Origin of the sequence: Streptomyces sp. OR43 (genome assembly GCF_008042275.1) — a bacterium.
Lineage (GTDB): Bacteria > Actinomycetota > Actinomycetes > Streptomycetales > Streptomycetaceae > Streptomyces.
Genome location: NZ_RDBK01000025.1, coordinates 121,938 through 179,608, shown reverse-complemented (window position 1 = coordinate 179,608; position 57,671 = coordinate 121,938). Strand labels below are relative to the sequence as shown.

Below are 57,671 nucleotides of genomic sequence, written 5' to 3'. Positions count from 1 at the left end.
CGCCCTGTTGATCGTCCTGCGGGCGGCCCGGATCGCGCCCGCCCGGCGAAAGGCCCCTCAGCCCCGGGTACGTGTGGCGCCGCCCGTCGGGGGCCTGGGGCCGCTGACCGGCCCGCCCTCGGGTGAGCGTGGGGCGGGAACAACGCCGATCAGCGCCTCGGCCTCACGTACACCCGCGAGGCGGGCGAAGCCGATCGCGTAGTCGTAGAGGTCGCGTTGGACCTCCCGCATCGCGGCCCGGCACGCCGCGTTCTGCGACCACGCCGACTCCTGGCCGTCCGGGTGTTCTCTCTCGAACTCCTGCAGACGAGGGTGCCAGTGGGAAAGGTAGGGCCTAAGCGCCTGGTTGAGCATCGTGATGGCCAGGTACTCCACCGTCTGCCCGCTCGGCACAGCGGCAGAAGGGCGACTGGCCTTGAGCGTCTCGCGCGTCGTGGCGAAGAGCCCATACATCGAGCCTAGCGCCTCCCGGATCACCCCCTGGTCGCTGGCGAGCGGCTGGGTGGAGACCCTCGTCACCGTCTCCACGAACAGTTGCCAGGCCACCTGCCGGGAATCGTTGTTGACGGTGAAGGTCAGCTCGCTCAGCTGGGGGACCGTCACCTTTACCTCGGTAAGACGGGCGGTGCGCTGGTACCACTGGACCGCCAGCACGGCCGCCGCCCCCGCCACGCCACCGGTGATGACGAACAGGCTGCGGCTGGTGACCTGGGTCAGGCTGAAGACGGCAAGCCCGGTGAGCGCCCCGATGAACGCCGCGCCCAACAGCCGGAGCGTCGTACCCTTCAGGACCCTCAACCTCTGGTTCGGTCCCCCTCCGGGCTGCACTGCGCTCATCCGCTCCCACCGGCCCCTCGTGTCCCTGTGCAACGGTGCGATGCACCTCCCGGCGACGTGACCGGTGAGCACGAACATATCGCCAAACGGCTGGGGCGCGGGTCCAAAGAGGCGACCTGGACGCGGTGTTGGCCAACTCTTCCTTCCGCGCGTGGGCGGGGAACTGGAGGCTGTAGGCCGGAGCACGCGGAAGCCCACCCACGCGGGCGCATCGCCCCTCCGCGCGCACGCGCGATAGAATCCGGGGCCTTTCCACCTGATCGGTCTCGTCCCGAAACAGAGGGAACCCATGTCTTCCAGTTCATCGCCTTTACGCCGACAGTTCTTCCGGCGTGGCCCTGCCGGGGCTCGGGCCTCCCTGCTGATGTCGGCCGCCCTGGCGGCAGTGGCCGTCGCGGGATGCGCGGATACGGGCGGGCCGGCCCGCAGTGGCTCGGCTGAGAGCAGGTCAACCGCGTCGGCTCCCTCGAACGCCTCGTTCCCAACGAGCCCGCCCCTCGCCGCCGGGTGTGCCGGAAGGCCGCTCGACCACCGGGACATCCGGCATCCGGACCTCGGGCCGGTCCGCGTATTTCTGGTCCAGCGGCCCGTATCCGGCGTTCGGCCGCAGGGATGCGTGGCGGCCGTCACCGGAAGGGGGCGCGCGCTGGCACCCGTGGAGGTGGACGCCAACTGGAGCATGGAGGGTCCGTTGCGATTCGCCTCTCCGGCGACCGACTCCACCAGGAACGTCTTCGTCGTCTACAACCCCGGTCGCTACGACGGTGTTCTGGTACTCGTGCCCACTGCGGACGGATTCGCGGACATCAGCTGGAGGAGCGCGGAAGACCACTACAGCGGCGGCAGATTCGCCTTCTACCACGCGAGGCCGGTCGGCCCCGGAAAGGACGGCGCATACGCGATCGTCCAATCCATCAAGGGGTGTGATCCCTCCTGTGCCGAAGGCGCCACCGCCAAGGTGACCTTGCGCTGGAACGGTCACGACTACCTGCCGACCGGCTGATGCCGGCGCGCTGGTTGCCGTGCGGGCGGGCTCTCGGTACGGCATCGGCCTGGCTTCGGTCCGCCGTGGCCGACCGCGGACCGGTCAGGACCGAGCTGGGGTACGGCGTCTTCCTGTCCTACAGCGGCGGGCGCGACCGGAGCTGGCTGCCGCGTCTGCGACAGGTGATCGAGAAGCAGTCCCGGCCTTGGTACAAGCCGCCACGTATCCGGGTCTTTCTCGACCGGACGGGTGTGTCGATCGGGCCGGAGCTGTGGGGCAAGATCGAGGCCGGTCTCGACCGTTCCGACTGGCTCGTGGTCCTGGCCTCGCCGGAGGCGAGGTCCTCGGTGTGGGTCGACCGGGAAATCGCGTGGTGGTTGGAGCACAAGTCGGTGCACACCGTCCTGCTCGTCGTCACAGCAGGGCAGTTGGTGTGGGACGAGCGGCGGGGCGACTGGGACCCCCACCGGTCGACGGCGCTGCCGGCCCGGCTGGGGGGAAAGTTCGAGCAGCAACCCGTCTGGAAGTCCGTGGCCCTCCTCCCCGACGGTGACATGGGGTTCTCTCCCGACGTCGAAGGTGTCGCCTTCGGTATCGCATCGGTCGTGCGTGGCCTCTCCGAGGACGAACTCCGCTCAGAAGGGCTCCGCGACACCCGGCGCAACCTGCGGACGGCCAGGGCGGTCGCCGCCGCGTTGGGCGCTCTGCTGCTGGTCGCGAGCACCCTGTCGGTGGTGGCAATCCGATCACGTGCCGAGGCCGCCCGACAGCGTGACCAGGCTGTCGTCCAACAACTGATCACCCAGAGCTCTTTGCTCGCGGGACGGGACCCGTTCGCCGCCCGGTTGAAGGCATTGGCCGCGTGGCGGATCAGTCCTTCTCCGGAGACCCGTTTCGCGGTTCTCGACGCATTGGCCAATCCGGCGTCCGGGGTGCTCACCCATTCGGTGCCCGTGGAGGCGGTGGCTTTCAGTCCCGATGGCAGGACTGTCGCCTCCGGCGGTGGTGACGGGGTGGTGAGACTCTGGAGGACGAGGACGCAGCAGGCGGCGGGGCAACCCCTCATTGGGCATCACCAGAGCATCACGTCGATCGCCTTCACGCCGGACGGCAGGACGCTGGCCAGCTCAGGCTTCGACGGAACCGTCCGGCTCTGGGACGTCGCTAGCCGCACCCAGATCGGCGCCCCCTTCGTCACCGCCGCCGGGGCGGTTCTTTCAGTCGCCTTCAGCCGTTACGGCAGGACACTCGTCACCGTGGACGAGGACGACTCGGGGACCATACGGGAATGGGACCTGGCGACCCACCGCCAGATCGGCCGGCCGCTCAGCGGTCCGGGACAGTTCCTCGCCATGAACTCCGAGGGAAGTGTGGGATCCAGAGCGGTCCAGGACGGCGTACAGCTATGGGACATCGCCTCCCGTAGACAGGTCGGAGGAGTACTGCAGAGCCGCGGCGGCATCGTCACGTCGCTCTCCTTCAGCCCCGACGGCAAGGTCTTCGCGGTCGCCGACTTCGACGGCGGCCTCCAGCTGTGGGACGCCGAGGCCAGGACCCCGATCGGCGAGCCGGTCGCTTCCCATTCTCCGGGGATCAGTTCGATCACCTTCAGCCCCGACAGCGCGATGCTCGCCGCCGCGTACAAGGACGGTGGTGTGCGGCTCTGGGACCTCCGGCGGAGCGGCCTGGTGGGCGGCCCGCTCATCGGTCACAGCACTACGGCCCGTGCCGTCGCCTTCAGTCCGGACGGATCGGTCCTGGCCAGTTCGAGCGAGGACACCACGGTCCGTCTCTGGGACATCCGTACGCTGCACCAGACCGGAGCACCGATCGACACGGGGTCACAGAGCGCGGCAGCGCTCAGCCCGGACGGGCGGGCTTTGGCGGTCGTGGACTCCAAGGAGGACGTGCGCCTCTGGAACCTCGTCACACGACGCCGGGCCGCCGGCCCGGTGGCCCGCGATGCCCACGAGCTCAGCCCCAGCCTCGCGTTCCGCCCCGACGGCGCGGTGCTCGCAATCGGGTCCGACGGGCTACGGCTCCAGGATGTCGCGGCCCGCCGGCCCGTGGGCGAACCACTGCTCGACACGGGCGAGGCCGGTGCGCTGACGTTCAGCCCGGACGGCAAGACCCTCGTCAGCGGCGGTCCGGAGTCCGTACACGTATGGGACCTGGCGGCGCAGCCTCCCACAGGCACGGTACTCGGACCCTCTTCCGTCAGCGTCGCGGTGAGATCGGACGGCCGCACCCTGGCCACTGTCACGGAGGACGACACCGTGGCGTTCTGGGACATGGCCACACGCCGCCGAATCGGCGAGACCCCGATTGATCACACCGCGCAGATAGCGGCGGTGGCCTGGAGCCCGGACGGCACGACGCTCGCCACCGCGAGCCGTGACGACACCGTTCGACTCTGGGACGCAACCACGCGCGAGCGGATCGGAGCCCCGCTGCGGGGCCATCGCGGCGGCGTCCTGTCCGTGATGTTCAGCCCTGACGGGAACACCCTGGCCACCGGGGGCCACGACCACACGGTCCGGCTCTGGGACATCGCCACCGGGCGCCAGATCGGCGATCCGCTGGAAGGACATGGTGCGGGTGTCACCGGTGTGGGCTTCGCCCCCAGCGGTAGGACGTTAATCAGCTGGGCCGACGACGGCACGGCCCGGCTGTGGAACGTCGAAGCGACGGTGGATCCGGTTCGGACACTGTGCGCGTGGGCCGGCGGCGCGTTCACCGCCGACCGGTGGCACGAGGGTGTGCCCACGGGACCCGCGTCCCGCCCGCTCTGCCCGAAGTGAGCGAGCGGGACGGCAGCGCGGCCGGTCGGCACAGCCCGAGGTCAGGCGACCGCCCCAACGGCCCCGAGGAGCAACGGAGATGCCGCCGCCTCGCGTCCCGACCGGGCGAATGGCCGGAACAAGACCTTCAAGACCTCCCTCATCGAGGGCAGGGGGCGTCCACGTCCAGACCACTCAGGTACCGGTCGTACTCCGCCTGCGGGAGCGCGCTGGACGCCAGATCGCAGAGGGTCCTCTGCCAGGCAGCCACGTCCATGGTGCGACGCACCAAGCCGCCGTCCGTGTCGAACGTGGTCACGGTGCCGTCCTCGCCGGCCAGCAGACGTGCGACCGTGGTGTCCTGACCGGACTCCTGACTCGGAAGCGTCCAGGAGCCTCGGGACTCGAGGGTGGCCGCGTCCCAGAACTGCAGGCCCCGCTCCGCAGCTGAACCGGTGGGCTGGACGAGGAGGGACGTGTCGCTGCTGAAAGCGAGATCCGTCATGCCGCTCGACGCGGTCGTGCCGGGTACGAACTCTCCCGTGTCCACGTCGAGCACGGAGATGAGACCGTCGAAGTTGATCACAGCGGCTCTCTCCCCCTTTGCACTGACCACGACCTGGTGCCCGTACATGGTCCAGACGGGTTCGATGGGGACCTTGCGTACCTGGCGGTAATTCTTCTCGACGGTCCACTTCCATACCGTCAGTTCGGTGTTGTGAACGAGGGCCAGGGTCGTACGGTCCAGACTGGTAGAGATGGCCATATCGACGTCCTCTCGGGCGAACGGTACGGACTGGACGACCTGCCACGCCCGGGTGTCGACCACCTGCACCGCGTCGTCGGTCGTTCCGACCACGTGGTCGCCGTCAGGCAGAAAGGTCACGGGCACGAACGCGCCGTCGAGTGTCGCCGTCCGACCTGTCCGGCTCCCGTCGCGCAGATCCCAGAGCGACACCGCGCCCTCTTGGGCCACCACCGCACGGGTGCCGTTCGGGGAGGCGATGACGGTGTCCTGGCGCAGGGATCGTCTCACGAGTCGCAGGGGCAGACGCCCGAGCTCCCGGACTCCGTCGGCGGTGACGGACCACACCTGTGTTCCGGATCCCGTGGTGCGGGAGGCCGTGCGATCGTCTGCGGCCAGTTCGGCGGGCTTGACGCGCGGTTTGTTCTGGAGCGGGACGCCCAACCGGAGGTTGGTGGCTGAGAAGAGGGAGACGGCGCCGTCCCCTGAGCCGGCGGCCACCCACTGTCCGTCCGAGGAGGCGGAGACGCTCGACACCGGCCAGGTGAAGGAGCCGAGGACACGTGTACGGCGCAGAGCCGCGTCGTACACACCCACCCTACGGCCCGCGGCGGCGTAGGCGTCTTCGCCCTGTGCGCCAGGCACCACAATCGCCCCGATGTCCTGCTCGGCGGTGCTGGCCAGTTTCCGGCCCGCGATCAGATCCCAGAGTTGGCGCTTCTCACCGACGTACGCCCTCGATCCGTCTGGGGAGAGCGTGACCTGCCTTCTCTCACCGACGGGGAAGCCAGGGATCTTCCGCCAGGCGCTCCAGGAGGCACCGCCCCGCCGGAAGTCACGGACCGCACCGACCCGGGAGTCGAGGGCAAGAAGGCTGTCCGAACCGTCGAAACCGAGGGCCACATTCACGGTGCCGCCGGTCTCGTCGCTCAGCAGGCGTCCGGTCCTCGCATTCCAGACGGCCACATGGAACCGGTATTCGGGCTCGTCGGGCGTGTAGAACGCGGCGGCGACAAGTTGTCCGTCGCGGGAGAAGGAGAACGCCCAAAGGTGCTTGAAGGCGCCGGCCAGGTCCTCTCCCTTTCCGGTCACGATGGTCCGGACCCGTCGGCGAGCATCCACGTCCCAGATGTCGATCCGGTTGTAGGGCCCCTCCACCGCCAGCGACTTCCCGTCCGCACTGAACTGCATCCAGCCGCCGTCCTGCGGCCAGCTCCCTCCTTCCAAGTTCGGGAGCGCTTTGCCGGCACCGATGTCGTAAAGGTGGATGTGTGTTTTCTCGCCGGACGCATCGGTATCGAAGTCCGAGTAGTACGCCAGCACGCTCCCGTCCGGGCTGACGGCAACCTTGGTCGCGTTGACGTGCGCCACTCCGTGGAAGTTGGCTACCTTCTCGTTTCCGGCCTGGAGGTGCCGGGTCACGCTTCCGTTGGCCACGACGGCCTGAGCCATCGCCTGCGCCGACTCGCCCGTGGGCTGGACCTCGTGGGCGTACAGCGCGAACTGCGCGGCCTTGCGCGGGTCCCGGGCGACCGTGTCGAGTGCGCGGGCCGCCAGCGCCTGCGAGGCGGAGGTACGGGCACGGGCGAGTGCCTCTCCGCGCTTCTGCCAGGCGTAGACACCGGCGCCGACGGCCAGCAGTGATACCACAGTGAGGGCGGCCACGAAGTTTCGGAGGACGCGGACGGCGCGACGCTGCATACGCAGGTCAGCACTGTCCAAGGCGTCTTTCGCCAGGCCGTGCAAGGGTGCGGCGAGGCTGGCCACCCTGTCGCGGAACGGGCTGCCTGGTGCCATGGAGCGGTCGTCGGCGTCGCGGAACGGCCGGAGGTCCACCCATAGCGGTTCGGTGACGAAGGCGCCGCGCAGCACCGGAGGCAGGGCATTGGTCCGGTTCCAGTCGAAGTCACCCGCGACGGGATCCCAGACGATGGTGCCCTCACTGACCGCGATGAGGAAGTTCTCCATGCCGTGGTTAGTGCGCCAGTACTCGATCTCCTCGCGGACCCACCGCGACTCCGCGGCTTCGGGGGAAGCCAGGCAGATGAAGTAGCGGGACGAAGCCAGCGCCGCCTTGATCGACCCGCCCAGGTCGTGGCCGGCGGCGAGGCTGGTTGTGTCCCGGAAGACCTTCGCTCCCGCACGGTGCAGCCACGGTGTTCGCAGGATGCCCTGCAGCCCTTTCTGGAGGGCTTCTGCCAGCGGTACATCTCTGGTATGGCTGTAGGAGATGAAGGCGTCGCGTTCCAAGATCTTGTCCCCGATGGTCCATGGCACAGATTGACCGGCGCAACTCAATTGACTGCGTGCGGATCTTAATGGCCTCACGAAACACAGAGGGCGATTTTGCGACACAGATCGAACCGTCAAAACGAGGGGCGCCTCTGCTTCCACGTCGTTCGTCCATCCCACACTGTCAATATTGGAAGTTTTGCCCCGTTCGCGCGGTGAGGGGCTTCGGCGCAGGCATCCGCAGGAGCTTTGCCTTCTCGCACGGAACCTTTCCGACTTGTTGATGGGGGCGTACGCGGAAAGGGCCTCGGCACCGCGCATGACTTTGATGGCCCGGGACAGAACTCCCCGGCCGTCCGCGCGGTCTGCTTGTCCTTGGCGAAGCAGAACACGCACACCCCCGGGATAAGCGCGATTGCCGGATCCTCGCCGCGTAGGGCGGGGCACGAGGTCGTTAGGCTGCTCCCCGTGAACGAGATGCCGCAGGATCACCGGCCGACCAAGTCCGTGCGGGTACTGCTCGCCGAGGACCAGGGCATGATGCGCGGCGCGCTCGCCCTGCTGCTCGGGCTGGAACCCGATATCGAGGTGGTCGCCCAGGTGGGCGCGGGCGACGAGATCGTGCCTGCCGCACTGACGTCGCGGCCCGATGTGGCGCTCCTGGACATCGAGCTCCCGGGCCGCAGCGGGCTGGACGCGGCCGCCGATCTGCGCGAGGAGGTGCCGGACTGCCGGGTGCTGATCCTCACCACGTTCGGCCGGCCGGGCTATCTGCGGCGCGCGATGGAGGCGGGGGCGGCGGGGTTCCTGGTGAAGGACGGCCCCGTCGAGGAGCTCGCGTCGGCGATCCGCCGGGTGCTGACCGGGGAGACCGTCATCGACCCGGCCCTGGCCGCCGCGGCGCTGAGCGCCGGGCCGAGTCCGCTGACCGCGCGGGAGCGGGACGCGCTGGTCGCCTCGGTGGACGGGGCGACGGTCGCGGACATCGCGGTGAAGCTGCATCTGTCGGAGTCGACCGTCCGCAACTACCTGTCCGCCGCGATCGGAAAGACCGGCACCCGCAACCGGATGGAGGCGGTCCGGGCGGCCCGGCAGCAGGGCTGGCTCTGAGGGCCGTGCCGGCGTCCGGCGCCGCGACACCTCACCGGTCCGGGCGCCGTTTCCGGCCCAATGCGTCGATCTCATAACCGAGTTGACCGGCCCAGCGTTTCAGCGCCCCCGGTCCGGCGACAATGTGGTCGTGTCCACTACACCTGACATCGAACTCGACGACGGCACGCCCGTCCGCTTCCTGCTCGCACCCGCGCCCGGGGCCGCTCCCGCGGCGCCCGCTCAGCAGCGGGACGGCGACCTTCCCGAGGGCATGGGGCGGGCCGTCCCCGTGGCTGCCGGGGGCCGGTCCGTCGCCAGTTTCGCGGTCGGGGCCCTGCGGGGCGCGCTGAAGCCCGTCGGCCCGCTGCTCCAGGAGGTCCACGACGCCGTGGTCGCCACGCCGGAGCCGCCCACCGAGCTGAGCGTGACGTTCGGTGTCCAGATCGGACAGGACCTCAAGCTGGGCATCGTGGGCGGCAACGGCCAGGCCCACCTCACGGTCACCGCCAGCTGGCGGCCGGTGCCGTCCCAGGGGGCCGGCGCACCGCCGGCCTCCGAGTGAAGTAAGGCATGGGGTGGTTCGGAGCCACGGGCGGCTGGCACCACGACGATCCCTCCCGCCTCGTGGTGACGGTGCGGCGCGCCGATGACGGGGGTCTGGCGGGCGCGGGCTTCATCCTTGGCCCCGACACGGTCCTGACCTGCGCACACGTCGTCAATGACGCACTCGGCCGACCGATGTTCGAAGCCCGGCCCCCGAGGCTGGAGGAGATCTCCGTCGTGGTGCGCGGTGCGTACGCGGACCGGTACGGCGGCTCGGAGACGTACTCCGCGCGCCTGCTCCACTGGGTCGCCCCGCGGGCCAGGGACGGCGGCGCGGTGCTCGAGGGGGACAACGAGTGGCTCGGCGACCTGGCCGTGTTACGCGTCGACGGGCCGGCCGGTGGTCTGCCCGCCGCTCCCGACCGTGCCGACATGTCGACCGAGCAAAAACTGAGCGCCTGGCACGGCAGCGGCGAGGACGCGACGCTGGCCCGGCTCACCGTCGCCTCGCTCCACCCCTCGATGGGCTATCTGGACGGCGAGGCGACCGGCATGGCGGTCGGCCCGGGATACAGCGGGGGTCCGCTGTGGTGCCGGCGTGAACAGGCGGTCGTCGGACTGGTCGTGGCGCATTTCATGCCGCCCCGGGACGGCGCCACCGGGCTGCCCCTTCCGCACAGCCCGCAGCACCTCGTGCGGCGCAGCTGGGCGATCCCCTGGCAGCGCGTCAGGAGCGAACTGGACGCCGTGGGCCTGCACGGGGTCCTGCCTCCGCAGGCTCCGGAACCCGAGGATCCGGCGCTCCTGCTGCTGACCGAGGCCATCGGGGACATGCTGTACTCGCCGAGCGAGCGCTCGGACTGTGCCAAGCGGCTGGCCCAGGCCTGCGGTGTCGGCTGGGGAAGCGACGTGACCCCGCCCTCGCCCGAGGAGTTCGCCCTGTTCGTGCTCACGCACCCGCGGGCCCTCGCCGCCTTCTCGGGAATCCTGCGGCGCTCCAGCGACCCGGCTCGCGCCGACCGCGTACTGGCCGCGGGTTCCCTCAGCGACGTCCCGCGGCTGCTGACACCGCAGGAGTACGCGGCACTGCTCAGGCACCTGCGGGCCACGGACCGCGACGTACTGGCGCGGATTCCCGAGGCCGCACGGGCCGCGGTGCCCCATGTGCCGGCCTTCCCCGGCGGGGAGTCGCTGGACGCGCTTTTGAACCGGCTCGAGGCACTGCCCGGGGACGGTCACTCCACGAGCGGGGAGCGCAGGGTCCCGGCGCTGCTGCGCGTCCTGGAGTACGTCGGCGTGCTCTGTCCCCCGGCGAAGCGGGCGGAACTGCGCATGTGGGCCGACGGGATCGCCCAGCGCCTCGGGATAGCCCGGCCGGCCCTGGGCGAGCGCCGGTCGGACGCCCAGGCCTGGGGCCGCTCGGTTCGTGACCGCTCCGCGCGCATGCGGGTCCTGGTCCAGGTGACGAGTGCCGAGCGGGGCCGCCACCGGCTGCGGATCTGGTGCGACGAGGGAGCGGGGCCCCGCCAGGTCTCCACGGACAGCCTCATGACCTATTCGGCGACGGACGGGGCGCGCGAAGTGCTGCGCGTCCTCGACTCCCTGACGCCGCCGGCCGACGACGAGCGGCCGCCCCTGGTCGAGGTGCTCGTCGACCGCGCGAGCCTCAACCTCCCGGTCGACGAGTGGGCGGCGCACGATCCCGGCGAGATCGTGCCGGGTGTGCTCGGTGTGGAGTTCCCCCTGGTCGTACACTGCCCCGAACTGCTGCGCCGGCACGGGAGGTTCATTTCCCACTGGCGCCGACGGTGGAGCCGGCTGGATTCGGGGAAGACCCTGGTCGTCTCGGAGTCGATGGACCCCGATGCCCTCTACTTCAAACTCGTCAACCAACTCGACACGGTGCGCGTCTGTGTGGACGTACCGCCCGGACCGCGGGACGGCATCGTGCAGACGTGTCTCGCTCTGGGCATTCCCGTAGTGGTGTGGGACCGCGGCCGGGACGGGGCCTCGCACCTCGCGCAGCACATGGCGGCCGTCGCCACCCGGGAGTTGCCCGACGGCGTACGCGACTACCGGGCGAACGCCCAGGCGAGCCCGCCCGAGTTTCCCGGCCGTCCGGTCCTCGCCTGGGCGGACGCCGACCGCACCGTGCCCCGGCTGCACCTGACCGAACCACAGGAGAGCGCATGACATCCGCTCCAGAGGCCGACTGGCGCCTCTTCCGCGGCGACGGGGAACCCCGGGCCGTGTCCCTGCCTCCGGCCCCGCCCTGGCGCCGGTTCACTCCGGGCCGGGCAGTCCATCCCGGCATGCCCTACGTGATCGAGGAACAGCACGCGAACATCGTGAACGCGGCCCTGCACCTGCGCCGGCCGCTCCTGGTGACCGGGCCGGCCGGCACCGGGAAGTCCTCGCTCGCGCACGCGGTCGCCCATGAGCTCCGGCTGGGCGAGCTGCTGCGCTGGCCGGTCAACAGCCGGTCCACGGTGAAGGACGCCCTCTACCAGTACGACGCGATCGGCCGGCTGCGCGAGACGACTCTGAGCCGGGACCGCGGCGAACGCGAGCCGTCCATCGGCACGTTCGTACGGCTGGGCCCGCTCGGCACCGCCCTGGTGCCGTCCGCGACTCCCCGGGCGCTGCTCATCGACGAGATGGACAAGGGTGACGTCGATCTGCCCAACGATCTGCTGACGGTCTTCGAGGAGGGCGTCTACGACATTCCGGAGCTGACCCGGCTCCCCGAGGACATGGCCGATGTGGAGGTGCAGACCCTCGACCACCGGGGGACGGTCCGGGTGCACCAAGGTGTCGTCCAGTGCGCGGAGTTCCCGGTCGTCGTCATCACCAGCAACGGTGAGCGCGACTTCCCGCCCGCGTTCCTGCGCCGCTGCGTACGGCTCGACCTGCCCGTGCCCGACGAGGAGCGGCTGCGGGCCATCGTCGCCGCCCACCTCGGGGATGCGGCCCTCGGGGCGGCCGACGACCTCATCGAGACGTTCCTGCGCCGCCGGGCCCCCGGAGAGCTGGCCACCGACCAGCTGCTCAATGCCGTGTTCCTGCGCACCGGCGGGGTCGACCTGGACGCGGAGGGCCTGCTGGACGCCGTACTCCACCAGCTGACCGGGGCGATGTGACATGGCCGGCGGCGGGGCACGGCTGGCCGAGGCGCTGCGGGTGCTGTCGGCCTGCGGCCACGACCTGGACGCGGATCAGCTCCTGGACGTGCTGTGGCTGGCCCGCAGCCTGCCCGCCGGCCCCGGCGCGCCCCTTCACCGGGAGCGGCCCGAGACACGTCCGCCCGCCGTCGGACCCGGCCCAGGACCGGACCGGGTATCCCTCAAGCGGCCCGGCCCGGAACCCGACGACGCGGATCTGCCGGACCTGACCGCCCCGTCCCTGTACGCGGCGGCCCGGCAACCGCCTCCGGTGCCGGAGCCGCTCCCCGCACCCTCCGGCCGCGGCTCCCGCAAGGCCATGCCGGTACGGGTCCCCGAGGAGAAGGCGCTCTCCGACGAGCTCGAACTGGGGCGCTCCCTGCGGCCGTTGCGTCGCCGCCGGGACAGCCGTCATCGCACGGAGATCGACGAGGAGCTCACAGCCGCCGAGTTCGCGCAGACCGGACTGGTCGACGTGGTGCAGCGCCCCGTGCGGGAGCGCTGGCTGAATCTGGTCCTGCTCGTCGACGACGGCATGTCCATGCTGCTGTGGCACCGGCTCGGGGCCGAACTGCGCACCCTGCTGGAGCGCCTGGGCGCCTTTTCCACCACCCGCGTCCTGGGGCTGGACACCACGGGCGCACGGCCGGGCCTGCACGCGCGGCCGTTCCGGTCCGACGGCCCCGGACTGCCGCTCAGCACGGTCAACGACCCCTCGGGGCGGACGCTGCTGCTGGTGGTCAGCGACGGAATGGGCGCGGCGTGGCGGTCCGGCGCGATGCACGACCTGCTGGCGGACCGGGCCGCCCGCGGCCCGGTCGCGGTCCTGCACACCCTGCCTTCGCAGATGTGGGAGGCGTCCGGGATCTCCGCCGAACTCTGGCAGGCCACCACCCGGCGGATCGGGGGTGCCAACTCCTCCTGGCGGATCGTCGATCCGGTGCTGCCGCCGGGCATCGCCCGCTTCGCGGGCATACCGGTACCGGTCCTGGCGCCGGATCCCGCGTCGCTGGGTGACTGGGCCCGGCTGCTCGCCTCGCCCGGCACGACCATCGAGCTGCCGCTGCTGGTCCGCCCGGGACCGTACGAGGCGGTGGCACCGGCCCGGGACGCGGGCAGTACCCAGCACTTCCGGGACGCGGCCACTCCGGAGGCGTACCGTCTCGCGGCCCATCTCGCGGCGGTCTCCCCGCTGTCGGTTCCGGTGATGCGGCTGGTGCAGACCGCGGTGCCGTGGCGGGCCGGCACCTCTCATCTCGCCGAGGTCTTCCTCGGCGGTCTCCTGCGGCCCCACCCGGCTCCGGTGCCGGGTCCGCTGCCGGCGAAGCACCGGGTCTTCGACTTCTCCGAGGAGTCCAAGGCCGTCCTGCTCGACGCGATTCCGCCGGCCGAGCTCCTGCGGACGAGCCGTCGGATCGGCCGCCGCCTCGATGAACTGGCCGGCCACTCCCCCGACTTCCCGGCCTGGCTGTCCCACCCCGACGGCTCAGCCCGGCTCCCCGGCTCGCACCAGCCGTTCACCAGTGTGGAGCGGCGGCTGCTCACCCGGTTCGGGGTGTCGTTCGGCGAGCGGTCGCCCGGTCCCGGGCCGGCTCCCGAGCGGGAGGTACCCGATGCCGACAGCTGGGGTTCGCTGCTGCCCGAGGATCCCGAGCGGATCGGCGCGTTCGTGCTGCACGGCCGTCGCCGGGGGCGCCGCACGGTGGTGTACCAGGGTTTCGACGCGCAGCACAACGAAGCGGCGGTGCGTGTCCCGCGCCCCGATCTGCCGCCGGAGACCGGCCGGCTCATCGAGGTGGAGGCGGAGGCCCTGGCCCGGCTCCAGGGGCAGTACGCGCCCACCCTGCTGGCCACCGGGACCCTGGGCTCCACGCCCTGGCTGGCCATGACCACCATCGCGGAGCCGTCCGCCCGGGACGCCCAGCCCCTGCGGCTCGACGAGATCTTCAGCCAGGCGCTCGCGGAGTCCGTGGCCCCGTTCGACACGCTGCGCGGGCTCCTCATCTCCTTCCACCTGGCGAACGCGCTGGCCCTGTGCCACATCAACGGGCTGGTGCCGGCGGACTTCGGTGCCGACGGGGTCTATGTGCTGCGCCGCACGGTGATGCTGGCCAACCTCTCGGACTGCGCCGTGGACGGGGAGTACCTGGAGCCGGGCCCCCTGCCGACGCGGGAGGACAACGTGCGTTCCCTCGGCGGGCTCCTCCAGCTCATCAGCAGCAAGGCCGGCTGGGAGATGCCCAACATGCCGGAGGGGATGCACCGGTGGCAGGGCGACACGTGGGAGCAGCTGCGCCGCCTCGTGCTCCGCTGCCTCGACGCCTCCCCGGCCCGACGCCCCAGCGCGAGCGAGGTCGCGGAGGTCCTCGGCACGTACATCGCCCGGACGCGCCCCCAGCGGGAGGACGCCGGGACGCTGCCCCCGCCGGCCGCCGCCCGCCGTCCGGCGCCCGCTCCGCTCCACCTGCCCCCGCGCGACGAGGCGTCCCCGTCCGGCGGGCCGGGGCCGCGCCTCGCCCGGTTCGGGTCCGCCCGCCGGGCGGCGGAGGGCCGGCTGGAGCGGCTACGGGTCCCGATGTCGCACGGCCGACGGCTGGCCCTGGTGGGCCCCTACCACTACAGCGGCCGGGCCACGACGACGATGGTCCTCGGCAGCCTGCTGGCGGCGGTGCGGGGCGAGCCCGTGCTCGCCCTTGACGCAGCCCTGTCCGTGGGGGGCCTCGACCCGTTCCTCGTGAACCGCAGCCGGGCGGTCCTGCGCAACGTGGCGGAGCTGCCGCGCTCCGCCTCGTACGAGGAGGTCCGCGCCTGCACGACCCGGCTTCCCTCGGGCCTCGAGGTGCTCGCTCATCACCGGGGTCACATCAGCCCGAATCCCCGCCACGCGCAGGACTATGTGCAGGTGCTGGCCCGGACGGCGCCGTACTACTCGTTCGTGCTGAGCGACTGGGCCCCGCTGCACCTGAACCAGCCGGCGGACGTGCTCCTCGACAACGCCGACGCCCTGATCGTCTGTTCCAGCACCACCGAGGTGTCCCTGAACGCGGCGGTGCAGGCGCTCGCGGGCATGAGGGAGACGGGGCGTGCCCACCTGGCGGACCGGGCGATCGTGGTGGTGTCCGAGGTCGACAGCCGCAGAGGGCGGCGGCTTCCCGCCGACCTGGCCGACCGTCTGCGGATCGACGCGGCCCATGTGGTTCCCGTCCCGTTCGACTCCGCGCTCCAGTCGTCCACCTGGAACCTGGGCCGTCTGCGGCCGGCCACCACGGAGGCCTTCCTGAACCTCGCGGAGCTGGTGCTGCCTCCCGCGGGGGAACCGCCGTCCTGACCGCCCCCGTCGGGCCTCAGCGCTTCGCCGGCCCGTGGCGCGGCAGCCAGAGGAGCATCAGCAGCAGTCCGCCGAGCAGCACCCCGCCCGCCGTCCGGAACGCCAGCGCGTAACCGGCCGTGAGCTCCACCGGGTCCGTGGAGCCGTCCGTCCGGGCCGCGGCGACCGTGGAGAGCACGGCCAGGCCGAGGGCGCCGCCCATCGTGCGGGAGGTGTTGACGAGGCCGGAGACCAGGCCCGCTTCGCCGGGAGCCGCGCCCGAGGTGGCCAGGGTGGCGAGCGGGGTGGCCGCGAGGCCCGTGCCGGCCATCATCAGGACGCCGGGCAGACAGACCGCCGTGAGGTACGAGCCGTCGGCCGTCATCGTCGACTGCCAGCCGAAGCCCGCGGCGGCCATCGCCGTGCCGATCAGGGCGAGGTTCTTCGCTCCGGTGCGCGCCATCAGCCGTGGCGCGCACTTGGAGCCGACCACGATGGCCACCGAGGTGGGCATCAGGGCGAGTCCGGCCTCCAGCGCGGAGTACGCCAGCACGTTCTGCGCGTACACGGTCATGAAGTACCACATGGAGAACGTGGCCGAGCCGATCACGAGCATCGCCACGTTCGCCGACGCCACCGCCCGCGCCGCCAGCACACGCAGCGGCATCAGCGGCTTCGCCGTCCGGGACTCCACCAGGACGAACAGCGCGAGCAGCGCGAGTCCGCCCAGCAGCGGCACCAGGGTCGCCGCGGCCGTCCAGCCCGACTCCTCGGTCTGCACGATGCCGTACGCGACCGAGGCGAGGCCCGCCGTGACGAGTACCGCGCCCAGGAAGTCGATCCGGCCGCGCTCGCCGGCCCGGCCCTCGGCGAGCCACAGCGCGGCGCCGATCAGGACGAGCACCCCGATGGGCACGTTGATGAGCAGGACCCACCGCCACGACAGGGAGTCCGTGAGCACCCCGCCGATCAGTCCGCCGGCCGCGCCCCCGCCTGCGCCGACGGCCATCCAGGTGCCGATCGCCCTGGTCCTGGCGGGCCCTTCGGGCACGGCGGCGGTGAGCAGGGTGAGGGTCGCGGGGGCCAGCACGGCCGCGCCGAGCCCCTGGGCGGCCCGGGCGGCGAGCAACTGCCAGCCCTCCTGGGCGAGTCCGCCGGCGAGTGAGGCCGCGGTGAACAGGCCGAGGCCGACGAGGAACATCCGCTTGCGGCCGTAGAGGTCGGCGGCCCGGCCGCCGAGCAGCATGAAACCGGCGAAGGCGATCGAGTACGCGTTGAGCACCCACTGAAGGCCCGCGGTACTCAGCCCCAGATCGGCGCGCATGGACGGGAGGGCCACATTGACGACGGACACGTCGAGCACGACGAGGAACTGCCCCGTGCAGGCCGCGAGCACGACCGCCCACGTTCGGGTCCGGGTAGCGCTGCCACGGTGTGTGGGCGTCGAGACGTCAACCATGAACGTCATACTCCCAGCCGCCCCACGCCCCGTACATCGGTTTCCGGACCGTGCCGGCCCCGGACCATCGGCGTAGGACCCGGGTCCCGCACCGTCGGCCTCAGCGCCGCAGCAGCGTCACCACCGCCGCGCCGCCGAGCCCGATGTTGTGGGCGAGCGCGGTCCGGGCGTCCGGTACCTGACGGGGGCCGGCCTCGCCCCGCAGCTGCCAGGTGAGTTCGGCGGCCTGGGCGATTCCGGTGGCGCCGAGCGGATGGCCCTTGGAGATCAGGCCGCCCGACGGGTTGACCACCCAGCGGCCGCCGTGGGTGGTGGCGCCGGACTCGACGAGCGCCCCGGACTCGCCCTCGCCGCACAGCCCGAGCGCCTCGTAGGTGAGCAGTTCGTTGATGGAGAAGCAGTCGTGGAGCTCGATGACGTCAAGGTCGTCGGCGCCGATGCCGGCGCTCTCGTACACCTGCCGTGCCGCCTCCCGCGACATGGGCAGTCCGACCGCGTCGATGCAGGTCCCGGAGGCGAAGGAGGCCCCGGTGTCGGTCGTCATGGCCTGGGCGGCGATCTCGACGGCCCGGTCGCCGAGGCCGTGCCGCTCGACGAAACGCTCGGAGACGACGACGGCCGCCGCCGCCCCGTCGGAGGTCGGGGAGCACTGGAGCCGGGTGAGGGGGCGGTGAATGGGTTTGGCGGCCAGCACCTCGTCGACCGTGTAAGGGTCCTGGAACTGGGCGTACGGGTTGCCGGCCGAGTGGCGGTGGTTCTTGGCGGCGACCGCGGCGAGCTGGGCCTCGGTGGTGCCGTACCGCTCCATGTGCTCCCGGGCGGCGTTGCCGAAGATCTGCGCGGTGGGCGGGGTCATCTCGAAGCCGTGGGCGGCGGCCATGATGCCGTAGTGCCGGGCGACCGGGGATGTCTTGAAGTCGCCCGCGCCACCGTCGGATCCACCGCCGCCGAGCGATCCGCGCGCCATCTTCTCGAAGCCGAGCGCCAGGACGCAGTCGCTGCCGCCGCCCTCGACGAACTGGCGGGCCATCATCAGGGCGGTGGAGCCGGTGGCGCAGTTGTTGTTGACGTTGTAGACGGGTATGCCGGTCAGGCCGAGTTCGTAGACGGCGCGCTGCCCGGCGGTGGAGGCCTGGAAGCAGTAGCCGACGGCGGCCTGCTGGATGTCCTCGTACGCGACCGAGGCATCGGTCAGCGCCGCGGTCCCGGCCTCCTTGACCATGTCCCAGTACTGCCAGTCGCGGGTCTCGGGCTTCTCGAACTTCGTCATTCCGACACCGACGATGTATGCCTTCATCACGTTTCCTCTCAGTCCCGCGGGAGGCCGAGGATGCGCTCGGCGACGACATTGAGCTGAACCTGGGTGGTGCCGCCCGCGATGGTGAGGCAGCGGGACATCAGGAAACCGTGCACCGCCCGCTCCCCCGCTCCTTCGCACACCGCCCCGTCGGGTCCGAGGAGTTCGAGGGCGAGTTCGGCGACCTTCTGCTGGTGGACGGTCTGGACGAGCTTGCGTACGGAGGCTCCCGCGCCCGGTTCCAGTCCGGAGACCTGCTGGAGCGTGGTGCGCAGGGTGATGCAGGCCAGGGCGTGCGCCTCGGCGGCCAGCGCCCCGATCCGGGCCCGGCAGGCGCCGTCTAGTCCTTCGGCGCGGCCGATCAGGGCCTCCAGGCCGGTGTCGAAGGCGACCTGGTCGGCCATGTGGACGCGTTCGTTGCCCAGGGTGTTGCGGGCGACCTGCCAGCCGCCGCCCGCCTCGCCGACGAGGGCGTCCTCGGGCAGCAGGACGTCGTCGAAGTACACCTCGTTGAAGAGGGAGTCGCCGGTGATCTCCTTCAGCGGGCGGATGTCGATGCCTTCGGTGTTCTTCATGTCCACCAGGAAGTAGCCGAGCCCCTGGTGCTTGGGCGCGTCCGGGTCGGTCCTGGCGAGCAGGATCCCGTGGTCGGCCCACTGGGCGGCGCTCGTCCACACCTTCTGGCCGTTGATCCGCCAGCCCTCGGGGGTCCGTTCGGCGCGGGTGCGCAGCGAGGCGAGGTCGGAGCCGGCGCCGGGTTCGGAGAACAGCTGGCACCACAGGAGTTCGCCGCGCAGCGTGGGCAGGAGGTAGCGGTCCTGCTGCGCGGCGGTCCCGTGTGCGATGAGCGAGGGCACCACCCAGGTGGCGATGCCCAGGCCGCTCAGCGTGACGCCCTGGTCGCGCAACTCCTGCTGCACAGCCAGTTGTTGTACGGGGCCGGCGCCCAGCCCGTACGGCTCGGGCAGGTGCGGGGCCGCGTAGCCGGTGGGGGCGAGGGCCCGGCGGGCGGCCTTCGGATCGAGGCCGCGGGCGGCGGCGACGGCGTCGCGGGCCGCCGAGCGGTGCGCGGCGGCCCGGGGCGGGAGTTCCAGGGTGAGTTCGCGGCGCGCACCGCCGGTGGCCAGGCGGACGGCTCGCTGGCGGTGGTCGTCCCCGGCGCCGAGCAGCTGCCGCGCCACGACGGCGCGGCGCAGATACAGATGGGCGTCGTGCTCCCAGGTGAAGCCGATGCCGCCGAGGACCTGGATGGCGTCCTTGGCGCAGCCGTACGCGGCGTCCAGGGCGGTCGCGGCGGCGAGCGCGGCCACCAGGCCCCGTACCTCCTCGGGCTCACCGGCCGCCCGGGCCGCGTCCCAGGCCAGGGCGCGGGCCTGTTCCAGGCGCACGAGCATGTCGGCGCACAGATGCTTGACGCCCTGGAACTGTCCGATGGGGCGGCCGAACTGTTCGCGGACCTTGGCGTGTTCGGTGGCCGTGTCCAGGGAGCGCGCGGCTGTGCCGCAGGCCTCGGCGGCGAGGAGGACGGCGGCGAGGTCGCGGACGACCCCGGAGCCGATGGGCAGGGCGCGTGCGGCGGGGACCAGGACCCCGTCGGCGCGGACCGCGGCGGTGGGCCGGGTGGGGTCGGCGCTGCGGTGCGGGCGCACGGTGAGGCCCGGCGTCGCGGTGTCGACGGCGAACCAGCGCGGGCCGGTGGCCGAGGCGGCGGGCAGCAGGAGCAGGTCGGCCTCGGCGCCGGAGAGCACCGGCGGCAGCTCGCCGTCCAGGAGGTGGCCGTCCTCGCGCTCGACGGCGGTGAGCGTGCCGGGGCCGAGCGCGACGGCCCCGATGCGGGTGCCGTCCACCAGGCCGCGCACCAGCTCACCGGCGCCCGTGGCGTCCGGGACGGCCTCGTGCGTGACAGCCTGATCCACGGCGGACCCGTGCGCGACGGCCTCACGCACAGCGGCCTCGCGCAGGCCGGTCCCGTCCGGGACGGCCTCGTGCAGGACGGCCGACGCGAGGGCGCTCGCCAGGTACGGCCCCGGCAGCGCGGCGCGGCCCGCCTCTTCGAGCACGACCGCCAGATCGAGGAGATCGCCGCCCCCGCCCCCGTACGCCTCGGGCAGATGGATGCCGAGCAGCCCTTGCTCGGCGAGACCCTCCCAGTACGCGGGGCGTTCGCCGGAGGCTTCCATGTCCAGGAGCTTGCGGATCTCTCCGGGCGGTACGGCGCGTGCCAGCCATCCCCGCACGGCCTGCGCGAGCTCCCTGTGTTCTTCGGTGATTCCGATGCCCATGCGGATCCTCGCCGGTCGCAGCCACTGGAACGGCGCAAGAGTAGAACACGTTCCAATCTGACGGAAGGTCAGATGGGCACGGATTCGGAGCGGACCGGAATCCGGGTAGACCGCCTTGACCTGTTCTTGCCCAATTCACCGGAATACCTCGGACATACGGAAGGTTGCACCGTGCACGCACTTGGCGGTCAGCGCTGTCCGCCGCAGGGACCGCGTCCCGCCCACACCCCTCCCTCTCCTGCCGCCCGGAGGCCGCACGCATGCCACGAACGACGTATGAACAGCCCGCCGCGGAGCTCCCTGATCCACGGACATCGAAGGCGGGCCGCGGGATCGTCCCCGTGCTCGCCTTCGCGGGCATCACCGTCGCGGTGATGCAGACCCTGCTCGTCCCTGTCATCAAGGACCTGCCCGTCCTCCTGCACACCGACCCGTCCAACGCGACCTGGGTGATGACCGCCACCCTGCTCGCCGGAGCCGTCGCCACCCCGATCATGGGGCGGCTCGGGGACCTCAACGGCAAGCGGAGGATGCTGCTGGCCAGCCTCGCCGTGATGGTGGTCGGCTCGCTGATCTGCGCCTTCACCGACGACCTCGTGATCATGATCGTGGGCCGTGCGCTCCAGGGCTTCGCCATGGGCGCCATCCCGCTCGGCATCGGCATCATGCGGGACGAGCTGCCGCGCGAGAAGCTCGGCTCGGCGATGGCCCTGATGAGTTCCTCGATCGGCGTGGGCGGCGGGCTCGCGCTGCCCGCCGCCGCGCTGGTCGCCCAGCACGCCGACTGGCACACCCTCTTCTTCGGCTCGGCCGGTCTCGGTGTCCTGGCCATGGGCCTGACCGTGCTCGCGGTGCCGGAGACCTCGCTGCGCGCTCCCGGGCGGTTCGACGTCACGGGCGCGCTCGGGCTCTCGCTCGGCCTGGTCCTCCTTCTGCTGCCGATCACCAAGGGCAGCGACTGGGGCTGGACCTCGGGCACCACGCTCGGCCTGATCGCCGCCGCCCTGGTGGTCCTCGTGCTCTGGGGCCTCTTCGAGCTGCGGAGCGACGCACCCCTGGTCGACCTGCGGACCACGGCCCGGCGCGAGGTGCTGCTCACCAACCTCGCCTCGATCATGGTCGGGGTCGCCTTCTACGCCGTCTCGCTGGTCCTTCCGCAGCTGCTCCAGCTGCCGACGTCGACCGGTTACGGGCTCGGCCAGTCCATGGTGGTCGCCGGGCTGTGCGTGGCCCCGCTCGGCCTGACGATGATGTTCGTCGCCCCGGTGTACGCCCGGATCTCCGCCCGGTACGGCCCCAAGACGACCCTGATGCTCGGCATGCTGGTCATAGCGGTCGGCTACGGGGCCGGGCTCGGCCTGATGTCCGCCGCCTGGCAGACCATCGTGATCGCGGTCCTGCTCGGGGCCGGTATCGGACTCGCGTACTCCTCGCTGCCCGCGCTGATCATCGGGGCGGTCGACGCCTCGGAGACGGGCGCGGCCAACGGCCTGAACACGCTGATGCGCTCGATCGGCACCTCGGTGTCCAGCGCGGTGATCGGCATGGTGCTGGCGAACACCTCGGTGCGGATGGGATCCGTCTCGGTGCCCAGCATGGAAGGGTTCCGGACCTCGTTCATGATCGCTACGGGCGCGGTGCTGGTCGGTCTCGTCCTGGCGGCGTTCCTGCCGTCGCCGCGGAAGTCCTCGGCGCCGGTGCTGCTGGCGAGCAGCGCGGCCGACGACGCCGCCCGCGAGGCCGGTGAGCCGCTGCCCGCCGTCCCGCACCCCTTCACCGGCTCCGAAGGCTTCCGCGGCCGGGTCCTGGAGGCGGACGGGACGCCGGTGGCCGGTGCCAACGTCACCCTGATCGACCGGCACGGCCGGCAGGCCGGGCTGACCACCACGGACGCGCAGGGCCGCTACGCGCTCGCCGCTCCGGGCAGCGGCAGCTTCGTCCTGGCCGGATCGGCCGCCGGATACGCGCCGCGGGCCCGGCCCGCTTCGTACCCGGCGGACGGGCCGGAGGGCGCGACCGATCTGGTGCTGACGCTCAGCGCACCGGAGCGTCGAACCGCGCTGCGGTCGTGAGCAGATGAGAGACGTCCGCCCCCACCGGGAGTTCCTGCGGCCGCGTGCCGCGGGTGAACAGCCGGGCGGGGCGGGCGCCCTGGACCCGGGCCTGGCGCCCGTCGACCCGCAGCCATGAGCCCTCGCGCAGACCGAGCACGGGGACGTCGTTCTCCTCCAGGAACTCGGTGAGCCGCTCCTCGCGGGTCTCGCCCTTGTGGGTGCTGGCCGGGTCCGGGTCCAGGTAGTGCGGGTTGATCTGGAACGGGACGAGGCCGAGGGTCTCGAAGGACGGCGGCTGCACGATGGGCATGTCGTTGGTCGTACGGAGGGTGGGCGCCGCCATGTTCGTCCCCGCGCTGGCCCCCATGTACGGGAGCCCTTCGCGCACCGCCTGGGTGACGGCGTCGCGCAGACCGGTCCGGTAGAGCGCGCTCAGCAGCCGGAACGAGTTGCCACCGCCGATGAACACGGCGTCGGACGCGGCGAGTTCGGCGACCGGGTCGGCGTTCTCGTGGACGCCGCGGACGCTGATGCCGGCCGGTTCGAGGGCGGCCCGGACGCGTGCGGTGTATGTGGTGTAGTCGGCGAGCGCGTACGGCACGAAGGCGAGGCGGGCGCCGGAGGGCAGGAAGGCGGTCACCGTGTCGAGGGCGTGTTCCAGGTAACCGCGGCCGTGCTGGGTGGAGTTGGAGAGCAGGAGCAGATTCACGGGGTTCCTCTTGTGGTTCGTTCTCTTGGGATCAGGTCGCGGGAGCCGGGGCAGGTGGTCCGGCGGCAGATGGCGTGATGCCGAGTCAGCCGGCCCGGGACCGGGCGGCAGATGGCCTGTTCCCGGGTCAGGTGGCCCGGGTCCGGCGGGCCTTGGGCTTCGGGCGTTGCGGCGGGTGGGTCAGGCGCCTCTCCAGCAGGTCGGCGGCCTGCCGCAGCGCGTCGAGACGGTTCTCCGGCGCCCCCTCGAACCGCTCCTTCGCGCCGCCGAGGCTGAGGCTGCCGTACGGTTCGCGCCCGAGGAAGACCGGCACGGCGACGGTCGCGATGCCGGTGTCGTACTCGCCGACCGTCCAGGCGTACCCCTGGGCGCGGACCTTCAGGAACTCCTGCTCCAGCAGGTCCGGATCGGTGACGGTCCGGTCGGTGAACCGGGCCATCGGGCGTCCCCGGAAGAGCCGGTGGCGCTGTTCGTCCGGCAGATAGGCGTAGTAGGACTTGGCCGTGGCCCCGGCGTGCGCCGGGTAGAGCTCACCGACCAGCGGGTAGTAGCGCAGCGGTCCGGCCTCGCCCTCCTCGGCGGCCACGCACCGCATGTGGAAGCTGTCCGGCAGACAGAACAGCACGGTGTCCCCCGTGACCCGGCGCAGTTCCTCCAGGACCGGCCCGGCCAGCAGCTCCAGCGATCCGGATCGCTCCCAGAGCCGGCCCAGGCGCAGCACGGCGGGGCCGATGCGGTAGCGGCGGGTGGCAGGGTCGGAGACCAGGAAGCCGCGCCCCGCGAGCGTGGCGAGCAGCCGCTGCGCCACCGAGGTGTCCCAGCCGAACTCCTCGGCGACCTCGGTGACGCCCCAGTCGGGCCTGGTGCGCTCGAAGGCGAGCAGCACGAGGAGCGCCCGGTCGACGGTTTGCAGCGCTCCGGCGGGGGTGCGCCGGTCCAGATCGAACTCCGCCATCGTCATCTCACCCATCTCACCATTCAGACCTGAATTGCAGATAACGGGAAACTGTTGCGCTCAACGCTATCCGATCCCGAATCTGCTCTCAGCACCCCGTCCGGCGCCCCACTCCCTGCCGGGCGCCGGACGGGTGTGACGGATGCGCGAGAAAGGCCCCCCATGTTGAAGTACGTACTGGACGTCGTCGGTCTCCTCGACGATCCCCAGGCCAACGGCAAGACGGTCGTCGAGTACCTCGACTCCGTGGCTGGGGCCGAGGGCTCGTCCGCGGAGGTCACCACGGTCGCCGGTGAGCGGGGTTCGACGGACTTCGTGATGGTCCGCATCCCCGGCTCCCGGGGACGTACGGCCGGAGGCACCGCCCGCACCCTGGGCGTCGTCGGCCGGCTCGGCGGCATCGGCGCCCGGCCCGAGGTGACCGGCATGGTCTCCGACGCCGACGGCGCGGTCTCGGCCGTCGCCACCGCCGCCAAGCTGCTCGACATGCGCCGCCGCGGCGACGTGCTGCCCGGCGATGTGATCGTCGCCACCCACATCTGCCCGAACGCGCCGACCGAGCCGCACGACCCGGTGCCTTTCATGGGCTCGCCCGTGGACATCGCCACCATGAACCGGCACGAGGTGACCGGCGACATGGAGGCCGTGCTCTCCATCGACACCACCAAGGGCAACCGGATCATCAACCACAAGGGCCTCGCCCTGTCGCCCACCGTCAAGGAGGGCTGGGTGCTCCGCGTCAACGAGCAGCTGGGCGAGCTGCTGGCCGTGGTGACGGGTGAGCCGTTGGTCACGTACCCCGTGACCACCCAGGACATCACCCCGTACGGTAATGGGGCACACCACATCAATTCGATCCTCCAGCCCTCCACCGCGACGGCCGCCCCCGTCATCGGCCTGGCCATCACCTCGGCCGCCGCGGTGCCGGGCTGCGGCACCGGCGCGAGTCACGAGAGCGACATCGCGTCCGCCGCCCGCTACGCCGTGGAGGTCGCCAAGGCCTACGGCGGCGGCCACCTGGACTTCCACGACGCGGTGGAGTTCGACAACCTCGTCAACCGCTACGGGTCGCTGGCTCACCTGCAGACCTTCGGCCGCACCCCCCAGGAGTCCTGATGGCAGCCGCCCCGCAGGCCGACGCCGTGGTCCAGGAGACCAAGAGCATCGGCAGCGACGACTACTCGCTCTCGCGCGTCCCGCGCGACAAGCGGTTCGGCTTCTGGTCCATGCTGCTCCAGTGGCTGGCCCAGTCCGGTTCGATCTCCCAGTTCACGCTGGGCGCCACCATCGGCGTCGGCATGACCTTCGGCGACGCCTTCCTCGCGTTCACGCTCGGCGCGGTGATCCTGGAGGTCGTGATCTTCGCGATCGGCCTGGCCGGCATGCGTGAGGGTCTCGCGACGCCGATGCTGACCCGCTGGGTGGGCTTCGGCCGCAACGGCTCCGCCCTGGTCAGCTTCGTCATCGCGGTCAGCCTCGTCGGCTGGTTCGGCGTGCAGAACACGATCTTCGGCAACAGCGTCTCGGCACTGGTCGGCGGACCGTCCTGGATGTGGTGCGTGTTCGCCGGCATCGCCATCACCGCCCTGGTGATCTTCGGCTTCAAGTACATGGCGAACTTCGCGAAGATCGTCACCCCGCTCTTCTTCGCGATGGTCGCGTGGTCCGTCATCACCACGCTCAACGACCACTCGTTCAGCGACCTGATCCACTCGCCGCCGCCCGGCGAGACGATCCCGCTGGCCGTCGCCGCCACCGCCATCGCGGGCGGCTACATGACGGGCGCCATCGTCTCCCCGGAGATGACCCGCTACAACAAGCGCGGCTCGCACGTCTTCCTGCAGAGCGCCTCGTCCATGATCCTGTCCGAGTACATCGTCGGTCTGACCGGTGTGCTGCTCGGCCACCTGGTCAAGAGCAACGAGGTCTCGCACATCGTGCTCTCCACCTCCGGCGCCTTCGGCGTGATCGTGGTCCTGATGTCCACCGCCAAGATCAACGACTGGAACCTGTACGGCTCCTCGCTCGGCGTCGTCAACTTCTTCCAGGTCGTCTTCGGCAAGCGCGTCCACCGAGGCGCGGTCACGATCGTCCTCGGCATCGCGGGCACGCTCCTGTCCGCGGTCGGGATCATGACCCACTTCACCGAGTTCCTGACGATCCTCGGCGTCGCCATCCCGCCGATCGGCGGCATCATCGTGGCCGAGTACTGGGTCGTGAAGAAGATGCGCAAGCCGCTCGACGACACCCGGGAGTCCGAGACCCTGCCGAAGACCTCGCCGACCTGGGTCCCGATGTCGATCGTCATCTGGATCGTCGCCTTCTGCGTCGGCAAGTTCTACGACGGCGGCATCCCGGCCCTGAACTCGCTGGCCACCGCCTTCGTCCTGTACAGCGTCCTCGGCCTGCTGGGCTGGGTGAGGCCGTACGGCACCTCCACCCTGGACGACGAGGACGCCGAGCTCCCCGCCGCCCGCACCACCACCTCAGTGGGAGCAGCATGAGCACCACCCCCGACCGCACCCCTCTGGTCCCGGCCTCCGACGAGGCCCAGGCAGAAGTCGTCGACCTCTGCGCCGAGCTGATCCGCTTCGACACCTCCAACCCGACGAGCAACGAGCGCGCGAGCGCCGAGTGGGTGGTGGGCCGCCTCGCCGAGGTGGGCATCGAGTCCGCGCTGATCGAGTCCGCCCCCGGCCGGGCCAGCGTCATCGCCCGGATCGCGGGCCGCGACCCCGAGCGCGGCGCCCTCCTGGTCCACGGCCATCTGGACGTGGTCCCCGCGGACGCCTCCGAGTGGCAGGTGCCGCCGTTCTCCGGCGAGATCCGGGACGGCTACCTCTGGGGCCGCGGCGCGATCGACATGAAGGACACGGTGGCCGTCATGCTGGCCACCGCCCGCCACTTCGCCCGCACCGGTACGCAGCCCTCCCGGGACCTGGTCCTGGCCTTCCTCGCCGATGAGGAGGCGGGCGGCAAGTTCGGCGCCCACTGGCTGGTCGAGCACCGCCCGGAGCTGTTCGCCGGGGTCACCGAGGCGATCGGGGAGGGCGGCGGGTTCTCCTTCGCCCTCGACGACACCCGTCGCCTCTACCCGATCGAGAACGCCCAGCGCGGTATGGCCTGGATGGAGCTCACCGCGACCGGCCGGGCCGGCCACGGCTCGTCCCCCAACGACGAGAACGCGGTCACCGACCTCGCGGAGTCGCTGACCCGGATCGGCCGCGAGACCTTCCCGATCCGGCTGATCGAGCCGGTCCGCGCGCTGCTGGAGGAGGCCGCCCGCCTCTACGGCGTCGAGTTCGACGAGAACGACATCGAGGGCAGCCTCGCGAAGCTCGGCCCGGTCTCCGACTTCATGCAGGTGGTCCTGCGCAACTCGGCGAACCCCACCATGTTCAACGCCGGCTACCAGACGAACGTGATCCCCGGGAAGGCGACCGCCCGCGTCGACGGCCGCTTCCTGCCCGGACACGAGCAGGAGCTGATCGACACGATCGACAAGCTGCTGCTGCCTTCCGTCAGCCGGGAGTGGGTCAACCACGACATCGCGATGGAGACGACGTTCGACGGCCCGCTCGTCGAGGCCATGTGCGACGCGGTACGCGCCGAGGACCCGGACGGCCACCCGGTGCCGTACTGCAACCCGGGCGGCACCGACGCCAAGGCGTTCACCCACCTGGGCATCCGCTGCTTCGGCTTCAAGGGCCTGAAGCTCCCGCACGACCTGGACTACGGGCGGCTCTTCCACGGCGTGGACGAGCGCGTCCCGCTGGAGGGCCTGCGCTTCGGCGTCCGCGTCATGACGCGGCTCTGGCAGAGCTGCTGACCCCGTCCCCTCTCGCGTAGCCGTACACCCCCGCCGACGTGGTCGGCGGGGGTGTACGGCACGATGGGGCGCCGTCGCATCGCCCCGTCCCACCAGGAGGAACCCGTGGCCGCCGAGCCCAAGCCGGAGATTCTCGCCGCGTTCCAGGCCGCCAAGGGCTTCATGCCGGTGGTCGAGGGACTCGCGCTGTACGCCGCCGCAACCGAGGCGGCCGCGCTAGGTCTGCCGCTGCTGGAGGTGGGCACGTACTGCGGGCGCTCCACCCTCCTGCTCGCCGACGCGGCGCGTGCGGCGGGCGTGACGGCGCTCACGGTCGACCATCACCGGGGCAGCGAGGAGCAGCAGCCCGGCTGGGAGTACCACGACCCCACGGTGGTGGACCCCGAGGTGGGCCGGATGGACACGCTGCCCACGTTCCGCCGGACACTGCACGCGGCCGGCCTGGAGGACCACGTGGTGGCGCTCGTGGGACGTTCCCCGCAGGTGGCGGCCGTCTGGGGCGGCCCGGTCGGCCTCGTATTCATCGACGGCGGTCACACGGACGAGCACGCGAACGGCGACTACGAGGGCTGGGCCCCGCATGTCGCCGAGGGCGGGCTGCTGGTCATCCACGACGTGTTCCCGGACCCGGCGCACGGCGGCCAGGCCCCGTACCGGGTGTATCTGCGGGCGCTGGCCTCGGGTGCGTTCACCGAGATCTCCGTCACGGACTCGCTGCGCGTGCTGCGGCGTACCGGGACGGGCATCTGAGCGCTCCGGTTCGCTACGGGGGGCGCCGGGGCGGGAACCCCGGCGCTCAGCACCCCGCACCCCGCGGCTCCGGTTCGCTGCGGCGGACCGGGACGGGAACCCGGGCGCTCCGCACCCCGCGGCAGGCTCCCCGGGGCCTGGCGCCCGGGGCGGGAGCCGGCCCCTCGACATGCCCCGGCAGGCCCCCCGAGCACGCCGGGGCGGAAATCCGAGCGCCCCGGACAGCGTGCGGGCTCCCGGATAGCATCGCCGGGTGCGTCACGACGAGAGTGTTCCCCCCACCCCCCGCCGCCCGAAGCCGGCCGCCGCGGCGGCGCTGACCGTGCTGTGCCTGGGCATCGGCCTCTCCGGCTGCGGCGGCGACAGCGGTGCGCAGGCGCAGCCCGGGAAGGGCGGCGACCCGGCCCCGTCCTCGACGTCCGCGTCCGCACCGCCGAAGGCCTCCCCGGCGACGCCGTCACCGGCGCGGACGAGCCCGGCCCCGCCGAAGAAGACCGCCACGCCCTCCCCCTCCACGCCGGAGACGGCGACCGGGCCGCTGTCCGGGAAGACGGTCGTCATCGACCCGGGCCACAACCCCGACAACCGCCTGCACACCGCCGAGATCAACCGCCAGGTGGACATCGGTACCACGCACAAGGAGTGCGACACCACCGGCACCTCCACCAACTCCGGTTACGCGGAGGCCCGGTTCACGCTCGACGTCTCGCACCGGCTGCGGACCCTGCTCCAGGCCCAGGGCGCGAAGGTGGTCCTGACGTACGACGGCGACCGGGCGTTCGGGCCCTGTGTCGACGAGCGGGCCCGGATCGGCAACAAGGCCGGAGCGGATGCCGTCGTCTCCGTCCACGCGGACGGCTCGGCGGTGGGCAATCGCGGCTTCCATGTGATTCTCCCCGCATCCGTGCGCGGCGGCGGCGCGGACACCTCGAAGATCGTGGGCCCCTCACGCGATCTGGGCACCCGGATCGCCGGGCTTTTCGTACGCGCTACCGGAAGCGCGCCTTCCAATTACATCGGCGGGAATACCGGTCTGGACACCCGCAAGGATCTCGGCGGACTCAATTTGTCGACCGTGCCCAAAGTCTTCATCGAATGCGGCAATATGCGTGATCCGAAGGACGCCGCCCTGCTCACCAGCGCGGGCTGGCGTCAGAAGGCCGCCCAGGGCATCGCGGACGGCATCAGCAGCTACCTCAACGGGTAGTAAGAGGTGGTTCTGCGATGAATTCGGGAGGATGCCCGCCCAAGGACCGGGCAGGGACACAACCCGCCCGGGCAGACGATAGATTCATCCGTACGATGGGGGGCCGCTCCCGAGCTTCGCGCCGTACCCACCGTACCGGTGGCAGCGACGACCGCCCCGACGAGACGACCGACTAAGGACCTTCACGTGAATATCCGCTCCCTCACTCGAGGCGATGGCGTGGTGATCGGAGCAGCGGTCGTGCTGTTCATCGCCTCTTTCCTCGACTACTTCGACTACGGAAGCACCAGCGTCGACGCGCCGAACTCCTGGGACTCCCTGGGTAACGCGATCGGTGTCTACATGGTCGGTGTGATCGGTGCCGCACTGATCGTGCTGTCCCGTTCGCAGCCGCAGCCGCGCAAGGTCGTCGGTCTCGACCTGGCCCAGTTCGGTGTCGCCGCCACGGTGTTCACCGCGTGGAGCCTGTTCTGGACGATCATCGACCTCGGTCAGATCGATGCCGGTGCCGGCCTGATCCTCGGCCTGATCGCCTCGCTGGCGCTGGCCGCGGGTGCGGTCGCCTCGCCGCTGCTTCCGGCGCTCAAGGCCCCGCTGGCGGGCGCCCCGAAGCCGCAGGCCGTGCAGCCGCCGTACGGTGGCCAGCCCGGTCATCCCGGCCAGGGCTACGGCTACCCGGGCGCCCAGCAGCCCTCGTACGGTGGCCAGGCGCCGGCGTTCGGCGGCCAGCCGCAGCAGCCCGGCCAGCCCGACCCGCAGCAGGCTCCGGCCCAGCAGGCGGCGCCCGCCGGGGACTTCACCCCGTTCTGGTTCGCCGTGCCGGTGGCCCGTCCGCTGTACGGCGAGGACGGTTCGCCGTCCCCGATCGCCGAACTGGCTCCGGGTACCTGGTACCTGGCGGTCGAGCAGCGCGGCCCGGGCCTCATCGCCCAGACGCAGGACGGCCGTCGCGGTGTGCTCCAGGACACCACGGGCATCCAGCGCGGCTGACGGCGAAGGCGCGACGGCGCCCACGCATCAGCGACAGCGGCCCCCCGCCCCTTCCGGGCGGGGGGCCGCTGTCGTACCCTCCGACTACACCTGACCCCCCGTCAGGCATCCGGTTCGTGGGAGGCGGCGAACATGCGGCTCGGACTCGCTCTCGGCTACTGGGGCCGCGGCCCGAACCCGGCCCACCTGGACCTCGCCCGCGAGGCGGAGGACCTCGGCTACGCCTCGGTGTGGACGGCGGAGGCCTGGGGTTCGGACGCCTTCACCCCGCTGACCTGGATCGCCGCCCACACCTCCCGTATCCGTCTGGGCACCGCCATCGCCCAGATGGCGGCCCGCACCCCGACCGCCACCGCGATGCACGCCCTGACCCTGGACCACCTCTCCGGCGGCCGGATGGTGCTCGGCCTCGGATTGTCCGGTCCCCAGGTCGTGGAGGGCTGGTACGGGCGGCCGTTCCCCCGCAGCCCGCTCACCGCGACCCGCGAGTACGTCGACGTGGTGCGCCAGGTCCTCCGCCGCGAGGCGCCCGTCGCCCTGGACGGGCGGTTCCACTCCCATCCGTACAACGGCCCGGACGCCACCGGGCTCGGCAAGCCGCTGAAGCCGATCACCCATCCGCTGCGCGCCGGACTCCCGGTGCTGCTGGGGGCGGAGGGCCCGAAGAACATCGCCCAGACCACCCGGATCGCGGACGGCTGGCTGCCGCTGTACTGGTCGCCGATGCGCACGGACGTGTACGAGGCGTCGCTGAGCGATCTCCCCGAGGGGTTCATGGTCGCGCCGATGGCCCGGGCACACGTCTGCGACGACGTCGCGGAGGGCCTGCTGCCGGTGAAGGCGATGCTCGGCTTCTACATCGGCGGCATGGGCGCGGCGGCCCGCAACTTCCACGCGGACCTGATGGCGCGGATGGGCTTCGCGGAGGAGGCGCGGCACATCCAGCAGCTGTTCCTGGACGGCCGCAGACAGGAGGCGGTGCTCGCCGTCCCGGACGCGTTCGCCGACGAGATCTCGCTGGTCGGGCCTCGTGAACGCATCGCGGAGAGACTGGAGTTGTGGCGCAAGGGCCCGGTCACCGACCTCCTGGTGACGGCACCGGACCCCCACACCCTGCGCGTACTCGCAGAACTCAACCAGTAACGACCGCTACCACCGCCCCTACCGCTTGGCGGCGACAAACCCCCACTGGTCGACCGGCTCACCGACGACGGGCTCCTCGGGCCGCCACAGGCTGATCGAGCCGAAGCCCGGCTCCACCAGCTCGAGTCCGTCCGCGAAGGTCGCCATGATCTCCTTGGGCCGCGAGATGTACGGCATGGCGCCGCCACTGGCGTACTCCTCGGACCCGGCCTCGGTCTCCGGGGTCCCGATCGTGTCGCACTGCATCAGATAGCTGCCCACGGGCAGCGCGTCCAGGTAGCTGCGGAGCAGCGCCGCGGCCTCGTCCGAGTCCGCGACGTGTCCCAGCGTCGAGAGCACCATCACGGCGACCGGCTTGTCGAGGTCCAGCGTCCGCGCGGCCTCGCGCAGCACCGTCTTCGCGTCCCTCAGGTCAGCGTGCACGTAGTCCGTCTTGCCTTCGGGGCGGCTGGTCAGCAGGGCCCGCGCGTGCGCCAGGACGATCGGGTCATGGTCGACGTACACGATGCGCGCCGTCGGCTCGACGTCCTGGGCGACCTCGTGCGTCGCGTTCGCCGTCGGCAGCCCGGTACCGAGGTCCAGGAACTGCCGTATCCCCGCCTCACCGGCCAGATAACGCACGGCCCGCGCCTGGAACGCCCGGGAGGCGCGCGCTATGTCGATGATCTGCGGGTACAGCTCCTCCATCGTCGCCCCGAGCCGGCGGTCCACCTCGTAGTTGTCCTTGCCGCCCAGCCAGTAGTTCCACACCCGCGCCGAATGCGGCGTGCCCGTGTCGAATACGTCCACCGGCGTCTGGGTGCCTTGCTCGTCAGTCATGGGCCCTCATCAAGTCGCACATCAGGTTGCGCGCACGACCCCCGTACCGCGCACACCCATGCTGACTCACCAACATCATCCGCACCAGCCCGAATGGGAGGCAACTGCCCTGCCCAGGAAGGAAGCAGAGGGAAACGACCCCAGCTCAGGGCACTGTCCGAGGTCCGGCGGTCCTCGCGTCGGATCACCATCCCGTCGGCAGGCTCCCGAGGAACGCGGCAAGCCGGTCGGCGATCAACCGGTCGTCCCGGGCCGAGGTGTGCCCGTCACATCCGAGGAAGTCCAGGCCCGACTGTTCGAGGTACCAGGAGCGGACCCCGCTGTCACCGGCGTCGTTGCGCGCCTCGACCACCTGCCGCACCTGCTCGGCGTTTCTGTCGAAGCCGACGGCCACGAGGGTGGTGCCGGAACCGTAGCGAGTCCGCAGATTCCGGAGGAACTCGCCGTAGGCGGTGCGGAAGGCGGCCGCGAGGCTGTCGGGCGTCCACGGTTCACCGGGGGTGAGGTCGGTGAAGTCGTTGGAGCCGAGGTTGACCACCACGATCTGCGGGCGCCACGTCCCCGGGTTCTGCCAGACGTCGCCCTCCACGTTCAGCAGGGCGCGGTCGTAGTAGGTCCGGTACGTGAGGTCCGGGCAGATACCGGCGACGTTGCGCACCATGCCGAGGCCGGAGAGGCCGTTGATCTGGTAGTCGGCGCCCAACCGCCGGGCGGTGAGGGCGCCGTGGCTCACGTCGGCGTTGGTGTTCCGCTTGAGCTGCTCGGGATCGCAGGCGCGGGTGCCCGAGACATTGCCGTAGCCCACCGTGAGGGAGTCCCCGATGAACTCGATCTGGCGGCTCCGGGGCGCCGGCTTGCCCAGTACGGCACCCCCGGGCGCGGCGGCGAAGCCCCCGAACGTGCTGGTGTCCCCCGGGGTGTCGTTGCGTTTGACGACCCGGACCGTGTGCTCGCCGTCCCGCAGGCCGTCGATCCAGTGCGTGATGCCGCCGGGTGTGACGAGGGTGGCGACGGTGGCTCCGTCGATCTGGACCTCGTAGTCGGCGGCCGCGCAGTCGAGCACCACCCCGATTCCGGTCCCGCGGAAGCGGCCCTCGAAATACACCCCGGGCCAGCTGAACTGCACCGTCTCCCCCAGGTCCCTGACCCGCCCTGCGGTGTGTACCTGCTCCAGCACACGCTTCACGGGGACCGCCTGCCTCAGTTCGTGCCTCGGGTCCTCGTCCACCGCCACGGGGACCACCGGGCGCCTCCCGCGGTCCGGATTCGGGATTCCTCCTTCGAAAGTCATCTGCGTGCGATCTCTCCGTTCCTGTGGCGCATGGCCGAGTCAGGGCTGAACGTCCGACATTCCACCCCTGAATGTCAACCAATTTGAAGGGAGATATAGCACGACAGGCACTTGTTCAGCGCGATTTGTCGGCCGAGGACCTCGGTCGGCGCGGTCCACCACGGCCGGTACCGGCCCACCGCCGTCACGCGATGGGCCGACCGGATTCCCGGGTCCGTCAGACGCCGAAGGGCGCCGGGTAGTGGATGGTGCCCGTCGGGACGGGAGCGGTGGCATCGAGGGCGAGGACCATCATGGCCTCGTCGGGAACCTCGAAGGTGGGGCGGATGCCGTGCCCCGAGGCCGGGGTGAACCCGAACCGCGGGTAGTAGTCCGGGTGTCCCAGGCAGGTGACGAGGTTCTCGCCCCGGTCGCGGGCGGCGTCGAGGGCGGCACGGATCGCGGCGGATCCCGCTCCCGTCTTCTGGTACGCGGGAAGGACCGCGCACGGCCCCAGTACGAGGGCTGGACTGTCGTCGATGTGGCAGCGGGTCAGCAGCGCGAAGCCCGCGACGGTGCCGTCCGGCGCTTCCGCGACCAGGGAGAGGCCGGGAATCCAGGCCGGGTCGGTACGCAGGGCCTCGACAAGGCCGGCCTCCAACGGGGTCGGGAACGCGCCGAGGTTGACCTCGCGGATCGCGCCGATGTCGGCGGCCGTTTCGGGACGGGTGGTCCAGGTGAGGGCGTTGTTCATGAGGAGAGGCTGGTCCGTTTCGCGAAGAGGAAAGGGGGCGGAGGTGTGCGCGGCGATCTCGTGCGCCGTCACTGCTGGCGCTCGCGGAAGCGGTAGGTCGCGCGCAGATGGCGGGTGATGGACTTCTGCTGGTCAGTACGGCCCGCCCGGTTACGGGCATCGCTGCGGGAGGCCGCCCAGTCGCTCTCGCGCAGCAGCTTGCGATAGCTCGCCAGGCGGCGTTCGCTCAACTCGCCGGTGTGGATCGCCTGCTGGACCGCACAGCCGGGCTCGCGGTCGTGACCGCAGTCCCGGAACCCGCACCCCTCGGCGAGCTGCTCGATCTCGGCGAAGACCTGCTCCAGGCCGTCGGCGGCATCCTGCAGGCCGATCCCGCGCAATCCCGGGGTGTCGATGAGTACGCCGCCGCCGGGCAGCGGGAGCAGCTCGCGGTGAACGGTGGTGTGCCGGCCCTTGCCGTCCTGGGCCCGGACCGCGCCCGTTGCCAGAACCTCCGCGCCGAGCAGCGCGTTGGCCAGCGTGGACTTGCCCGCGCCCGAGGGACCGAGCAGCACGGTGGTGCCATGGGCCAGCGCGGTCAGGACATCCAGGCCGGCGCCGGTGGTGGCGCTGGTGACCACGGTGTCGACGCCCGGCGCCAGCGTGGCGACCTCGGCCCGCGCGGCGTCGGCATCGGCCGGGTCCGCGAGGTCCTGCTTGGTGAGGGCGAGCACGGGCCGGGCACCGCTGTCCCAGGCCAGTGCGAGCAGCCGCTCGATCCGGCCCGGATTCAGCGGGGCCGCCAGGGAGACGGCGACGACCACGATGTCGATGTTGGCGGCGAGTGCCTGCCCGTGTGAGGAGCGGCCGGCGGCGGAGCGCACGATGGCGCTGCGCCGTGGCAGCAGGGCCACCAGCAGCGGATCGGAGCCGGTCCGCAGAGCGGCCCAGTCGCCGGTGCAGGGGGAGGAGACGGGGTCCGGCGAGGACACCGCCGGGGAGCCCGCCCGCACGGGGCCGGACTCGGTGATCACGTCACACTGACCGCGATCCACCCGCACGATCCGGGCCGGAACCAGCCCGGCGGCGCGATGTGCGGCGAAATCACGGTCGAACGCTTCGTCCCACCCGTACGCGGCCGGCGTGGAACCGGCCGACCCGGATGACGAAGCAGAGGAGGTGAAGAAGGAGGATGACAACGTGAGAGACCTTTGAGTGAGGGCCCCGTCAGGACGTCACACCACCACCGAACGAGCGGACACGGACACGCTCACAGCAGGGTGGAGGAACGAACGTCAGACCGGGACCCGGGACGTGAGGATGGCCCGGGCGCTGCCGACAGCAGCGATCTCTACCGCGGTCATTAACCTCACCTCCCTCACATAGTCACAAGCCGAAAAAATCCTCCAGCAGGATATCACCCGATGGGGCAGTCGGCCACCGAGCACCCGTGGCGACGTCACCCAGCCGATCCGCGACGACAGCCGGCCCGAGCCTTCGCGGCCCTCCTGCGCTCCGGGAGACCTGGCGGACCCCTGCCACCGGCGCGCTCAGGCGTGAGCAGGCAGTTGCAGGGCGAAGCGGCGGACGGCATCGGTGAAGGCAGCCGGATCGTCGAAGTTCGCGAGATGCCTCGCCCGCGGGATCAACTCGATGCGGGCGTGCGGATGCGCGTGGACGAAGTCCTTCTCGCCGGACCGGAAGACGGTGTCCTTCTCGCCGTTCAGGATGAGCACGGGAGCCGCCACCTGGCGCATCGCATCCGCGTCGAAGCGGCCGATCACCTCTCCCCAGGCGGCCGGCAGAGCATGGAAGGCGTAGCCGCCGCGGATGGTGGCATCCACCACCTCGGGGGCATAGAGCCGGCGCAGCAACCTGTCGTTCCAGCGGGTCAACCGGTCCGCCGGTATCCGGGGCACAAGCCCGGCAGCCCACCGGTACGGCGTTGCCCACGGGCCCCGCGTCGATGCGCTGGCCCCCGCAAGAACCAGCCCCCGCAACTGCTCCGGGCAGCGCCGCGCGAACTCCAGCGAGGCGTATCCGCCGAGCGAGTGCCCGACGACGAGAGCCGGCCCGTGGTCGAGCGAGTCCACCGCGGAAGCGATGATCTCCGTCGCCGCGTCCAGACTCCAGGGCTGAGCGGCCCGCGCGCCGTGTCCCGGCAGGTCGACGGCGACTACCCGGAAATCGGCCTCAAGCGCGGCGAGTTGTGTGCTCCATTGCCCCGCACTGAACCGCGTCCCGTGTACGAAGACGAGGGGCGGTGCGTCCACAGCCGTCATAAGTCCCCCAGACCCACGCTCTCTTCGGACCGACTCTACTGGCGGCCCGCCTCCGGCGCCGGGGCGGTCGGCCGGCCCTTGCCACGCGATCAGACAGTGTTCCCGCCCCTGACAGGACCGCTGGACCTGACGAAGCCGGCCGGCGCAACCCGCCCCGAACGGGGCCGGTTCAGGAGAAGCACGGCGCCCGAGCAGAATGGCTCAAGAGGCGAACGGCTCGATCTCCCCCGCGAAGACGATGACCTGGTCGATGAGGCTCCGTCGCAGATGGACGACGTCCGTTCCCGCCAGGCGGGGGCCTCCGTCCGGCGTCGTGAACACCCACTGGTACCGGGCCCACTCGTCCGGCATGTCCACCCCCGAACAGCGCACCATCGTGCCGGCCCCCGCGGGGTGGCGCCGGATGTCCAGCACGAACCGCTCGACCGCCTCGATCCCCTCACTGCGGCCCAACGGTCCCCAGAAGACCACGTCCGAGGTGAGGGCCTGGGAGAGCAGCGCAGTCACATAGCTGTCGTCCGAGGCGTTGAACGCGGAGATGAACGTGTCGATCGCGGACCGCGCAGTCTCTTCTTGCATGCACCAGTCATACCAGTCGCCTCACGGACCGCGCTCGTCCCGTGAGCCCTCTCCCGCCCACAGGAGATCTCCCCTGACCTCAGCAAGACCTTCCCTCTGGTGCCCGCGTGGGCCGCGGTCGGAGAGATGGCGCTCTCGAGCCCAGTCCGCCGCCCACCGGACGAGCGAAGCGCGGCCTCACGCCCTCGCCCCGCCCGGCACCCGCCCCTCCCGTGTCCAGCCCAGCAGTTCGTCCGCCGTCCACGTCGTGACGACGCGCTCCGGCGGGACCCCGCACTCCTCCGCGCGGGCGCAGCCGTAGGCCTGCCAGGCCAGTTGGCCCGGGGCGTGCGCGTCCGTGTCGACGGCGAACAGCGTGCCCGCGTCCACGGCTTGACGCAGCAGCCGCCGGGGCGGGTCCAGTCGCTCGGGCCTGCTGTTGATCTCCACGGCCGTGCCCGCCTCGGCGCAGGCGGCGAAGACCTCGTCCGCGTCGAACTGTGATTCGGGGCGGCCGCGGCCCGTGAGCAGGCGGCCGGTGCAGTGGCCGAGGATGTTCGCCTGAGGGTGGCGGACCGCGGCGAGGAGGCGGCGGGTCATCGGGGCGGGGTCCATCCGCAGTTTGGAGTGGACGGAGACCACGACGACGTCCAGCCGTTCCAGCAACTCCTCCTCCTGGTCCAGGGAGCCGTCGAGGTGGATGTCGCACTCGATGCCGGTCAGCAGCCGGAACGGCGCCCAGCGCTCGTTGAGTTCGGCCACCACGTCGAGCTGTTCCCGCAGCCGCTCGGGCGAGAGGCCGTTCGCGACCGTCAGGCGGGGCGAGTGGTCCGTGAGGACCGCCCAGTCGTGGCCGAGCTCCGCCGCCGTACGGCCCATCTCCTCGATGGTGCTGCCGCCGTCCGACCAGTCGGAGTGCAGATGGCAGTCGCCGCGCAGCAGGGCGAGCAGGCGTTCACCGCCCTCGGCGAGCGGGCCGTTCTGCGACGCCTCGGTCTCCAGGCGCTCCAGGTAGGCGGGCGTCTGTCCGGCGACCGCCTCGCGGATCACCTGGGCGGTGCGGGGGCCGATGCCCTTGACGCGTTCCAGGGAGCCGTTCGTGACCCGCTCCACGGCCTCGCCGTCCGGCATCGCCGCCACCGTGCGGGCGGCGGTGCGGAAGGCCTGGACGCGGTACGTCTCGCCCCTGCCGCGCTCCAGCAGGAAGGCGATCCGCTCCAGGGCCCGGACCGGATCCATCGGCACCTCCTGGGGGAAATCAGGCACGTTTCCCGTCCAGCTTGGCCCAGGCCCGCCCCGCCCGCACACCGGAAGTGCCGTGGCACCGGTCAGCCGAAGGAGGACCGGGCCAGCCAGAAGTCCAGCAGTTCCGCGTCGCCCAGCACCTCGACCCGGTCGCTGTCCGGGGCCAGGCGGCGGTTGAAGACCAGCATCAGGTCGGTGAGCGGGCCCCGCAGCGCCACGGTCGCCTTGCCGTGCGCGCGGCGCCAGGTGAAGCCGTCCTCGCCGAACTCGATGAGCCACTCGGCGTCCGCTGCGTCGGTGGCGTGCAGATGCAGGGAGCGGCCTCCGCCGCGCAGCTCCGCGGCCTCCGGGTCGCCCTCGGCCTGGGCGTGGGCGACGATCTCCAGCCACTCGTCGATCGTGTCGGCGGCCAGCTCGGGCGCCATCGTGTACGGGACCTTCGCGGCCAGGGAGGCGTCCGCCAGGTGGACGACCGTCTCGATGGCCATCCGGCGCGCCCAGAAGCCCGCGCTACGGTCCCGGTACCAGGACCAGACCTCCGTGTCCGGGCCCGCTTCCCGCAGCGCCTCGGCGGTGCCGGCGGCACCGGCCGCCAGCCAGGCGTCGAGCACGGCGGGGTCGTCGCCTTCGGGGGTGAACGCCGGCACGTCTTCGTCCGGGACCTCCTCGGTGGCCCGGGTGCGGACGATCTCGCCGGCCCAGCGGTGGGCGCCGCCGATGTGGACGGCGAGCTCGCGCAGCGTCCACTCGGGGCAGGTCGGGACGGTCGCTTCGAGGTCCACGCCGCTGATCGTCGACCTCAACACGTCGGTCAGCCGGACGATTTCGTCGCAGTAGCGCTCATGCGCGAGGGGGGTGGTCATGCCCGCACTCTAGTGCGGGCATGACCACCCCCACATGCGGTTATCCGCCGAGCTGCGAGGCGGACGGCACCTTGTCCTTGACCTCGGCCCCCGCGCTCTTGCCGGCGTCCTTGATGTCGTTGATGACGCTCTCGAACGCGCCGACGTCCCCGTCGCCCACCTCGCCCTTGCGGAGCTTGGTGGCCATGCCCTTGAGGGACGCGATGCCCGCGGTCAGCGGCGCGACGGCCTTCGACAGCAGCGGGTCGCCCTTGGCGTTCTCCGTGGCGGCCTTGAGCCGGTTGTAGGCGAAGCCGCCCGCGAGCCCGGCCTTGACGAGAGCGAAGGTCCGGCCGTCCGCGCCCTTCTTGAACTTCCCGGCGCGGTACGCGCTGCTCGTGCTGTTGCCGTCATCGCTCCCGCATGCGGTGGTGCCCACCAGCACGGAGCAGGACAGCAACAGCGCGACCAGCAGTCGGCGGAGCGGTACGGAACGGGGCACGGCGGGCCTCCCTGACCGGGGACATCACGGTGGGTGCCGGGTCCCGGCACTCCCCCGTCAGGCTGGCGCCGGTGGCCCGGCCCCGCCACCCCGGGACCGCCGTCCGGGTTTCGTACGGCGGAAAGCGGCAACCCGCAGTCCATGTCTTACAGACGAGGCAACGGAAGCAGTACCGCAGCACGTGTCATAGCCGTGGTGGCCGACATCATGGCTTTCATCATCGGCCTGTGGATCCTGATGTACCTGCTCGACGCCAACCGGGGCAACGACCTGGTCGACTTCGTGCAGCACAGCGCCCGGTGGCTCGCCGGCTGGTCGTACGACCTGTTCACCTTCGACGCGGCATGGGCCCGGGTCGTCTGCGGATACGGTCTGGCGGCCGTGGTGTACCTGTTCGTCGGGCACGCGGTGGCCGGACGCATCCGGCACTGAGCGCGCCGGGGAAGCCGACGGGTTCACCGTCGTACGGTGGCCGGACGCATCCGGCACTGAGCGCGCCGGGGAAGCCGGCGGGTTCGCCGTCGTACGGTGGCCGGGCGCCTCCGGCACCGAGCCCGCCGGGACAGGACGCGGCGTTCAGCCGCAGCAGTCGGGCTCAAGTCCCTTCGGCAGCCTCTCCCCGCTGAAGACCGCGGTGGTCGCCTCGTCCCCCCCGAGGGCGGCCACCGCCAGCAGGAGGGAGCCCGCCGTCCAGGCGGTGTGCTCCTCGGGCCAGAACGCCCGGTCGCCCTCGAAGACGTATCCCGTCCAGTACATCCCGCCCTCGGCCCGCAGGTGCTGGATCGACTGGAGGATCTCCAGGGCCCGGTCGGACTCCCCCATCACCCAGAGGGCCAGGGCCAGCTCGCAGCTCTCGCCGCCGGTCACCCACGGGTTGGGCAGCACGCAGCGCACACCGAGGCCCGGGACCACGAAGCGGTCCCAGCCCTCGTCGATCCGCTGCTGGGCCGCCGGCCCGCTGACCGCGCCGCCGAGGACCGGGTAGTACCAGTCCATCGAGTAGTGGCTCTTGTCGAGGAAGCGCTCCGGGTGGCTGCGGATCGCGTGTCCCAGCGCCCCGGTCGCCAACTCCCAGTCGGGCTGCGGCTCTTCACGGCTCTCGGCGAGGGCGAGTGCGCAGCGCAGGGCCTGGTGGATGGAGGAGGAGCCGGTCAGCAGCGCGTCGGTCACGTGAGTGCCGTCGGCCTCCTGCTTCCAACCGATCTGCCCGCCGGGCTGCTGGAGCCGCAGGACGAACTCGACGGCGGCGAAGACCGTCGGCCACATCCGGTCGACGAACGCGTCGTCGCCGGTGGCGAGGTAGTGGTGCCAGACGCCGACGGCCACATAGGCGCAGAAGTTGGTCTCCAGGCCCCGGTCGGTCGGCTGCTGCGGGTCGCCGTCGTGGTAGGCCGCGTACCAGGAGCCGTCCTCGTTCTGGTTGCGGGCGAGCCACTCGTACGCCCGCTCCGCGGCGGCGTGTTCGCCGGCCGCGTCCAGGGCCATGGCGGCCTCGGTGTGGTCCCACGGGTCGAGGTGGTGGCCGCGGAACCACGGGATCGCGCCGTCGTCGCACTGCACGGCGAGCACCGCGGCGACGGTCTCGGCGGCCTCCCCGGCGGTGAGGACTCCGGGCAGGACGAGGTGCTCGGTCCGCTCGGGAAGACTCACGCCTCGGCCTTGGCGGAGTCGCCGGCGCGCACGGGGGCCTCGTCGGTCACCACGGCGGGCAGGTGCGGCTTGGTCGCGTAGGCCACGAAGGACTTGCCGACGACCGGGTTGAGCAACTGCTCGGCGACCCGGGTGGCCATGGGCTTCTTCATGATGTCCCAGACCAGCAGCTTGTGGTACGCCCGCACCGGCAGCGCCTTGTCGTTGTCGACGCCGAACGCGCACTTGAGCCACCAGTAGGGCGCGTGCAGGGCGTGCGCGTGGTGGGTGCCGTAGGGCTTGAGGCCGGCACCGCGGATCTTGCCCAGCAGCTCGTCGGCCTTGTAGATGCGGATGTGGCCGCCCTCGACCTCGTGGTAGGCGTCGGAGAGCGTCCAGCAGACCTTCTCGGGGCCGTAGCGCGGCACGGTGATCGCGATCCGGCCGCCGGGCTTCAGGACCCGGACCATTTCGGCGAGCACGCCCTTGTCGTCCGGGATGTGCTCCATGACCTCGGAGATGATCACGACGTCGAAGGAGGCGTCGGGGAACGGCAGGTTGAGCGCGTCGCCCTCCATCGCGGTGGCGGTGGCGCCCTCGGGCGCCTCTCCCGCCTCCTTCATCGCGGCGAACCACTTCGCGACCTCGCGGATCTCCTCGCCGTTCTGGTCGAGCGCCACGACCTGGGCGCCGCGCCGGTAGCACTCGAAGGCGTGGCGTCCGGCGCCGCAGCCCAGGTCGAGCACTCGGTCGCCTGCGGCGAGCGGGAAGCGGGTGAAGTCCACGGTCAGCACGAATGCCTGCTTTCGCGGTCGAGGGGTCGGAGTCGGAGAAGAAGGATGCGCGTCGTCACCGTCGGCCGCCGGGGCCGGTGGCGGCGCGGGCCGCGATCGCCTCCCGGTACAGCGCGGCGGTGCCGATCGCCGCCTGCTTCCAGGTGAACCGGGCGAGGACCCGTGCGCGGCCCGCCGCCCCGAGCCGCGTGCGCAGCTCCGGGTCGCCGAGCAGCCGGCCCAGCGCGTCGGCCAGGGCGCCGGGGTCGGCGGGCGGGACCGCCAGACAGGTTTCGCCGTCCGGGCCCGCGACCTCGGGGATCGCGCCGCCGGTGGTGGCGACGAGCGGGGTGCCGGTGGCCATGGCCTCGGCGGCGGGCAGCGAGAAGCCCTCGTACAGGGAGGGGACGCAGGCGATCTGGGCGCCGCGCACCAGGTCGACGAGTTCGGCGTCGCTGATGCCCTTGACGAACTCGACGGCGTCCCCGAGCCCGTGCCGTTCGATGGCCTGGGCGACCGGCCCGTCCTCGGCGCGGCGGCCGACGACCACGAGATGCGCCGCGGGGTTGTCGGTACGGAGCTTGGCCAGCGCCTCGACGAGGTGGACGAGGCCCTTGAGCGGGACGTCGGCGCTGGAGGTGGTGACGATCCGGCCGGGCACCTCGGCGACGGACGCGTCGGGCGACCACAGGTCGGTGTCGGCGCCGATGTGCACGACGCTGACGCGGCGGGGGTCCACACCGAGGTGCTCGACGATCTCCTGCTTGGAGGAGCCGGAGACGGTGAGCACGGACGGCAGTTTGCGCGCGACCCGCTTCTGCATGCGGGTGAAGGCGTACCAGCGGCGTACGGAGAGGCGGCGGCGACGGGTCGGGGCGGCGTCCAGGTCGAGCTGCCGGTCGACGGTGATGGGGTGGTGGATCGTGGTGACGAGCGGGGCGCCGAGGTCGGAGAGGAGCCCGTAGCCGAGCGTCTGGTTGTCGTGGATGACGTCGAACTCGCCGCGCCGGGCCGCGAGGTGGCGCCGGGCGCGGAGGCTGAAGGTGAGCGGTTCGGGGAAGCCGCCGGTCCACATCGTGGCGACCTCGGTCGCGTCGATCCAGTCCCGGTACTCGCCGCGCTTCGGGGTGCGGAACGGGTCCGGCTGCCGGTAGAGGTCCAGGCTCGGCAGCTCGGTGAGCGGGACACCCTCGTCGAGCACGGGGTAGGGCTGGGCGCCGATCACCTCGACGCTGTGGCCGAGACGGGCGAGCTCCCGGGCGAGGTGGCGTACGTAGACACCCTGGCCGCCGCAGTAGGGATTGCCCTTGTAGGTGAGGAGCGCGATGCGCAGGGACCGGTCGCCGGCCGGGGCGGCGTCTGCGTCCGACGTAGCGACGCCCGCACGGGGGCCCGACTCTATGGCCTCAGCGGTCACACTCGGCCCCCTTCTCACTGCGTGTCCGCCGGAGCGTATCCGCTCGCGCTAATCTAGAACAAGTTATAGACCGGACGGTTCAATGAGCTACGAATCTACCGGCAGGTAGCAACGGTACAACGGCCGGATCAGGTGATTCGCGCCACGGCACACACCCTGGCATGCTGTGCGCCGCCGGACCGGCCGCCGCAGCCTCGCGGCCGCGGACAGGAGCCTCGGGATGGGACACATGACAGCGGAAGCCAGACCGGCATCGCCGCCCCTGACGGAACGCCAGGAGGCCCGCCGCCGCCGCATCCTGCACGCCAGCGCGCAGCTCGCCAGCAGGGGCGGGTTCGAGGCCGTCCAGATGCGTGAGGTGGCGGAGGCCGCGGGGGTGGCCCTGGGCACCCTGTACCGCTACTTCCCGTCCAAGGTCCATCTGCTGGTCGCCACCATGCAGGACCAGCTCCAGCACATGCACGGCACGCTCCGCAAACGGCCCCCGGCCGGGGACGACGCGGCGGAACGGGTCGCCGACACGCTGATGCGGGCCTTCCGCGCGATGCAGCGCGAACCGCATCTGGCGGACGCGATGGTGCGGGCGCTGACCTTCGCGGACCGCAGCGTGAGCCCCGAGGTGGACACGGTCTCGCGGCTCACGACGGCGATCATCCTGGACGCGATGGGGCTCGACCATCCGTCTCCCGAGCAGCTCTCGGCCGTCCGGGTCATCGAGCACACCTGGCACTCGGCGCTGATCACCTGGCTGTCCGGCCGGGCCTCGATCGCGCAGGTGAAGATAGACATCGAGACGGTCTGCCGGCTGATCGACCTGACGGCACCGGATCCGGCTCCCTGACTCATTCCGGCCCCTGCCCATGTGTGGCGCCCACACGCCTCCCGGGTCAGGTGGGGTTTCCTGCACCATATCGACGACGGCACGCTCTTCATACGGTTCGGCGACATCACAGGAACACGCCGAGGAGCCGGTCACCATGCGTCGCAGAGCCAGCCGAGACAGCAGCGCCAGCAGATCCAGCGGATCTCTCCGGTCCGTCCGATCCCTCACCGACATCCGTGCCGTCGCCGTCCTGGCCGCCGCCGGTCTGCTGCTGACCGGCTGCACCGCCGCCGGCACGGCGGGCGACACCGGGTCCGGCGGGTCCGGGAAGTCCGCCGACGCGCCCGTGAAGGTCGGCCTCGTCTACTCCCGGACCGGACTGCTCGCGGACTACGGCAAGCAGTACCGCGACGGCTTCATGGCGGGCCTGGACTACGCGACGCAGGGCACCGGCAAGGTCGCCGGCCACCGCATCGAGGTCACCGAGCAGGACGACGCGGGCGACCCCGGCAAGGCCGTCTCCGCCGCGAAGAACCTGATCGGCAAGGGCTACAAGGTGCTGGCCGGCACCACCGACTCCGGCGTCGCCCTCCAGATGGCCCCGCTCGCCGCACAGAACAAGGTGCTGTACGTCAGCGGCCCGGCGGCCACCGACGCGGTGACCGGCATCAACGACTACACGTTCCGCTCGGGCCGGCAGTCCTACCAGGACATCCTGACGGCGGGCGCGATGCTCGGCGACGCGAAGGGCAAGAAGGTCACGGTCCTCGCGCAGGACTCCACGTTCGGCCAGGCCAACGTCGCCGCCGTGAAGGCGGTGCTCGGCGCGAAGGGCGCGAAGGTCGGCTCCGTACTGGCGCCGCCCAGCGCGACGGACCTCACGCCGTTCGCCCGGCAGGTCAAGGCGGGCGGGCCCGACCTGGTCTTCGTCGCCTGGGCCGGTTCGACCGCCCCGGCGCTGTGGACCGCGCTGGACCAGCAGGGCGTGCTCGGCGCGGGCAAGGTCGTCACCGGACTCGCCGGGACCGCCTCGTACCCGGTCTTCGGGGCGGCCGGGGCCAAGGTGTCGTTCCTTGCGCACTACTTCCCGGGCGCGGGCGGCGGCAACGCCGTGGAGAAGGCCATGCTCGACGCGGTGACGAAGGCGGGCGGCACACCCGACCTCTTCACCCCGGACGGCTTCACCGCCGCCCAGATGATCGTGCACGCCGTCGCCGAGGGCAGCGCCACGGACCCGGACGCGATGGTGAAGGCTCTGGAGGGCTGGACCTTCGACGGGGCCAAGGGCAAGCAGCGGGTCCGGGCCGAGGACCACGCGCTGCTCCAGCCGATGTTCGTGGCCCGGCTGTCCGGCAAGGGCGCCGCCCTGAAGCCGGAACTGCTGGACACCGAGGCGATGGACACCGTGGCGCCGCCCGCGAAGCCCTCGGCGGGCTGAACCGTGAGCGCACCCCACAGCCCGGCGGTCCTGGCATCGTCCGTGCTCCGGCTGGACGGAATCGGCTGGACCGTCGGCGGCGCGACCATTGTCCGGGACATCACCCTGAGCGTCCGCGAGGGCGAGTTCCTCGCCTTCATCGGCCCCAACGGGGCGGGCAAGACCTCCCTGTTCAACCTGATCAGCGGTCTGACCCTGCCCACCGCCGGCACGATCGCTCTGGACGGCGCCGACCTCACGGACCGGCCCGCGCACGTCCGGGCCCGGCGCGGGATCGGCCGGACGTTCCAGACGTCCAGCCTCTGGCCGGCGATGAGCGTGGCCGACCACGTCCGGCTGGCCGCGCAGGCCGCAAGGGGCGGCTCGTACCGCCTCTGGCGGCGCGCCGACCCGTTCACCGCCGAGGTGACCGGCGTCCTGGAGCGCACCGGTCTCGGCCACCGGGCCCGGGCCACCGCCGCCGAACTGTCGCACGGCGAGAAGCGGAAGCTGGAGCTCGCCGTGCTGCTGGTCGGCGAGCCCCGGCTGATGCTGCTCGACGAACCGATGGCGGGAGTGAGCGCCGAGGAGGTCCCGGCGCTGACCGAACTGATCCGCACCCTGCACCGGGAGGAGGGCCGCACGGTCCTCATGGTCGAGCACCACATGGACGTCCTGCTGGGCCTCGCGGACCGGCTCGCCGTGATGCACCACGGGCGCCTCCTCGCCCTGGACACCCCCGAAGCCGTGACCGCCGACCCGACCGTGCAGCAGGCCTACCTCGGGGAGGGACTGTGACGAGGGAGCAGACCCTGCTCGACGTACGGGACCTGCGCGTCCTGATCGGTGGCCGCCACATCCTGCACGGCGTCGGCCTGGACGTCGCGGCCCACGGCGTGACCGCGCTGCTCGGCCGCAACGGGGCCGGGAAGACCACGACCGTACGGGGCATCCTCGGCCTCGTCCCGCGCAGCGGCAGCGTCCGCCTCGACGGCGAGGAGACCGTGGCGCTGCCCACGCACGCGCTGGTCAGGCGCGGGATCGGCTACGCCCCCGAGGACCGCGGCATCTTCGCCGGACTGACCATCGCGGAGAACCTGCGGCTGGCGGAGCGGCGCGGCGCGGGCGAGCCCGCGTACGCACTGGTCCATGAGCTCTTCCCCGAACTGAAGCAGCGTGCAAGGCAGTTGGCCGGAACGCTGTCCGGCGGTCAGCAGCAGATGGTCGCGATCGGCCGCACCCTGCTCAACACCAACCGGCTGATCATCGCGGACGAACCGACCAAGGGCCTCGCGCCGAAGGTGGTCACCGAGGTCGCCCAGGTGCTGGAACGGGCCGCCGAGGCGGTGCCGGTGCTGCTCGTGGAGCAGAACCTCGCCGTCGTGCGCCGGCTGGCCGCGCACTGTGTGGTGCTGGCCGACGGCCGGACCGCCCACCGGGGCCCGGCGGACGCACTGCTCGGCGACGCGGAGGCGGCCCGCAGGCTCCTCGGCGTGGGCCACGGACCGCTGACCCCACGGACCGCGGAGGCGGATTCCTGATGTCCACCCTCGTCCTGCTCACCCTGACCGGACTCGGTCTGGGAGCCCTCTACTTCCTCATCGCGTCCGGACTCTCCCTGATCTTCGGCCTGATGGACGTCCTCAACTTCGCGCACGGGGCGCTGCTGTCCATCGGCGCCTACGGCACCTGGTGGGCGGCGTCCGGGAACCTGCCCGGCGCGGGACCCGGCGGCGCCGGCTTCGTCCTCGCGGTCCTGTTCGGTACGGCGGTGGGCACCGCGGCCGCCGTACTCCTGGAACTCGCCGTCGTCCGCCCGCTCTACACCCGGCCGCGCGAACAGGTGCTCGCCACGGTCGGGGTGGGGCTCGCCGTCCCGGCGCTGCTGTCGGGCATCTGGGGCTCGGACGCACGGACCTTCCCCGGGCCCGAGGTGCTGTCCGGCACCTTCGGGCTGCTGGGCGCGCAGGTCCCCGTCAACCGCCTCGTCCTGWTCGCGGCGGCCGTCGTGGTCCTGGTGGCGCTGCGGCTCTTCCTGGGCCGGACCCGGCACGGACTCGTCGTCCGGGCGGGCGTCGAGGACCGGGCGATGGTCACCGCGCTCGGCATCGACGTCCGCAGGGCTTTCACGCTCGTCTTCGCGATCGGGGGCTCGGCCGCCGCCCTCGGCGGGGCGCTCGGCGGGCTGTACTTCGGCTCGGTCGACCCCCGCCAGGGCACCTCGCTGCTGATCTTCGCGTTCGTCGTCGTGGTCACCGGCGGCATGGGCTCGGTGACCGGCGCCGCCGTGGCGTCCGTCGTCATCGGCCTGGTCCAGCAGTTCGCCAACTACTACACCGCCGCGGGCCTCGGCGATCTGGCGGTCGTCGTCCTGCTCGCCGCGCTGCTGCTGATCCGCCCGCGCGGACTGACGGGGAGGCTCGCGTGAGCACCGCCACCACCGAGACACACCAGCGCGCCGAAGGCCCCGCGGCCCCGGTGCGTTCGTCCCACACGCCCCGGCTGCTGCGCTGGTGGCCCGCCGCCGTCCTGCTGCTCCTGGCCGTCGCGCCGTTCAGCGCCGTGCCCGTGCCGGGACTGCTGGACGGCCCGCTCGGCAGCGCGGGCAGCCTTCAACTCCTCGCCACTTGCCTGCTGTTCGGCGCCCTCGCCACGGGCTACGACCTGCTGCTCGGGCGGACCGGGCTGCTCTCGTTCGGCCACGCCCTGTACTTCGCCTCGGGCAGTTACGCCACCAACATGTTCCTGCTGGAGGCGGGTCTGCCCTTCGCGCTCGCCGCGGTCCTCGGCCTCCTCTTCGGGATCGCGCTGGCCCTGGTCCTGGGGTCGGTGAGCCTGCGCGTCACCGGGATCGGCTTCTCCATGGTGACCCTGGCCTTCGCCCAGGCGGGCTCGATCCTGGTCTCCCGCGACCCCGGCGGCGTCACCGGCGGCGAGGAGGGCCGGGCGGCCCCGGCCGATCTGCTGCCGTCCTGGCTCGTCGGCATCGACCACACCGCGAACCTCTACTGGATCGCGCTGGCCTACCTCGTCCTGACCCTGTACGTCGTCGCCCGGGCGGTCCGCTCCCCCGCCGGGCGCGTCTGGGAGGGCATCAAGGAGAACGAGCGCCGGGTGGAGGTGCTGGGCCTGAAACCGTACGGATTCAAGCTGACGGCCTTCGTCGTCGCGGGCGCGCTCGCCGCGCTCGGCGGCATCGTCCATCTGCTCCTGACCGGCGGATCCACGCCTCAGACCACCACGTCCGACTTCACCCTGTCGCTGCTGGTGATGGTCGTGCTGGGCGGTTCGGGCACCCGCTGGGGCCCAATGGTCGGCGGCATCCTCTACACCTGGGCGGACCACCGGCTCGGCGATCTGGCCGGTTCGGGCGCGGTCGCCGGCCTGCCCGCGGTGCTCCGCGTCCCGCTCTCCCAGCCGCTGTTCCTGCTGGGCGTGCTGTTCGTGGCCGTGGTACATCTGCTGCCGGGCGGCCTGGCCCGGCTGCCCTCCAGACTGAGGGCCGTCGCGTACCGGAAGGAGACCGGAGACCAGTGATCGCGCACGAGGAGATCAAAGTCCCTGTGAGCGGAGGCGAGTTGGCCGCACTTCGGTGGCCGGCCGCCGATCCGCGCGCGCCGACGGTCATGGCGCTGCACGGCATCACCGCCAACGCGCTCTCCTGGGCCGCGGTGGCCCGGCAGCTGGCCGGCCGCGTCACGCTGGTCGCCCCGGATCTGCGGGGCAGGGCGGGGAGTTCGGGTCTGCCGGGCCCGTACGGCATCGCCGCGCACACGGACGACGCGGCCGCCCTGACCGAGGCGCTGGGCCTGAACCGGGTGGTGCTGGCCGGCCACTCGATGGGCGCGTTCGTGGCGGCCTTGGCCGCGGTGCGGCACCCGGACCGCTTCGGACCGCTGCTGCTCGTCGACGGCGGCATCGGCTTCCCCGCACCGACGCACCTGACCCCCGACGAGCTGCTGACGGCGGTGATCGGACCGGCGATGGACCGGCTGTCGATGACCTTCACGGACCGGGCCGCCTACCGCGCCTTCTGGCAGGCGCATCCGGCGTTCGCGGACGCGTGGTCGGACGAGGTCGACGCCTACATCCAGCGCGACCTGACGGGCGAGGAGCCCGCCCTGCGCTCGTCGTGCCGGATCGAGGCGATCCGCACGGACGGCGTCGGCCTGTTCGACGAGGAGGTACTCACGGCGGTACGGAAGCTGCCCGTCGGGGCGACCCTGCTGTGGGCGGCGCGCGGTCTGATGGACGAGGAGCAGGGGCTGTACGACGAGGACCGGCTGGCGGCGGCGGACCTGGGCGGGACCCGGGTGGAGCCGGTGGCGATGAAGGACGTGAACCACTACACGGTGCTCACGGGCGAGCGGGGCGGGCGAGAGATCGCCGACCGGCTGGTGGCGCTCGCGCGCTGAGCGGCATCCAGCGCGTTGGGCCGGGCCTCGACACGGGCTTCGGCCATGGCCGAGCGGCATCCCCGCGTTGCCCCCGGCCTCGACACGGGCTTCGGCCATGGCCGAGCGGGAGCCGGCCGGGGAACGGACGGCGCGCCGGGCGGTTATCGGCTCAGCGGCCAGTTCCCCAGCGCGGCGTCGGCCATCTCCTGGAGTTCCGCACGGCCGACGCCGCTCGCGGCCTGCACGGCGATACCGAAGGACAGGGTGGTGACGTAGCGGGCCAGGAGCGCGGGATCCGCCTCCGGCGGCAGGTCGCCCTCGTCGACGGCCCGCTCGAATCGCTGCCGGAGGCAGGAGCAGCCGTTGTTCCGCCAGGCGGCGAGGAGGTCACGGACCGCCTGCCCGGAGTCGCTCGCTGCCAGGGCGCTCTGGACGCCCAGGCAGCCCCGGGGGCCGGCCGGGGCCGTGGTGGTGCGGATGGTGCCGGCCAGGACCGCGGTGGCGGTGCCCAGGGCGGTCGGCTCGTCGAGGGCCCGGTCCAGGTAGGCACTCGGGCCTTCGTCGTAGCGCTCCAGGGCCTTGCGGAACAGCGCCTCCTTGTTGCCGAAGGCCGCGTACATGCTGGTCGTGGAGATACCCATCGCCTCGGTCAGCGTGGCGAGGCTGGCGCCCTCGTAGCCGTGCTCCCAGAAGACCAGCATGGCGCGCTCCAGCGCCGCGTCGGCGTCGAACCCTCGTGGCCGGCCGACGGTGCGGCCCTGTTTCGTTCCCATCCTCCGCAGGTTACCTCTTCCGCATCGACCGCTGCGGAAGTGGTACGTTCGAGTTCTGCATCGATCGATGCAGAACTCAGGGGAGGTTATTGCCGTGGGACTGCTCGAAGGAAAGACAGCTCTCGTCACCGGGGGCAGCACGGGGATCGGCCTGGCCGCCGCGGTGCGGCTGGCGGCCGAGGGCGCGCATGTGTTCATCACGGGCCGGCGCAAGGCCGAACTGGACGCGGCCGTCGAGACGATCGGCTCGGCGACCGCCGTGGCCGGCGACATCGCGGACCTGGCCGATCTGGACCGGCTCTACGCGGCGGTCCGGGACCGCGGGCAGGGGCTGGACGTCCTGTTCGCGAACGCGTCCGTCGCCGCGTTCGCGCCGCTGGAGCAGATCACCGAGGAGCACTTCGACACGCTCTTCGGGATCAACGTCCGGGGCACCCTGTTCACCGTCCAGAAGGCCCTGCCGCTGCTCAACGACGGCGCCTCGGTGATCCTTAACGGCTCCACCAACGTCGATGTCGGCGACGAGGCGTTCGGCGTGTACGCGGCCTCCAAGGCCGCCACCCGGTCCTTCGCCCGGACCTGGGCCAACGAGCTCAAGGGCCGCGGTATCCGGGTCAACGCGGTCACGCCCGGCCCGACCGACACCCCCGGCCTGTCGGGGCTCGCGCCCGATCCGGAGCAGGCCGCCGGCCTGCGGCAGGCCCTGGCAGAGCAGGTGCCGCTGGGCCGGCTGGGACGCCCGGAGGAGATCGCCGCCGCCGTGGCCTTCCTCGCGTCCGGCCAGAGCAGCTTCATCACCGGGACGAGCCTGTACGTCGACGGCGGCCTGAACCAGATCTGAGCCCGACGGCGGCCTGAACCAGATCCGAGCCCGACGGCGGCCCGCCCGAAGGTGACTTCGGAGCCGGGCCCGCCGCCGGCCGCTCGTCAGCCGGTCGTGCAGCCACTGTCCGCGATGACGAAGTGGCCGGCCGGTGATTCCTTCAGGGTGTGGGTCACGAAGACGTTGTACAGGCCCATGTTCTGGTCGGAGCCGTTGGCGTACACGTACCCGCCGGTGGTGTGGGCCCTGCCCGCTGTCACGTGCGCGTAGTTGGTGGCGGTGTGGCAGGTGGCGGGTGCGCTGCCGCCGGTGGTGGTCGCCGTCACCTGGCCCGAGGCGGTGCCGGCCGCACCCTCCGCGTCGACCGCCGTCACGGTGTAGCGGTAGGCGGTCCCGGCGGTGAGGCCGGTGTCCGTGTACGTGGTGGCGGTGGACGAGGCGACCTTCGTGCCGTTGCGGTGGACGGCGTACGAGGCGGCGCCCTCGACCGCGTTCCAGGACAGGGACGCGGTGGTGTCCGTGGTGGCGGTGACCGTCAGGCCCGCGGGAGCCGGGAGCCGGTCACCGCCCCCGCCGGGCGTACCGCCGTCCAGACCCCAGAAGACGCCCGTGTAGTACGTCGAGCAGATCGCGTTCAGGAAGTACGCGGCCGTCGTCCCGCACTGCTGGTCGCCCGAGCCGGGACTGACGGGCAGGCCGTGGCCCATGCCGGAGACGGAGTACGTCTCCACGGCCGGGTTCCCGGCGGCGTCCTCGTAGACGCTGCGGGTGGTGTTCCCGGGCAGCGTGTCGGTGGACGACGGGGTCTGGCCGATGCCCCAGACGTCCGTCCACTGGTCGCGCAGGGCCGTGGCGTTGGCCGGGTAGACCGTGTAGTCCGAGGTGCCCTGCCAGATCGCCACGCGGGGCCAGGGGCCCGGGTATCCGGGATGGGCCGCGCGGACCTTGTCGCCCCACTGCGCCGGCGTCAGCTTCTGCGGGCCCGTCTGGCAGCCGGACGCGGCGGCCTGGCTCGTCGCGCACTGGGCGGGCAGCCCCGAGGCCACCGAGCCGCCCGCGAACACGTCCGGGTAGGCGGCCAGCAGGTCGGCGGTCATGCCGCCGCCCGCCGAGAGCCCGGTGACGTACACCCGGCGGCCGTCGGAGCCGTAGGTCTGCTTCGCGTACTCGACCATCTGCACGACGGACGCGGCCTCGCCCCTGCCCCGGGTGTCCTCGGCCGGGTCGAACCAGCCGAAGCAGGACAGGGAGTTGTTCGCGGACGTGGTCTGCGGGAACACCACGGAGAAGCCCCACGCGTCGGCGAACTTCGGCCAGCCGGAGTTGGTGTAGTACGCGGAGGCCGTCTGCGTGCATCCGTGCAGGGCGACGACCAGGGGCGCGCCGGCCGGGAGCCCGGCCGGGGTGTAGGCGTACATCTGCAGGTTGCCCGGATTCGAGCCGAAGCCGGTGACCTGCTGGAGGCCGCCGGCCACGGCTGCGGCGGGGGTCGCGGCGGCGGTCGTGCTCAGCGTCGCCGCGAGCAGGCCGAGGGCGGCCGTGGACGCGACGCGGCGGAGCAGGCGTCTCAGGATCGATGGGCGCACGGGTGCCTCCCTGGTCGGTATGTGCGGGGTACGGGTTGCTGCCGGAACCTACGAGCAGCGCGTCGTCACGCCCATGTGCCGGACGGACACCGGCGCGTGCCGGGTGTGTGCGGCCGGGCCCTTGCGCGGTCCGGGGGCCGGCGGCGGGGCGGCCCGGCGCCGGGCGGCACCACGTACGCCGCCACCATGCCGGGGCGGGAGGGTGTGTGCACCGGCGCCATGTGACACGGGGCGCCGCGTACCTACGGTGACGCCCATGGAGACTTCCCGCAGACCGGATCACGAACCCGCCGCCCCTTCCCCCGGCGGATCACCGCAGGCACCCGCACAGCCGCTGCTGGCCGGGCGCACCGCGCTGGTCACCGGTGCGGCAAGCGGTATCGGGCGGGCCTGTGCGCAGGCGCTGGCGGCGGCGGGTGCGCATGTGCACGTCGTGGACAGGTCCGGGGAGGCGGCGAAGAGGCTGGCGGAGGAGATCGGCGGGACGGCCTGGGTGGTGGACCTGTCCGACCCGGCGGTGGTCGACACGCTGCCGGCCGACGCGGACGTCGTGGTCAACAACGCGGGGATCCAGCACGTCGCGCCCGTCCACGCGTTCCCGCCGGACCGCTTCGCGCTGATCCAGCGCGTGATGGTGGAGACCCCGTTCCGCATCTTGCGCCGGACCCTGCCGGGCATGTACGAACGCGGCTGGGGGCGCGTGGTCAACATCTCGTCGGTGCACGGGCTGCGCGCGAGTCCCTACAAGTCGGCCTATGTGACGGCCAAGCACGCGTTGGAGGGGCTGAGCAAGGTGGTCGCGCTCGAAGCGGCGGAGTACGGGGTGACGAGCAACTGCGTCAGCCCCGGCTATGTACGCACCCCTCTGGTCGAGAACCAGATCGCCGACCAGGCGCGGACGCACGGCATCTCGGAGGCCGACGTGGTGGGGCGGGTGATGCTGGAGCGCAGCGCGATCAAGCGGCTGATCGAGCCGGCGGACGTCGCCGAGGCGGTCGTATGGCTGTGCGGGCCGCGCACCGGCCACATCACCGGTACCTCGCTCTCCATGGACGGCGGCTGGACCGCCAACTGACCGGCCTGCCCCGACCCCCTACGAACGCTGGACGCCATGCCTGAACCGCTTCCCTCCGCCGCGCCCCATCTCCGGCGCCTGTTCGACCTGCTGGCCGACGACGCGCCCGCGGAGGCGCTGGGGGCGGTCACCTCGCAGGCGCGGGGGGACGGGGTGCCCGCCGAGGAGCTCGCGGAGGTGGAGCGGGCCACGGCCACCGCGCTGCGGATCAGGGGCGCCCTGCGGCAGCACCGGCGCCGCGAGCTCCAGCTCACCGCGCTGTTCGACACGGCGGGCGATCTGGCGGCCTCCCGCGATCTGGACGACGTGCTGAAGGCGATCGTGCGGCGGGCCAGGATGCTGCTGGGCACGGACACGGCCTATCTGACGCTCCCGGACGAGGAGGCGGGCGACACCTACATGCGGGTGACCGACGGGTCGGTGTCGGTCCTGTTCCAGCGCTTGCGCCTGGAACTCGGCGAAGGGCTCGGCGGCCTGGTGGCGCAGACCGCGAGCCCGTACGCGACGCCGGACTACCCGGCCGACGAACGCTTCCACCACACCCGCAACATCAACGCCGGCGTCCTGGACGAGGGCCTGGTCGCCATCCTGGGCGTGCCCCTGCTGCTCGGCTCCAGCCGGGGCGGTACGGGGAAGGTGATCGGCGTCCTCTTCGCGGCAGACCGGGCGCCCCGGGTCTTCAGCCCGGACGAGGTCGCGCTGCTCTGCTCGCTGGCCGCGCACGCCGCGATCGCCATCGACACGGCCCGCGCACTCGCCGACACCACCGCGGCCCTGGCCGAACTGGCGGAGGCGAACGCGGAGCTGGCCGAGGCCAACGCCTCCGTCCGGGCGCACTCGGCGGCCATGCGGCGGGCCGAGGAGTCGCACGACCGGCTGACGGACCTGGTGCTGCGGGGCAGGGACGTCAGGGACGTCGCGGCGGCCGTCGCCGGACTGCTCGGCTCCCCGCTGACCATTCACGACCCGGGCGGCCGCCCGCTGGCCGCCGTGCGCCCGGACGGCAGCGGCTTCGCCGCCGACAGCATGGACGCCGGGTGGCTGGCGGAGGCGGCCGAGGAGTCCCGTACGGGGGCGCGTGCCGTGCACCGCGACGGGCGGGTGGTCTGCGCGGTGCTCGCCGGGCAGGAGCTGCTGGCCGGACTCGTCCTGCACCGCGGGCGGGCGCTGGACGACTCCGACCGCCGGCTGTTCGAACGCTCGGCTGTGGTCACGGGACTGCTCCTGCTGCTGCGGCGCACGGTGGCCGAGACGGAGAACCGGATCCGTGGCGAACTGATCGCCGACCTGCTGACGGACGCCGGACGCGACCCGGCGGGGCTGGCCGAACGCGGCCGCCGCCTCGGCATCGACCTGGACCGTCCGCATCTGCTGCTGGTGGCGGAGTCCGGGACGCGCGAACGGCTGGCCCCGGCCGCGCTGCGCTACCTGTTCGGCGGGGACATCCACGGGGTGAGCGCCGAACACGCGGGCACCGTGGTGCTGTTGATCGAGGGCGAGGGAGACGGCGCGGACGCGGGGCGCGCGGCCCGTTCGGCGGCGGCCCAGCTGGGCCACCTGACGCAGTCCCCGGTCACCGTCGCCGCCGCCGGGCCCGCCGGCGGCCCCCGGGAGCTGGCGGCGGCGTACGGCGAGGCGGCACGGTGCCTGCGGGCGATGCGGGTGCTGGGGCGTACGGGCGAGGGCGCGTGCGTGGAGGAACTCGGCTTCCTGGGCGTGGTCCTGGGCAACGCCCAGGACGTGGACGGCTTCGTGTCGGCGGCGCTGGGGCCGCTGCTGGAGTACGACGCGCAGCGCGGCACGCATCTGGTGCGCACGCTGGGCGCGTACTTCGCCGCGGGCGGCAGCCTGATCCGGGCCAAGGACGAGCTGCACGTGCACGTGAACACGGTGGTGCAGCGCCTCGACCGGATCCAGGTGCTGCTGGGCCGGGACTGGAACGAGCCGGACCGCGCGCTGGAGCTGCAACTGGCGCTGCGGCTGCATCTGCTGTCGGGCGCGCGGCCCTGAACAGCAGGCAGGCGGGACGACCGAAACAGCTCTAGGTGTTCTGTCCCGGGAGGTTGTGGACGGGTGATGCAGGTCTCGACTGAGGGATCTTGAACGGGTGAGGGCCTTCCGGGTTCGGTGTGGATTGCGACGTCTACACCGACCAGAAAGGCCCTCGTGCCCCACCGTAATGCACCCCTGACCGAGACTGGACGGCTGCGGCTGGCCCGCTGTGTGGTCGAGGACGGCTGGCCGCTTCGCCGGGCCGCGGAACGCTTCCAGGTCTCCCCGACCACCGCCCAGCGGTGGGCCGGCCGCTACCGGGCCCTGGGCGAGGCCGGGATGGCGGACGATGGCGGAC

Annotated in this window: 48 protein-coding genes and 1 pseudogene; 27 read left to right on the top strand and 22 right to left on the bottom strand. The window is 72.0% G+C overall.

The window, feature by feature from the left end:
* Positions 1-57 precede the first annotated feature (57 nt).
* Entirely contained in the window at positions 58-765 is a 708-nt protein-coding gene (locus EAO72_RS13565; protein WP_261991460.1) for a hypothetical protein, read from the bottom strand.
* 763 nt (positions 766-1,528) lie between these two features.
* Between EAO72_RS13565 and EAO72_RS41940 the strand changes: the two genes are divergently transcribed.
* Both EAO72_RS41940 and EAO72_RS13555 read left to right on the top strand, forming a co-directional pair.
* The gene (locus EAO72_RS41940; protein WP_187285035.1) at positions 1,529-1,840 is read left to right on the top strand and encodes a hypothetical protein; all 312 of its coding nucleotides are present in this window, start codon (positions 1,529-1,531) and stop codon (positions 1,838-1,840) included.
* Positions 1,841-1,905: 65 nt separating this feature from the next.
* On the top strand, positions 1,906-4,623 hold the full coding sequence (locus EAO72_RS13555; RefSeq protein ID WP_187285034.1) for a toll/interleukin-1 receptor domain-containing protein: 2,718 nt from the start codon (positions 1,906-1,908) through the stop codon (positions 4,621-4,623).
* Between the two features lie 139 nt (positions 4,624-4,762).
* Here EAO72_RS13555 and EAO72_RS13550 read toward each other — a convergent pair whose 3' ends face one another.
* The gene (locus EAO72_RS13550) at positions 4,763-7,759 is read right to left on the bottom strand and encodes a toll/interleukin-1 receptor domain-containing protein (RefSeq protein WP_187285033.1); all 2,997 of its coding nucleotides are present in this window, start codon (positions 7,757-7,759) and stop codon (positions 4,763-4,765) included.
* Positions 7,760-7,787: 28 nt separating this feature from the next.
* Positions 7,788-8,022, bottom strand: a pseudogene (locus EAO72_RS43005) (bifunctional rhamnulose-1-phosphate aldolase/short-chain dehydrogenase); the annotation flags it as partial.
* Between the two features lie 34 nt (positions 8,023-8,056).
* On the opposite strand from EAO72_RS43005, the gene EAO72_RS13540 reads away from it, so the two are divergent.
* The 5 genes from EAO72_RS13540 (at position 8,057) to EAO72_RS13520 (ending at position 15,703) form a co-directional block, all read left to right on the top strand.
* Entirely contained in the window at positions 8,057-8,689 is a 633-nt protein-coding gene (locus tag EAO72_RS13540) for a response regulator transcription factor (RefSeq protein ID WP_148017812.1), read from the top strand.
* Between the two features lie 130 nt (positions 8,690-8,819).
* Positions 8,820-9,233, top strand: a complete 414-nt coding sequence (locus tag EAO72_RS13535) for a CU044_2847 family protein (RefSeq protein WP_148017547.1) — start codon at positions 8,820-8,822, stop codon at positions 9,231-9,233.
* 8 nt (positions 9,234-9,241) lie between these two features.
* The gene (locus tag EAO72_RS13530; protein WP_148017546.1) at positions 9,242-11,407 is read left to right on the top strand and encodes a VMAP-C domain-containing protein; all 2,166 of its coding nucleotides are present in this window, start codon (positions 9,242-9,244) and stop codon (positions 11,405-11,407) included.
* Entirely contained in the window at positions 11,404-12,354 is a 951-nt protein-coding gene (locus EAO72_RS13525) for an AAA family ATPase (RefSeq protein WP_148017545.1), read from the top strand. Before EAO72_RS13530 ends, EAO72_RS13525 begins: the two co-directional genes overlap by 4 nt.
* A 1-nt stretch (position 12,355) precedes the next feature.
* On the top strand, positions 12,356-15,703 hold the full coding sequence (locus EAO72_RS13520) for an SAV_2336 N-terminal domain-related protein (protein ID WP_148017544.1): 3,348 nt from the start codon (positions 12,356-12,358) through the stop codon (positions 15,701-15,703).
* Between the two features lie 16 nt (positions 15,704-15,719).
* On the opposite strand, the gene EAO72_RS13515 is transcribed toward EAO72_RS13520, so the two are convergent.
* The 3 genes from EAO72_RS13515 to EAO72_RS13505 form a co-directional block, all read right to left on the bottom strand.
* A complete protein-coding gene (locus tag EAO72_RS13515; RefSeq protein ID WP_187285032.1) occupies positions 15,720-17,150 on the bottom strand; it encodes an MFS transporter in 1,431 nt (476 codons plus the stop codon).
* Between the two features lie 91 nt (positions 17,151-17,241).
* Entirely contained in the window at positions 17,242-18,438 is a 1,197-nt protein-coding gene (locus EAO72_RS13510) for a lipid-transfer protein (protein WP_148017543.1), read from the bottom strand.
* An 11-nt stretch (positions 18,439-18,449) separates the two neighbouring features.
* Positions 18,450-20,720, bottom strand: coding sequence for an acyl-CoA dehydrogenase (locus tag EAO72_RS13505; RefSeq protein ID WP_148017542.1), 2,271 nt, complete (start codon positions 20,718-20,720; stop codon positions 18,450-18,452).
* A gap of 260 nt (positions 20,721-20,980) precedes the next feature.
* Between EAO72_RS13505 and EAO72_RS13500 the strand changes: the two genes are divergently transcribed.
* The gene (locus tag EAO72_RS13500) at positions 20,981-22,792 is read left to right on the top strand and encodes an MFS transporter (protein WP_148017541.1); all 1,812 of its coding nucleotides are present in this window, start codon (positions 20,981-20,983) and stop codon (positions 22,790-22,792) included.
* Here the strand turns inward: EAO72_RS13500 and pepE are convergent.
* Positions 22,755-23,483 carry a dipeptidase PepE gene (gene pepE / locus EAO72_RS13495; RefSeq protein ID WP_148017540.1) on the bottom strand — a complete coding sequence of 243 codons (729 nt, stop codon included), beginning with the start codon at positions 23,481-23,483 and terminating at the stop codon, positions 22,755-22,757. The genes EAO72_RS13500 and pepE overlap by 38 nt on opposite strands.
* 127 nt (positions 23,484-23,610) lie before the next feature.
* A complete protein-coding gene (locus EAO72_RS13490; protein ID WP_148017810.1) occupies positions 23,611-24,444 on the bottom strand; it encodes an IclR family transcriptional regulator in 834 nt (277 codons plus the stop codon).
* 156 nt (positions 24,445-24,600) lie between these two features.
* On the opposite strand from EAO72_RS13490, the gene EAO72_RS13485 reads away from it, so the two are divergent.
* The 7 genes from EAO72_RS13485 to EAO72_RS13455 all read left to right on the top strand — a co-directional run bounded on the left by EAO72_RS13485 (position 24,601) and on the right by EAO72_RS13455 (position 32,357).
* Positions 24,601-25,554, top strand: coding sequence for a DUF1177 domain-containing protein (locus EAO72_RS13485; RefSeq protein WP_148017539.1), 954 nt, complete (start codon positions 24,601-24,603; stop codon positions 25,552-25,554).
* Positions 25,554-26,942, top strand: coding sequence for a cytosine permease (locus EAO72_RS13480; protein ID WP_148017538.1), 1,389 nt, complete (start codon positions 25,554-25,556; stop codon positions 26,940-26,942). Before EAO72_RS13485 ends, EAO72_RS13480 begins: the two co-directional genes overlap by 1 nt.
* Positions 26,939-28,267, top strand: a complete 1,329-nt coding sequence (locus EAO72_RS13475) for a M20/M25/M40 family metallo-hydrolase (protein WP_148017537.1) — start codon at positions 26,939-26,941, stop codon at positions 28,265-28,267. Before EAO72_RS13480 ends, EAO72_RS13475 begins: the two co-directional genes overlap by 4 nt.
* 105 nt (positions 28,268-28,372) lie before the next feature.
* Entirely contained in the window at positions 28,373-29,017 is a 645-nt protein-coding gene (locus EAO72_RS13470) for a class I SAM-dependent methyltransferase (RefSeq protein ID WP_148017536.1), read from the top strand.
* Positions 29,018-29,270: 253 nt separating this feature from the next.
* Positions 29,271-30,224, top strand: coding sequence for an N-acetylmuramoyl-L-alanine amidase (locus EAO72_RS13465; RefSeq protein WP_148017535.1), 954 nt, complete (start codon positions 29,271-29,273; stop codon positions 30,222-30,224).
* A 219-nt stretch (positions 30,225-30,443) separates the two neighbouring features.
* Positions 30,444-31,214, top strand: a complete 771-nt coding sequence (locus EAO72_RS13460) for a DUF5336 domain-containing protein (protein ID WP_148017534.1) — start codon at positions 30,444-30,446, stop codon at positions 31,212-31,214.
* Between the two features lie 132 nt (positions 31,215-31,346).
* Positions 31,347-32,357, top strand: coding sequence for an LLM class F420-dependent oxidoreductase (locus EAO72_RS13455; protein WP_148017533.1), 1,011 nt, complete (start codon positions 31,347-31,349; stop codon positions 32,355-32,357).
* Between the two features lie 18 nt (positions 32,358-32,375).
* Here EAO72_RS13455 and EAO72_RS13450 read toward each other — a convergent pair whose 3' ends face one another.
* The 9 genes from EAO72_RS13450 to EAO72_RS13410 all read right to left on the bottom strand — a co-directional run bounded on the left by EAO72_RS13450 (position 32,376) and on the right by EAO72_RS13410 (position 40,608).
* The gene (locus tag EAO72_RS13450) at positions 32,376-33,176 is read right to left on the bottom strand and encodes an SAM-dependent methyltransferase (RefSeq protein ID WP_148017532.1); all 801 of its coding nucleotides are present in this window, start codon (positions 33,174-33,176) and stop codon (positions 32,376-32,378) included.
* Positions 33,177-33,360: 184 nt separating this feature from the next.
* Entirely contained in the window at positions 33,361-34,362 is a 1,002-nt protein-coding gene (locus tag EAO72_RS13445; protein WP_261991459.1) for an SGNH/GDSL hydrolase family protein, read from the bottom strand.
* A 322-nt stretch (positions 34,363-34,684) separates the two neighbouring features.
* Entirely contained in the window at positions 34,685-35,200 is a 516-nt protein-coding gene (locus EAO72_RS13440) for a GNAT family N-acetyltransferase (protein ID WP_148017530.1), read from the bottom strand.
* 68 nt (positions 35,201-35,268) lie between these two features.
* Entirely contained in the window at positions 35,269-36,213 is a 945-nt protein-coding gene (rsgA, locus tag EAO72_RS13435) for a ribosome small subunit-dependent GTPase A (protein WP_261991458.1), read from the bottom strand.
* A 516-nt stretch (positions 36,214-36,729) separates the two neighbouring features.
* Positions 36,730-37,461 carry an alpha/beta fold hydrolase gene (locus tag EAO72_RS13430; RefSeq protein ID WP_148017528.1) on the bottom strand — a complete coding sequence of 244 codons (732 nt, stop codon included), beginning with the start codon at positions 37,459-37,461 and terminating at the stop codon, positions 36,730-36,732.
* A 201-nt stretch (positions 37,462-37,662) separates the two neighbouring features.
* Positions 37,663-38,040 carry a nuclear transport factor 2 family protein gene (locus tag EAO72_RS13425; RefSeq protein WP_148017527.1) on the bottom strand — a complete coding sequence of 126 codons (378 nt, stop codon included), beginning with the start codon at positions 38,038-38,040 and terminating at the stop codon, positions 37,663-37,665.
* A 177-nt stretch (positions 38,041-38,217) separates the two neighbouring features.
* On the bottom strand, positions 38,218-39,258 hold the full coding sequence (locus tag EAO72_RS13420) for a PHP domain-containing protein (protein ID WP_148017526.1): 1,041 nt from the start codon (positions 39,256-39,258) through the stop codon (positions 38,218-38,220).
* A gap of 89 nt (positions 39,259-39,347) precedes the next feature.
* Entirely contained in the window at positions 39,348-40,127 is a 780-nt protein-coding gene (locus EAO72_RS13415; RefSeq protein WP_148017525.1) for a maleylpyruvate isomerase family mycothiol-dependent enzyme, read from the bottom strand.
* A 40-nt stretch (positions 40,128-40,167) separates the two neighbouring features.
* Entirely contained in the window at positions 40,168-40,608 is a 441-nt protein-coding gene (locus EAO72_RS13410; RefSeq protein WP_148017524.1) for a hypothetical protein, read from the bottom strand.
* A gap of 141 nt (positions 40,609-40,749) precedes the next feature.
* Between EAO72_RS13410 and EAO72_RS13405 the strand changes: the two genes are divergently transcribed.
* Entirely contained in the window at positions 40,750-41,040 is a 291-nt protein-coding gene (locus tag EAO72_RS13405; RefSeq protein ID WP_148017523.1) for a hypothetical protein, read from the top strand.
* Positions 41,041-41,184: 144 nt separating this feature from the next.
* Here EAO72_RS13405 and EAO72_RS13400 read toward each other — a convergent pair whose 3' ends face one another.
* From EAO72_RS13400 to EAO72_RS13390, 3 genes are read right to left on the bottom strand one after another with little or no spacing between them, the layout of a single operon-like run.
* A complete protein-coding gene (locus EAO72_RS13400) occupies positions 41,185-42,258 on the bottom strand; it encodes a prenyltransferase/squalene oxidase repeat-containing protein (RefSeq protein ID WP_148017522.1) in 1,074 nt (357 codons plus the stop codon).
* Positions 42,255-43,031 carry a class I SAM-dependent methyltransferase gene (locus EAO72_RS13395; RefSeq protein ID WP_148017521.1) on the bottom strand — a complete coding sequence of 259 codons (777 nt, stop codon included), beginning with the start codon at positions 43,029-43,031 and terminating at the stop codon, positions 42,255-42,257. The genes EAO72_RS13400 and EAO72_RS13395 overlap by 4 nt, the downstream gene beginning before the upstream one ends.
* Before the next feature lie 55 nt (positions 43,032-43,086).
* Positions 43,087-44,427, bottom strand: a complete 1,341-nt coding sequence (locus tag EAO72_RS13390) for a glycosyltransferase family 4 protein (RefSeq protein ID WP_148017520.1) — start codon at positions 44,425-44,427, stop codon at positions 43,087-43,089.
* A gap of 229 nt (positions 44,428-44,656) precedes the next feature.
* On the opposite strand from EAO72_RS13390, the gene EAO72_RS13385 reads away from it, so the two are divergent.
* The 7 genes from EAO72_RS13385 (at position 44,657) to EAO72_RS13355 (ending at position 51,082) form a co-directional block, all read left to right on the top strand.
* Positions 44,657-45,268, top strand: a complete 612-nt coding sequence (locus tag EAO72_RS13385) for a TetR family transcriptional regulator (protein ID WP_148017809.1) — start codon at positions 44,657-44,659, stop codon at positions 45,266-45,268.
* A gap of 136 nt (positions 45,269-45,404) precedes the next feature.
* On the top strand, positions 45,405-46,688 hold the full coding sequence (locus tag EAO72_RS13380) for a substrate-binding domain-containing protein (protein WP_148017519.1): 1,284 nt from the start codon (positions 45,405-45,407) through the stop codon (positions 46,686-46,688).
* Positions 46,689-46,691: 3 nt separating this feature from the next.
* Positions 46,692-47,465, top strand: coding sequence for an ABC transporter ATP-binding protein (locus EAO72_RS13375; RefSeq protein WP_148017518.1), 774 nt, complete (start codon positions 46,692-46,694; stop codon positions 47,463-47,465).
* Positions 47,462-48,208, top strand: coding sequence for an ABC transporter ATP-binding protein (locus EAO72_RS13370; RefSeq protein ID WP_148017517.1), 747 nt, complete (start codon positions 47,462-47,464; stop codon positions 48,206-48,208). Before EAO72_RS13375 ends, EAO72_RS13370 begins: the two co-directional genes overlap by 4 nt.
* Positions 48,208-49,095, top strand: coding sequence for a branched-chain amino acid ABC transporter permease (locus tag EAO72_RS13365; RefSeq protein ID WP_148017516.1), 888 nt, complete (start codon positions 48,208-48,210; stop codon positions 49,093-49,095). Before EAO72_RS13370 ends, EAO72_RS13365 begins: the two co-directional genes overlap by 1 nt.
* The gene (locus tag EAO72_RS13360) at positions 49,092-50,204 is read left to right on the top strand and encodes a branched-chain amino acid ABC transporter permease (protein WP_148017515.1); all 1,113 of its coding nucleotides are present in this window, start codon (positions 49,092-49,094) and stop codon (positions 50,202-50,204) included. Before EAO72_RS13365 ends, EAO72_RS13360 begins: the two co-directional genes overlap by 4 nt.
* The gene (locus EAO72_RS13355; protein ID WP_148017514.1) at positions 50,201-51,082 is read left to right on the top strand and encodes an alpha/beta fold hydrolase; all 882 of its coding nucleotides are present in this window, start codon (positions 50,201-50,203) and stop codon (positions 51,080-51,082) included. The genes EAO72_RS13360 and EAO72_RS13355 overlap by 4 nt, the downstream gene beginning before the upstream one ends.
* Before the next feature lie 143 nt (positions 51,083-51,225).
* Here the strand turns inward: EAO72_RS13355 and EAO72_RS13350 are convergent, their stop codons facing one another.
* Positions 51,226-51,837, bottom strand: a complete 612-nt coding sequence (locus EAO72_RS13350; protein ID WP_148017513.1) for a TetR/AcrR family transcriptional regulator — start codon at positions 51,835-51,837, stop codon at positions 51,226-51,228.
* Between the two features lie 94 nt (positions 51,838-51,931).
* On the opposite strand from EAO72_RS13350, the gene EAO72_RS13345 reads away from it, so the two are divergent.
* The gene (locus tag EAO72_RS13345; RefSeq protein WP_148017512.1) at positions 51,932-52,678 is read left to right on the top strand and encodes an SDR family oxidoreductase; all 747 of its coding nucleotides are present in this window, start codon (positions 51,932-51,934) and stop codon (positions 52,676-52,678) included.
* An 86-nt stretch (positions 52,679-52,764) separates the two neighbouring features.
* Here EAO72_RS13345 and EAO72_RS13340 read toward each other — a convergent pair whose 3' ends face one another.
* Positions 52,765-54,246, bottom strand: a complete 1,482-nt coding sequence (locus EAO72_RS13340; protein ID WP_148017511.1) for an extracellular catalytic domain type 1 short-chain-length polyhydroxyalkanoate depolymerase — start codon at positions 54,244-54,246, stop codon at positions 52,765-52,767.
* 256 nt (positions 54,247-54,502) lie between these two features.
* Between EAO72_RS13340 and EAO72_RS13335 the strand changes: the two genes are divergently transcribed.
* The 3 genes from EAO72_RS13335 to EAO72_RS13325 all read left to right on the top strand — a co-directional run.
* Positions 54,503-55,321 (top strand): 3-hydroxybutyrate dehydrogenase, encoded by an 819-nt coding sequence (locus tag EAO72_RS13335; protein WP_148017510.1) that lies wholly within the window; start codon positions 54,503-54,505, stop codon positions 55,319-55,321.
* A gap of 36 nt (positions 55,322-55,357) precedes the next feature.
* Positions 55,358-57,331: a helix-turn-helix domain-containing protein gene (locus EAO72_RS13330; RefSeq protein ID WP_148017509.1), complete on the top strand. Its 1,974-nt coding sequence runs from the start codon at positions 55,358-55,360 to the stop codon at positions 57,329-57,331.
* Between the two features lie 156 nt (positions 57,332-57,487).
* The coding region (locus tag EAO72_RS13325; protein ID WP_148017808.1) for a helix-turn-helix domain-containing protein at positions 57,488-57,671 on the top strand (184 nt) is incomplete at its 3' end.

What these genes read in the sequence shown, in the direction of transcription:
- EAO72_RS13405 (WP_148017523.1), top strand. Translation starts at nt 40,750, where the DNA reads ATGTCTTACAGACGAGGCAACGGAAGCAGTACCGCAGCACGTGTCATA.
- EAO72_RS13455 (WP_148017533.1), top strand. Translation starts at nt 31,347, where the DNA reads ATGCGGCTCGGACTCGCTCTCGGCTACTGGGGCCGCGGCCCGAACCCG.
- EAO72_RS13380 (WP_148017519.1), top strand. Translation starts at nt 45,405, where the DNA reads ATGCGTCGCAGAGCCAGCCGAGACAGCAGCGCCAGCAGATCCAGCGGA.
- EAO72_RS13485 (WP_148017539.1), top strand. Translation starts at nt 24,601, where the DNA reads ATGTTGAAGTACGTACTGGACGTCGTCGGTCTCCTCGACGATCCCCAG.
- EAO72_RS13525 (WP_148017545.1), top strand. Translation starts at nt 11,404, where the DNA reads ATGACATCCGCTCCAGAGGCCGACTGGCGCCTCTTCCGCGGCGACGGG.
- EAO72_RS13350 (WP_148017513.1), bottom strand. Translation starts at nt 51,837, where the DNA reads ATGGGAACGAAACAGGGCCGCACCGTCGGCCGGCCACGAGGGTTCGAC.
- EAO72_RS13530 (WP_148017546.1), top strand. Translation starts at nt 9,242, where the DNA reads ATGGGGTGGTTCGGAGCCACGGGCGGCTGGCACCACGACGATCCCTCC.
- EAO72_RS13415 (WP_148017525.1), bottom strand. Translation starts at nt 40,127, where the DNA reads ATGACCACCCCCCTCGCGCATGAGCGCTACTGCGACGAAATCGTCCGG.
- EAO72_RS13425 (WP_148017527.1), bottom strand. Translation starts at nt 38,040, where the DNA reads ATGCAAGAAGAGACTGCGCGGTCCGCGATCGACACGTTCATCTCCGCG.
- EAO72_RS13520 (WP_148017544.1), top strand. Translation starts at nt 12,356, where the DNA reads ATGGCCGGCGGCGGGGCACGGCTGGCCGAGGCGCTGCGGGTGCTGTCG.
- EAO72_RS13490 (WP_148017810.1), bottom strand. Translation starts at nt 24,444, where the DNA reads ATGACGATGGCGGAGTTCGATCTGGACCGGCGCACCCCCGCCGGAGCG.
- EAO72_RS13500 (WP_148017541.1), top strand. Translation starts at nt 20,981, where the DNA reads ATGCCACGAACGACGTATGAACAGCCCGCCGCGGAGCTCCCTGATCCA.
- EAO72_RS13475 (WP_148017537.1), top strand. Translation starts at nt 26,939, where the DNA reads ATGAGCACCACCCCCGACCGCACCCCTCTGGTCCCGGCCTCCGACGAG.
- EAO72_RS13440 (WP_148017530.1), bottom strand. Translation starts at nt 35,200, where the DNA reads ATGAACAACGCCCTCACCTGGACCACCCGTCCCGAAACGGCCGCCGAC.
- EAO72_RS13450 (WP_148017532.1), bottom strand. Translation starts at nt 33,176, where the DNA reads ATGACTGACGAGCAAGGCACCCAGACGCCGGTGGACGTATTCGACACG.
- EAO72_RS13335 (WP_148017510.1), top strand. Translation starts at nt 54,503, where the DNA reads ATGGAGACTTCCCGCAGACCGGATCACGAACCCGCCGCCCCTTCCCCC.
- EAO72_RS13480 (WP_148017538.1), top strand. Translation starts at nt 25,554, where the DNA reads ATGGCAGCCGCCCCGCAGGCCGACGCCGTGGTCCAGGAGACCAAGAGC.
- EAO72_RS13420 (WP_148017526.1), bottom strand. Translation starts at nt 39,258, where the DNA reads ATGGATCCGGTCCGGGCCCTGGAGCGGATCGCCTTCCTGCTGGAGCGC.
- EAO72_RS13510 (WP_148017543.1), bottom strand. Translation starts at nt 18,438, where the DNA reads ATGAAGGCATACATCGTCGGTGTCGGAATGACGAAGTTCGAGAAGCCC.
- EAO72_RS13505 (WP_148017542.1), bottom strand. Translation starts at nt 20,720, where the DNA reads ATGGGCATCGGAATCACCGAAGAACACAGGGAGCTCGCGCAGGCCGTG.
- EAO72_RS13540 (WP_148017812.1), top strand. Translation starts at nt 8,057, where the DNA reads ATGCCGCAGGATCACCGGCCGACCAAGTCCGTGCGGGTACTGCTCGCC.
- EAO72_RS13330 (WP_148017509.1), top strand. Translation starts at nt 55,358, where the DNA reads ATGCCTGAACCGCTTCCCTCCGCCGCGCCCCATCTCCGGCGCCTGTTC.
- EAO72_RS13515 (WP_187285032.1), bottom strand. Translation starts at nt 17,150, where the DNA reads ATGACGTTCATGGTTGACGTCTCGACGCCCACACACCGTGGCAGCGCT.
- EAO72_RS13385 (WP_148017809.1), top strand. Translation starts at nt 44,657, where the DNA reads ATGACAGCGGAAGCCAGACCGGCATCGCCGCCCCTGACGGAACGCCAG.
- EAO72_RS13430 (WP_148017528.1), bottom strand. Translation starts at nt 37,461, where the DNA reads ATGACGGCTGTGGACGCACCGCCCCTCGTCTTCGTACACGGGACGCGG.